The sequence below is a fragment of the Ruminococcoides intestinihominis genome (assembly GCF_040096285.1).
In the GTDB taxonomy this organism is placed as follows: Bacteria; Bacillota; Clostridia; order Oscillospirales; family Acutalibacteraceae; genus Ruminococcoides; species Ruminococcoides intestinihominis.
This window is the reverse complement of the sequence record NZ_JBBMEY010000012.1, coordinates 1-57,019: the sequence shown is the minus strand read 5'-3', so window position 1 is coordinate 57,019 and position 57,019 is coordinate 1. Positions and strand designations below refer to the sequence as shown.

Annotated in this window: 49 protein-coding genes, 1 tRNA gene and 3 pseudogenes; 41 read left to right on the top strand and 12 right to left on the bottom strand. The window is 31.8% G+C overall.

The annotated features are described in order from the left end of the window. From WMO18_RS04820 to WMO18_RS04650, 37 genes and pseudogenes are all read left to right on the top strand, one after another. Positions 1-1,284: Ig-like domain-containing protein (locus WMO18_RS04820; RefSeq protein WP_367286402.1), on the top strand; the 1,284-nt coding region annotated here is incomplete at its 5' end. 211 nt (positions 1,285-1,495) lie between these two features. Further along, complete coding sequence (locus WMO18_RS04815; RefSeq protein ID WP_211148410.1) at positions 1,496-4,873, top strand: SpaA isopeptide-forming pilin-related protein; 3,378 nt, start codon at positions 1,496-1,498, stop codon at positions 4,871-4,873. After that, the gene (locus tag WMO18_RS04810; protein WP_211148409.1) at positions 4,870-6,360 is read left to right on the top strand and encodes a SpaH/EbpB family LPXTG-anchored major pilin; all 1,491 of its coding nucleotides are present in this window, start codon (positions 4,870-4,872) and stop codon (positions 6,358-6,360) included. Before WMO18_RS04815 ends, WMO18_RS04810 begins: the two co-directional genes overlap by 4 nt. 59 nt (positions 6,361-6,419) lie before the next feature. Next, positions 6,420-7,244, top strand: coding sequence for a class C sortase (locus tag WMO18_RS04805; RefSeq protein WP_367286401.1), 825 nt, complete (start codon positions 6,420-6,422; stop codon positions 7,242-7,244). Beyond that, positions 7,231-8,127 carry a hypothetical protein gene (locus WMO18_RS04800; RefSeq protein WP_367286400.1) on the top strand — a complete coding sequence of 299 codons (897 nt, stop codon included), beginning with the start codon at positions 7,231-7,233 and terminating at the stop codon, positions 8,125-8,127. The genes WMO18_RS04805 and WMO18_RS04800 overlap by 14 nt, the downstream gene beginning before the upstream one ends. Next, complete coding sequence (locus WMO18_RS04795) at positions 8,124-8,474, top strand: single-stranded DNA-binding protein (RefSeq protein ID WP_367286399.1); 351 nt, start codon at positions 8,124-8,126, stop codon at positions 8,472-8,474. The genes WMO18_RS04800 and WMO18_RS04795 overlap by 4 nt, the downstream gene beginning before the upstream one ends. A 2-nt stretch (positions 8,475-8,476) precedes the next feature. Further along, a complete protein-coding gene (locus WMO18_RS04790) occupies positions 8,477-8,689 on the top strand; it encodes a hypothetical protein (protein ID WP_367286398.1) in 213 nt (70 codons plus the stop codon). A 24-nt stretch (positions 8,690-8,713) separates the two neighbouring features. After that, entirely contained in the window at positions 8,714-8,983 is a 270-nt protein-coding gene (locus WMO18_RS04785; protein ID WP_211148678.1) for a hypothetical protein, read from the top strand. 254 nt (positions 8,984-9,237) lie between these two features. Continuing rightward, on the top strand, positions 9,238-9,699 hold the full coding sequence (locus WMO18_RS04780; protein WP_211148679.1) for a plasmid mobilization protein: 462 nt from the start codon (positions 9,238-9,240) through the stop codon (positions 9,697-9,699). Next, complete coding sequence (locus WMO18_RS04775) at positions 9,659-9,952, top strand: relaxase/mobilization nuclease domain-containing protein (RefSeq protein WP_367286397.1); 294 nt, start codon at positions 9,659-9,661, stop codon at positions 9,950-9,952. The genes WMO18_RS04780 and WMO18_RS04775 overlap by 41 nt, the downstream gene beginning before the upstream one ends. Positions 9,953-9,965: 13 nt before the next feature. Continuing rightward, positions 9,966-10,112, top strand: a pseudogene (locus tag WMO18_RS11000) (relaxase/mobilization nuclease domain-containing protein); the annotation flags it as partial. A 168-nt stretch (positions 10,113-10,280) separates the two neighbouring features. Next, entirely contained in the window at positions 10,281-11,471 is a 1,191-nt protein-coding gene (locus WMO18_RS04770) for a hypothetical protein (RefSeq protein WP_437127959.1), read from the top strand. A 730-nt stretch (positions 11,472-12,201) separates the two neighbouring features. After that, positions 12,202-12,636: a TnpV protein gene (locus WMO18_RS04765; RefSeq protein WP_348982021.1), complete on the top strand. Its 435-nt coding sequence runs from the start codon at positions 12,202-12,204 to the stop codon at positions 12,634-12,636. A 437-nt stretch (positions 12,637-13,073) separates the two neighbouring features. Continuing rightward, positions 13,074-13,343: pseudogene (locus WMO18_RS10995) on the top strand (LPD11 domain-containing protein); the annotation flags it as partial. A 408-nt stretch (positions 13,344-13,751) separates the two neighbouring features. Then, positions 13,752-16,892, top strand: a pseudogene (locus WMO18_RS04760) (helicase-like domain-containing protein); the annotation flags it as partial. A 68-nt stretch (positions 16,893-16,960) separates the two neighbouring features. Further along, on the top strand, positions 16,961-19,081 hold the full coding sequence (locus WMO18_RS04755; protein WP_288161691.1) for a recombinase family protein: 2,121 nt from the start codon (positions 16,961-16,963) through the stop codon (positions 19,079-19,081). Beyond that, entirely contained in the window at positions 19,006-19,377 is a 372-nt protein-coding gene (locus tag WMO18_RS04750; protein ID WP_055147787.1) for a TnpV protein, read from the top strand. The genes WMO18_RS04755 and WMO18_RS04750 overlap by 76 nt, the downstream gene beginning before the upstream one ends. Before the next feature lie 173 nt (positions 19,378-19,550). Further along, positions 19,551-19,970: a nuclear transport factor 2 family protein gene (locus tag WMO18_RS04745; RefSeq protein WP_055147790.1), complete on the top strand. Its 420-nt coding sequence runs from the start codon at positions 19,551-19,553 to the stop codon at positions 19,968-19,970. A 262-nt stretch (positions 19,971-20,232) separates the two neighbouring features. Further along, entirely contained in the window at positions 20,233-20,412 is a 180-nt protein-coding gene (locus tag WMO18_RS04740; RefSeq protein WP_286114102.1) for a hypothetical protein, read from the top strand. Then, complete coding sequence (locus WMO18_RS04735; RefSeq protein ID WP_367286396.1) at positions 20,330-21,421, top strand: AAA family ATPase; 1,092 nt, start codon at positions 20,330-20,332, stop codon at positions 21,419-21,421. Before WMO18_RS04740 ends, WMO18_RS04735 begins: the two co-directional genes overlap by 83 nt. Positions 21,422-21,601: 180 nt before the next feature. Then, a complete protein-coding gene (locus WMO18_RS04730) occupies positions 21,602-22,867 on the top strand; it encodes a plasmid recombination protein (protein ID WP_286114103.1) in 1,266 nt (421 codons plus the stop codon). Positions 22,868-22,985: 118 nt separating this feature from the next. Next, positions 22,986-23,174 carry a transposase gene (locus tag WMO18_RS04725; protein ID WP_055228440.1) on the top strand — a complete coding sequence of 63 codons (189 nt, stop codon included), beginning with the start codon at positions 22,986-22,988 and terminating at the stop codon, positions 23,172-23,174. A 115-nt stretch (positions 23,175-23,289) separates the two neighbouring features. Next, entirely contained in the window at positions 23,290-24,900 is a 1,611-nt protein-coding gene (locus WMO18_RS04720; RefSeq protein ID WP_437127960.1) for a helicase-related protein, read from the top strand. Positions 24,901-24,917: 17 nt separating this feature from the next. After that, complete coding sequence (locus tag WMO18_RS04715) at positions 24,918-25,379, top strand: YodL domain-containing protein (protein ID WP_367286394.1); 462 nt, start codon at positions 24,918-24,920, stop codon at positions 25,377-25,379. 54 nt (positions 25,380-25,433) lie between these two features. Next, positions 25,434-25,751 carry a hypothetical protein gene (locus tag WMO18_RS04710; RefSeq protein ID WP_211148182.1) on the top strand — a complete coding sequence of 106 codons (318 nt, stop codon included), beginning with the start codon at positions 25,434-25,436 and terminating at the stop codon, positions 25,749-25,751. A 15-nt stretch (positions 25,752-25,766) separates the two neighbouring features. Next, positions 25,767-26,516 carry a septation protein SpoVG family protein gene (locus WMO18_RS04705; RefSeq protein ID WP_211148183.1) on the top strand — a complete coding sequence of 250 codons (750 nt, stop codon included), beginning with the start codon at positions 25,767-25,769 and terminating at the stop codon, positions 26,514-26,516. A gap of 358 nt (positions 26,517-26,874) precedes the next feature. Further along, complete coding sequence (locus tag WMO18_RS04700; RefSeq protein WP_211148184.1) at positions 26,875-28,686, top strand: VirD4-like conjugal transfer protein, CD1115 family; 1,812 nt, start codon at positions 26,875-26,877, stop codon at positions 28,684-28,686. A 144-nt stretch (positions 28,687-28,830) separates the two neighbouring features. Beyond that, positions 28,831-29,742, top strand: coding sequence for a hypothetical protein (locus WMO18_RS04695; RefSeq protein ID WP_211148185.1), 912 nt, complete (start codon positions 28,831-28,833; stop codon positions 29,740-29,742). Between the two features lie 48 nt (positions 29,743-29,790). Next, entirely contained in the window at positions 29,791-30,159 is a 369-nt protein-coding gene (locus WMO18_RS04690; protein WP_211148186.1) for a hypothetical protein, read from the top strand. Positions 30,160-30,218: 59 nt separating this feature from the next. Further along, positions 30,219-31,760: a hypothetical protein gene (locus WMO18_RS04685; RefSeq protein WP_211148187.1), complete on the top strand. Its 1,542-nt coding sequence runs from the start codon at positions 30,219-30,221 to the stop codon at positions 31,758-31,760. Between the two features lie 12 nt (positions 31,761-31,772). Next, on the top strand, positions 31,773-32,090 hold the full coding sequence (locus WMO18_RS04680) for a PrgI family mobile element protein (protein ID WP_211148188.1): 318 nt from the start codon (positions 31,773-31,775) through the stop codon (positions 32,088-32,090). Beyond that, positions 32,080-34,482: a VirB4-like conjugal transfer ATPase, CD1110 family gene (locus tag WMO18_RS04675; RefSeq protein ID WP_211148189.1), complete on the top strand. Its 2,403-nt coding sequence runs from the start codon at positions 32,080-32,082 to the stop codon at positions 34,480-34,482. Before WMO18_RS04680 ends, WMO18_RS04675 begins: the two co-directional genes overlap by 11 nt. After that, entirely contained in the window at positions 34,482-35,657 is a 1,176-nt protein-coding gene (locus WMO18_RS04670) for an Ig-like domain-containing protein (protein WP_367286393.1), read from the top strand. The genes WMO18_RS04675 and WMO18_RS04670 overlap by 1 nt, the downstream gene beginning before the upstream one ends. Positions 35,658-35,671: 14 nt before the next feature. Beyond that, positions 35,672-37,768, top strand: a complete 2,097-nt coding sequence (locus WMO18_RS04665; protein ID WP_367286392.1) for a type IA DNA topoisomerase — start codon at positions 35,672-35,674, stop codon at positions 37,766-37,768. A 280-nt stretch (positions 37,769-38,048) separates the two neighbouring features. After that, entirely contained in the window at positions 38,049-39,059 is a 1,011-nt protein-coding gene (locus WMO18_RS04660) for a DUF3991 and TOPRIM domain-containing protein (protein ID WP_211148648.1), read from the top strand. A gap of 292 nt (positions 39,060-39,351) precedes the next feature. Further along, a complete protein-coding gene (locus WMO18_RS04655) occupies positions 39,352-40,200 on the top strand; it encodes a helix-turn-helix domain-containing protein (RefSeq protein ID WP_367286391.1) in 849 nt (282 codons plus the stop codon). 228 nt (positions 40,201-40,428) lie between these two features. Continuing rightward, the gene (locus tag WMO18_RS04650; RefSeq protein ID WP_367286390.1) at positions 40,429-41,301 is read left to right on the top strand and encodes a Fic family protein; all 873 of its coding nucleotides are present in this window, start codon (positions 40,429-40,431) and stop codon (positions 41,299-41,301) included. Between the two features lie 79 nt (positions 41,302-41,380). Here the strand turns inward: WMO18_RS04650 and WMO18_RS04645 are convergent, their stop codons facing one another. Beyond that, the gene (locus tag WMO18_RS04645; RefSeq protein ID WP_022505442.1) at positions 41,381-42,211 is read right to left on the bottom strand and encodes a competence protein CoiA family protein; all 831 of its coding nucleotides are present in this window, start codon (positions 42,209-42,211) and stop codon (positions 41,381-41,383) included. A gap of 36 nt (positions 42,212-42,247) precedes the next feature. Here WMO18_RS04645 and WMO18_RS04640 point away from each other — a divergent pair, with 36 nt between their 5' ends. After that, positions 42,248-43,234: a hypothetical protein gene (locus WMO18_RS04640; protein WP_367286389.1), complete on the top strand. Its 987-nt coding sequence runs from the start codon at positions 42,248-42,250 to the stop codon at positions 43,232-43,234. 116 nt (positions 43,235-43,350) lie between these two features. After that, positions 43,351-43,737 carry a hypothetical protein gene (locus tag WMO18_RS04635; protein WP_367286388.1) on the top strand — a complete coding sequence of 129 codons (387 nt, stop codon included), beginning with the start codon at positions 43,351-43,353 and terminating at the stop codon, positions 43,735-43,737. A 56-nt stretch (positions 43,738-43,793) separates the two neighbouring features. Here the strand turns inward: WMO18_RS04635 and WMO18_RS04630 are convergent, their stop codons facing one another. From WMO18_RS04630 to WMO18_RS04590, 9 genes are all read right to left on the bottom strand, one after another. Further along, positions 43,794-46,340 carry a DEAD/DEAH box helicase gene (locus WMO18_RS04630; RefSeq protein ID WP_367286387.1) on the bottom strand — a complete coding sequence of 849 codons (2,547 nt, stop codon included), beginning with the start codon at positions 46,338-46,340 and terminating at the stop codon, positions 43,794-43,796. A 15-nt stretch (positions 46,341-46,355) separates the two neighbouring features. Continuing rightward, a complete protein-coding gene (locus WMO18_RS04625) occupies positions 46,356-47,285 on the bottom strand; it encodes a HamA C-terminal domain-containing protein (protein WP_296075899.1) in 930 nt (309 codons plus the stop codon). A gap of 133 nt (positions 47,286-47,418) precedes the next feature. Then, positions 47,419-48,030, bottom strand: a complete 612-nt coding sequence (locus WMO18_RS04620; protein WP_367286386.1) for a DUF5710 domain-containing protein — start codon at positions 48,028-48,030, stop codon at positions 47,419-47,421. A gap of 870 nt (positions 48,031-48,900) precedes the next feature. After that, a tRNA-Arg gene (locus WMO18_RS04615) sits at positions 48,901-48,977 on the bottom strand. 64 nt (positions 48,978-49,041) lie between these two features. Next, positions 49,042-50,436, bottom strand: coding sequence for an aminopeptidase (locus WMO18_RS04610; RefSeq protein WP_022504832.1), 1,395 nt, complete (start codon positions 50,434-50,436; stop codon positions 49,042-49,044). Between the two features lie 7 nt (positions 50,437-50,443). Beyond that, positions 50,444-51,085 carry a lytic transglycosylase domain-containing protein gene (locus tag WMO18_RS04605; RefSeq protein ID WP_211148341.1) on the bottom strand — a complete coding sequence of 214 codons (642 nt, stop codon included), beginning with the start codon at positions 51,083-51,085 and terminating at the stop codon, positions 50,444-50,446. A gap of 36 nt (positions 51,086-51,121) precedes the next feature. Continuing rightward, positions 51,122-52,729, bottom strand: a complete 1,608-nt coding sequence (locus WMO18_RS04600; RefSeq protein ID WP_211148342.1) for an L-threonylcarbamoyladenylate synthase — start codon at positions 52,727-52,729, stop codon at positions 51,122-51,124. A 1-nt stretch (position 52,730) separates the two neighbouring features. Continuing rightward, on the bottom strand, positions 52,731-53,807 hold the full coding sequence (gene prfA, locus WMO18_RS04595; protein ID WP_022504835.1) for a peptide chain release factor 1: 1,077 nt from the start codon (positions 53,805-53,807) through the stop codon (positions 52,731-52,733). A gap of 1 nt (position 53,808) precedes the next feature. Continuing rightward, entirely contained in the window at positions 53,809-53,988 is a 180-nt protein-coding gene (locus WMO18_RS04590) for a DUF951 domain-containing protein (RefSeq protein ID WP_022504836.1), read from the bottom strand. Positions 53,989-54,111: 123 nt separating this feature from the next. Here WMO18_RS04590 and WMO18_RS04585 point away from each other — a divergent pair, with 123 nt between their 5' ends. After that, the gene (locus WMO18_RS04585) at positions 54,112-54,606 is read left to right on the top strand and encodes a YcxB family protein (RefSeq protein ID WP_022504837.1); all 495 of its coding nucleotides are present in this window, start codon (positions 54,112-54,114) and stop codon (positions 54,604-54,606) included. Positions 54,607-54,663: 57 nt separating this feature from the next. Continuing rightward, entirely contained in the window at positions 54,664-55,275 is a 612-nt protein-coding gene (locus tag WMO18_RS04580) for a phosphoribosylanthranilate isomerase (RefSeq protein WP_211148590.1), read from the top strand. Between the two features lie 66 nt (positions 55,276-55,341). Here WMO18_RS04580 and WMO18_RS04575 read toward each other — a convergent pair whose 3' ends face one another. Then, entirely contained in the window at positions 55,342-56,190 is an 849-nt protein-coding gene (locus WMO18_RS04575; protein ID WP_211148591.1) for a hypothetical protein, read from the bottom strand. Further along, positions 56,162-56,674 carry an RNA polymerase sigma factor gene (locus WMO18_RS04570; protein WP_022504840.1) on the bottom strand — a complete coding sequence of 171 codons (513 nt, stop codon included), beginning with the start codon at positions 56,672-56,674 and terminating at the stop codon, positions 56,162-56,164. The genes WMO18_RS04575 and WMO18_RS04570 overlap by 29 nt, the downstream gene beginning before the upstream one ends. Positions 56,675-57,019 lie beyond the last annotated feature (345 nt).

Sequence of the window (57,019 nt, the reverse complement as noted above, 5' to 3'; positions counted from 1 at the left end):
ATTAACTTGTCTAAAAAAGGCAAAACTGCAAAACTAAAAGCTACAGTATTACCTAATAACGCTTATAACAAGTCAGTAACTTGGAAAGCAAACAACACAAAAGTTGTTACTGTAGATAAGAAAGGTAAAATCAAGGCAACTACAAACAAAGGTGCAACTTATGTAAATGCCATTGCAAAAGATGGTAGTAAGAAAAAGGCAAAATTACTTGTAGTTGTTGGTCCTAAGGTAAAGAAAATTACTTTGAATAAAACTTCTGTTACACTTAACAGAGGTGCAAAAAACAGAACTTTCCAATTAAAGAAAGCTATTAAGAATAAAAATGCTACTTATAAAGGTGTAAGTTGGTATTCATCAAATAAGAATGTTGCTACCGTAGATAAGAATGGTAAAGTTACAATCAAGCATAGAGGTAAAGTTGTAATTACTGTAAAGGCTAGAGATGGTAGTAATAAGTCAGCTAAGTGCAAGGTAACTGTTAGGCAGTTAGTAACTAAGCTATCATATAATAAAGCAACCCAAAAAGCAGAAGTATATAAAAATAAGACTATTAAATTTGCCGTTACAGTAGTTCCTAGCAACGCAAACAATAAGAAATTAACCTATTCTTCTAGTAACAAAAAAGTTGCTACAGTTAATTCTAAAGGCATTATTAAAGGCATTAAGGCAGGTACAGTAACCATTACTGCAAAAGCAAAAGATGGTAGTAGAAAAGCAGTAAAACTAACTGTTAAAGTTAAAAATCCACCTATAAGTGATAATACAAAATTAACTTCTAAACAATTAAAATCAGAAAGCACTTTAAAAAGAATTTGCAAAAAGTTTAATGACTATTTTAAGTCTTGTGGTGCAGTTGTAGAACCAAAACTTAAAGGAACACATCAATGGTACGTAGAAAACACTTCTACATATCTTGATAAAGAAGTGTCCATAAATGATTTCTATATTCAAACACTATGCCTATGGATTCAAGAAATGTCTTCTGATACTTTAGGCAATGATGGAGAATGGAATGGCATTAAAGATATGGATGAATTAGATAAATTATTAAATTCATTTATTTATAGAGATAAAAATGGCTACCCAAAGTACCGGAAAAATTTAATCTTAAACAAAAAATATAATGGACTTGATTGGTTTGTTAATTATTATTCTAATCGATGTGGTAGGGACCAATTATTTATTTATATAGATTATGAAAAAATGAATGGGCAAAAAGATATTCAAGGTAATCAAGAATATCTAATTAAATTCTACTACGATTGGCAGAGCAATATAGATTAAGTTGACTGGAATAAGAATTAAAAAAGAAATATAAAAGGTGACAAACACCGATTACTTTAATAAAAGTAGTCGGTGTTTTTCTTTTGTTTGTTTTTTCTTTCTGTTGGTATTCAAATAATTAATTATAAATATGTGAGGTGTAACTATGAATAACATGGCTCGTGAACCACCATTAATATGTAAAAATTTTTAAATATTTAAGGAGGTAAAAATGATTAAAAAATCTATATCAGTTGTTTTAGTATTACTTATTGCTATATCAATAATGCCTGTGACTTCAAGTGCAGCAACTACATATCATGTTAGTTACTATACAACTTATGATACGAAAGGAAATCCAATTCGTGCATCAAAACAAATAGGCAAACTACACAGTAATTTAGCTGAAGATATGTTCAGAATTAATGGTAATAGAGCTTATTGTATTGAGTTGGATACACCAAGTAAATCTACAGATACATATGTAGCTAATACTAGTTCAGCCAGTTCAGCATGGAATAAATTAACTGCTCAACAACGAACTTTGATTAGAATGATTATGTGTTTAGGTCTTGAAGGCACTAACAAAGGTTCTGCCACAACAAAAACTGTAAATGGTCATAAGATTGATTTCTATAATATGTACGGTAAAACTGTAACTGTGCATGAAATCTATTTAGCAACCCAATTACTGATATGGGAAGTAACTGAGGGCTACCGTTCTACAAATAGAAGGTCAAATTATAAAACAAGATATAATTTATCACTTGCATACAATAACAACATAAGGGGTATATACAATGGAATTGTTAGTAAAATACTTCAACTTAATCAGAGACCTTCATTTTGTTCTTCAAGTAATAAAACAGCTCCATCTTATAGTTTCAAAGTAAAGCATAGTACAAGTGGTTTTAGCATTGCGAGTAGTGATAAGGTTTTAACAGACAAAAATGGTGTGTTAAAAAATTACACTAGCCTTGCTAGTAATAGGTCGATTAAAGTTACTTACAAAAATCAAACAAGGTATTTAAATGTTAAAACAAGTATTAGTGGTAATAAACTTACTTTACATCCTAATTCACTATCATCAAAACCTGTATATAGTACAACTAAATCTGTATCAGCTAAAGAGGAAAATATTCCTAGCAGTAGTTCTTCACCACAGTTAACAACATATGGTGAAGTAGCCGGTAAGACTGATATTCAAGACTTAGTTGGTGCTTCATCACATGTTGACCCGGTAAATGCTTATTATCAAGTTGGAGTAGAAGTTGTTGATTCTGAATTATCACAACGCAACTTTAGAATTAATAAGTCTATGAAAATTTCAACAACTTCTAGTTCAGAAACTGAAATTGAATCAATGGAAAATGGCTATTATTTCTATGTCGCACTTCCAAGTGATAATAAGGAATATGGAGGTAGTCAACAATCATCATATAAATATTATGACAGTAGCAGTAATAGTATTAAAACTGGGAATACATGGTCACAAAGTTCAGCTAAAGAATTAGGGTTAAATACTTCTAGCCGATTATATAATAAAGAATTAAAAGAATATTATATAATCATCGGACCTACAAACTCTGAGGGAGTTACCGGCACAATAAGAACTTATATGAGAAGATATATAGATTCTACAATAACAACTACTAGTACCGGTAAACAAGTACCTTATGGTAATTACTATGTTTTCGAGCTTGGTAAAAAAGGTGCTGACTTTAAAGCCTCATCAACTGTAAATGGTGATGATAGCAATATTGACCTTAATCCTTCTCACTATGTAATGCCTCAAGGTGTTACTTGCTACAACTTTACTTATCAAGAACATTTAAACGCTAAGGATAATTCATATTTAGCAATTAGAGATGGTATTGATACTTCAACTACAAATGGACAGAAAGAGTATTATAAGAGATTAAAAAGATATTTGTGTAGTTATTCTGCAACAGAAGAAGGAACTTCTACTGTTAAGAACTACACAAAAGTTAAAGTGCGTTTAACTAAAACTGCCGATGACGGTCAAATAAATAATGTTTTCTTCAAAGTGTCTAAACTAAATTCTGATGGCGATGTTATTTCAACTTCTACTTGGGGTGGAACTAATGCTGATGGATATATAGAAAAATGGATTGATGAAGGCACATATAAAGTTGAAGAAATCGGCTATGGTCCACAAGGTTATTTACCTAGTTATGTAACATTACCGAACCCAATAACTTTTACAGTTGATACTGATGTTGTAGAAGAATATGATGATATTGGTTATTATTCAATTACGATGAATAATAAGGCAACAATTCATATTCGTGTTCAAAAATCCGATAAGTCAAATTCTAATAAATATGTAAATGGTGCTAAGTACGGAATTTACAATGACAAAGGCAAACTTCTCGAGGAATTAATTACTGACACAGTTCAAGTTGGTGACATTACATATGAGGGTTTTGCAATATCTAATGATACTTATCCATTTGGAAATTATTATCTTCAAGAAATTGAAGCTCCTGCTGGTTATTTGATAGACGATACAAAGTATGAGTTTATAGTTAATGCAGATAATCTAGACAAGTACCAAGGCAGTGGTCCATCGTATAAATATAACCATATAACTATAAAAACATCGGATAATCCTACTTCTATATATGTCACTAAGACAGATATTACCGGTTCTGAAGAACTTTCAGGTGCTAAATTAGTTCTAAAAAAAGGCGATGAAGTAATTGATACATGGACTTCATCTACAGAACCACATAAGATATATGGTTTAGTTTTTGGTACTGAATATACCTTATCAGAAACAATATCTCCGGATGGCTATGCTACAACAGAAAGTATTACCTTTACTTATTCAGAAGATGGACAATTTGTCCAAATGAAAGATGATACTACAAAGTATCAATTTGTTAAGAAAGATAATAAAGGTAATATTCTAAGTGGTGCTAAACTACAGTTATCTGATGAAGATACTAAAGATGTAGTAGCTGAATGGACTACCTCAGACACACCTTATACAGTTAGTAAATTAACTGTAGGTAAAACATACCGATTGAAAGAGTTGTCTGCTCCATCACCACGATATAAGTTAGCTGATGATATAACATTTACTGTTAAAGACACTTCAGAAATACAAACAATCACAATGACTGATGAAATCTACTACGGCTCTGTTACAATTCAGAAGCAAGATGATGAGGGCAATAACTTAGGTGGTGCAGAATTTGAACTGTATAAATCTGATGGTACTAAGTTAAGCACAACCAAGAACGATGATGGTAAATATAGTGTTAGTTCTAATGGCACAGTAACTTCAATGCCTACCGATGATAATGGTAAACTATTAATTGATACTCTTGAGTTAGGTAAATATTATCTAACTGAAAGTAAAGCACCTAATGGTAAATTACCATACACAGGTAAAATTGAATTTACAATTTCAAGTGATAGTGAAGTATCACTAAATCAATCATTCACAGTTAAAGATGATAATGTAGTAATGCTTGATACCGGTGGTAATGGTTATACAATACCACTTACTATTGGCATAGTTTTACTATTATTATCATCATCAATTATTTTCATTTATTATAGTAGGAGGAAAAAACAATGAAAGTTAAGAAATTATTTGCATTATTAATGGTAGTAATTGTAGCTACCTTATCATTCACAGTAACTAGTGCAAGTGCTAGTTCACTTCTCGATGACACCAAGAAGGTAAACATTAATGTTGAGTGTGGTAAAAAGGGATATACTTATGAAGCATTTCTAGTAGCTACTCTTGATAGCACTACTTCCCCATCTTACGAAACAAGTTATACTAGCCTTGTTCCGGAGATTAAGAACGCAATCAAGAAAGGTGACACAAAGGCAGCTTTAACTAAGCTTGATGAACTTGACACTCTACCGGATACAGTTAAGGCTTATGGTGGTAAGTTTGAAACATCTAAGGCTACAGAATATACCTTTAGTGAGCTACCACAAGGTATTTATTACATTAAGGCTACTAAGTACCCTGCCGATGTAACAGCCGTACAGAACTCAATTCTAGCACTACCTTACTACGGCGAAAGTGGTTGGACTTATGATTACAAAAAAGTTGACCTTGCAGAAAAGGTAGTACAATCACCACCAACTACCCATAAGATTATTACTAATAGTACTAAGGATAATGAAAATTATACTGATGTATCTTTAGGTGATACAGTTAACTTTAAAATCACAAATACAACTACTGGCTCTAAACAAATCAGACTTACAACATATACTGTACATGATTTAATGTCTAAAGGTTTAACTCTTGATACTAAATCATTTAGCGTTTATTTAGCTGATGCTAATGGCACTAAGATTGAAGATATTAGTAGTAATGATTATAAAGTAAATGTTAATGCTGAAGAAGGCAAAGATACAAACTTCACAGTTGCTCTAACATCAGCATATTTAAAGAATGACAATTTCTATAATGATGGTGTAGCACAAGTTGTTGTTGAATATTCTGCTAAGCTTAATAAGTATTCAGTTAAGGGTATTGCAGGTAATCCTAATGAAGATGTAAAGCTTGAATACGGTAACAAGAGTACAATAGATTCTGTTCCAGGCAATAAAGTATATGTATATACTTATAGCCTTAATGTACAGAAGCTAGACGAAGAAGGAAATAACCTTGCAGGTGCTGAATTTGCTCTTTATAGTACAGAAGAAGACGCTAATAATAATAAGAATGTAATTGCTAGTGGCGTATCTGATGACAACGGTAAGGTTGTTTTCTCTAATTCAAATAAGGAAGAAATCGCATTACAGTCAGGTAACTATTTTGTTAAGGAAACTAAAGCTCCACAAGATTACAATGTTTATGGCAAGGTAATTCCTATTGAAATTAAAGTTGAATATCAAGATACATTTGCCAATGATACATATGTAGCAAATTGTCCTAAAGATGGCTACGCAACTTGTACAGTAACAGACTCTAAAGTAACAATGCCACAAACCGGTGGTCATGTTGGATATATTTATCTTGCAGGTGCTGTTCTTATTATTCTAGGTGGTTCAGTTCTTTTCATCAGCAAGAGAAAGAAAGCAAAAGTTAATAATAAGTAATTATTAGATACAGGAGGAAGTGAAAACTTCCTCCTTTGTTTTTTTAGAGTGATGTAAAAATGAAAAAATTATTGAAAAAGTTTTTTTCTGTTCTGTTGGTATTCTCCATATTAATTGGTATAGGACTTGTTCTATACCCCACTGTCAGTAATTTGATTAATGATGTAACTAATAAATCAAATTTTGAAAATTACGATAATACAGTTAAAACCTTAACTAGTAATGATAAAAATAATCTTTTATCTAAAGCAAAAGAATATAACCGTATTATTGCAAGTAAATATTTCAATTCCTCATTAACTGAAGAATATAAAAAAATATCAAATGAATATGAAAATATAATGAATTTTGGAGAGGGCATAATTTGTTATATTGATATTCCTAAAATAAATGTAAGTTTACCGGTATATCATGAAACTGTAGATAATGTGTTAACCAAAGGTTCAGCACACTTAAAGAATTCATCTTTTCCACTTGGAGAGAAAACTTCTCATACTGTTATTTCTGCTCATAGTGGTTTTCCACAACAGAAATTTTTTGATGATTTAGATGAACTAAAAAAGGGTGATACATTTAGATTAAGGGTGTTAAGTAATACTTATTACTATAAAGTTAAATCAATTAATATTGTCAATCCAAATGACAATTCAAAATTAAAAATAATACAGAATAAGGACCTTGTAACATTAGTAACTTGTTATCCTTACTCTATTAATACACATAGATTATTGGTAACCGGAGAAAGATATATACCAACTCAAGAACAGAAAAAAACATTAACCAATTACAATAAAATTGATAAGTTTAATATTTTAACTTGTATTATTTTATTGCTTGGCTACTCAATAATTTTATGGAAGGTGAAAACAAATGGTAGAAAATAAATTATCACTAGGACTTAAATTAACAAGAGCCAGTGATAAATTTAGAAAGCGAACACAGTATAATGACTATTATTGTTATAAAGGCAAAACTTATAAATTCATTTATGGTGAAATCTTTGCAACAATAATGAATGCAGTTAAAGATGGTGTTCTTGATGAATATGAAAAATGTAGAAATGAATTTGTGCTTGAAAAATACTTTAAAGAAACTGTTAGAAACAATTTATTAGATATTTTTCTAGGTTTTCAAATTAATAAGGAAATTATAAAAGAGCTTAAATCACTTTATAGCGATTTAATTCTTCTTAAAAATATTGGTAGTAATAGTGAACACGATATTAAGTGGATAATTGTTCGACTAAGAGGAGATGATTATTATAAGAATTTAGTTCAAAACTGTAAGCTTTATGTTGATTATGGAGTTACTAATTATGATGATTATAATAGTATTTTTTACACTGTAAAAAAAATAAATGAAACCTATTATGATTATCAATTACATGTTAGTGTTGATTGTTATTCCATTATGGATATATGTTTAGCTTCATTATTTATAATGTCATCAGCTAATAAATATCTTCATCAATGTCCTAAGTGTGGCAATTTAACTTTAGGTGGAAAACTAAAAGTGTATTGTAATACTTGCAGACATAATACAATTACAAATAAAAACAGACTTATTCGTAATGATGACAAAGAGTATTATCAAATTTACAATCGACTTTATCATAGAATTAAAAACAAATATTCTAATGATAGGGTTGATACATTTAATAAGTTTGTTTCAGAATGGAAAAACTTAAAAGACAGAATGTTAATAATGTCTGAAAAAGAAAAGCAAAAAGTTCAAGAAGAATTTTTTGCTAAGTGGAGGAATGTATGATTAATATATCAATTATTCAAGGAAGACTTGTTGATGAACCGGTTCTAAAAAACAAAGACGATATTAATTATTGTCAGTTTACTGTTGCTTGCCAAAGAGACAGAAACAGAGAAGTAGCTGACTTTATCGATTGCGTAGCTTTTGGAACTATAGCAGATAACCTAAGTAAGTATATACACAAAGGTGATAAACTTACTGTATGTGGAAGTTTAGAAACTTCAATTTATAAGGATGATAAAAACACTTCAAGAAAAAGTTATTCCTTGAAGTGCGAAAAAATTTATTATCCGGAGAAACAATTTAAGATTGATGATTACTCTGATATTGATATTCCAACAGGAGAATAATTATGTTAGATAAATTTATAGTTGCTCATAATCTTAACACTAAAGAAATAAAAGTTATTCCTTATGTTGAGTATTATAATAATTTTCTCATTTATGAGCCAATATCAAGTTCTAACAATGAAGTCAATGCTCTTATTATTTGCGAGCATATTAAAAAAGTTGGAATCAATACTTATATTGAGGAATTAGCTATGAATAAATTGTTATCAATATAACTTATATATGAAAGGAAAATATTAATGGCAAAAACAAATGAAGAAAAATTACATAAGATTAATGAGCAAATAGCTCATAATTATGAAAAAATTAATAAAGCCAAAGAAGAAATAAAGGCTTTAAAAGTTCAAAGAACTAAACTTGAACAAAAAATTCAAGAGAATAAGTTAATTGAATTAACTGATTATCTAAAGAAACAAGGTATTGTTTCTGTTGATGATTTTGAAAATTTATTTTCAAATGATTTAACTTCTGATGATAATTCAGAAGTGGTTGAAAACACAAATAATTAATTATCCTTGATAATAAATTAAAGTGTTTGATTTGCAAATTTATAAAAATTTGCGTGGTGAGTGAAACGAATTCAATTTTGTATTTTGCAAAATTGTAGGGTTTTAGGGGTGTTCCCCTAACAAGCGATTGGTGTGTACAAATTTTTGATTTGTACACACACAATCTGTGCTTGCGACCCCCTCACAGCTAACGCCGTTTATTGGGGTCATCCCCACAGAAAAAAGTAAAAATTTAAGCTTTAGGAGTAACTAAAATGAGTGACCTTATTAAAAACGAAAGAATTGAACTTAGAGTTAGCATAAATGAAAAGAAACTAATATCTAAAAAAGCTTCTGAATTGAACATATCTAATAGTGCATATATTTTGCAGTGTGTTCGTCAAAATCGTATTATCACTTTAGATGGAGTTAAAGATGTTGTTCGTCAACTTTATAAGATTGGTGCAAATATTAACCAAATTGCTGCTAAAGCCAATTCAATTAATTACATTAGTAAAGATGAAATTAAAAAGACTCAAGATTTATTAACAAGTGTATTTAGAATCATAGATAAGTTTATTGTAGATAATAATAAACATATAATTGAAGAATTGCAAAGCAATTTAACTACAGACCAAAAATTTGAATTGTTATTAGAAAAAATGCGAAACATTGAATTTAATGTAGGTGAGATAAATGGCATATTGCAAAACAATTCATGTAAAAATCAAGAATGAAAGTTATCTATATGAATCACTTGCATATATAACTAATCCTCAAAAGGTATCACAAGTATCATTTGTTAATGAAAATATCATTGTACCAGATGCTGATATTTTAGATATAGAAAATACTTATCGTAGAACAAGAAATTTAGAGCGTAAAAACTATGATATTCTTGCTCATCACTTTGTACAATCTTTTGCTGATTATGACAATGTTACACCAGAGCTTGCTCATCAAATTGGTTTAGAATTTAACTTTAAATAATTTATCAAAATATCAGGTTACACTTGCTACTCATATTGACGGTGGACATATACATAACCATTTTATAATTAATTCTGTAAGTCCGGTAGATGGACTTAAATTTAAAGACAATAATAACTCAATAAATGCACTTAGACAAGCTTCTGATAATTTATGTATTAAATATGGTTTACACATTATTAATAAAGGGGCTGAATCAAAATATAAAGGACTAGATAATGAAACTTTGCAATGTGCAAAAAAAGGTATTAGTTGGAAGGTACAATTAGTTAAAGATTTAGATGAAGCCTTTGGAAATTGCAATACAAAAAATGAATTCATATCCTTTATGAAAAATAAAAATTATGAAATAAGATGGGCAAATAAAAATATTACATTTAGAAAACAAGGTGTAAATAAAGGCATTAGAGCTGATACATTAGCTAAACAATTCGGCAATAAATATTCTAAAGCCGGTATTGAATATAAATTTAATATAGCAACTAATAGAATAGAAAATAATAAAAATATACATAAAAATGAAATATCAAAATTTGAATATAACAGATTGCAACTTAACAAGTTTGCAGTTAGTGAATGGCGAAGGCAGGAAAGAATAAAAAGAAAAAATACTTTTCCCTATTCTTACGAAAATAATTTCAGCAAAGTGCTTTTTGCTAAAAGTCCTTTAGATTTTACTATTAGACTTATCTGTTATATGTTTATGAGTTTAAAACAAAAACAATGTGCAAGATATTCTCGCAGAGAAGATCCATGCACATATAAAGTTAAAAGCTATTGTGATATTCAAAACAAAAAGCAATTTGTTAGGAATGTTAATTATAATACCTTAATTAATTCTGCAGGTAATACAGTTCAGCTTAAAATGTATAGTTGGCAATTAGCTAAATTACTTGATAACAATATTTTATTTACATCAAAAGTAGATTTAACTTCCGGTACTGCATTAATAACTGTTAAAGAATTTGATGTTGAAAGAATTTCTAAAATTCTTAATGTACCTTGTGAAACATTACAAACTCAAAGTAATCAAATTAATAATCGTAAAGTTAAATATCATATAGCTAAGGACAAAGGTAAAACAGAATATTTAGTTATTCCTAAAGAATTATTTGATAATTTAAATCAATATAAAAATATTGAATTTAGTTATAGATTTAGACATAAAGATAAAAAGTATCTTATTTCGTTTGACTCTAAAAATAAACATCAAATTCTTTCAATTTTGTTTCCTAATCGTAGTGAACAAAATAAAGATAGTTTTTATATTAAGAATGTTAAATTAAATAAACAACTTAAACAAATAGCAAAAGATACAAATCAAAAGGTTTGTTATAAAATTGTTGTTAATAGTCAGTATAAAAAATTGAAAGATACTGACATTAATTTTGCAGTTTTTCTTCAGAAGGACGGCAAATACAATATTGTTTATCTCGAAAGTGATAAACAAAAAGTTAATAAAGTGTTAGGAGGAGATAGGAAAACAAATAGCCCAACCAACAGAGAAAAAACAATTTAAAGTTATAAAGTTGGCTTGACTTTAATACTTTAAAGTGCTAAACTTATTGTAAGGAGTAGTAAAATGAATAACAGTAAATATGATGCTGTAACGGTTCTTTACAGGAGAACGATTGACAAGATTAAAACTAGTCCTCAAGAGTGGCAAAAATTTATAAAGTCTGTAGCATACAATTATAAATTATCTTTTGATGATAAAGTTTTATTGTATGCTCAAAAACCTAATGCAAAAGCCGTTCTTGAACTTAAACAATGGAATAAGATTTTTGGCAGGGTTGTTACGAAAGGTGTTAAAGGTATTGCAGTTTTTAATAATATACCTTTACGTCATTCCTTGAAGTATTATTTTGATATTTCAGATACTTTACCAACTAATCATTCAGTTGATGTTCCTATTTGGGAAATCAATAATGACAATTACCATATTGTTACTGATTATTTTCGTAGTAATTTTGATTATAATGATGATATTACTGTTACAATTCAAAATGCAGTAAATAGTTTATCATCTGATGTAATTAACGATTATTTGGATAATAATGATAATGAATTTAAAAGTTATACTAAAGATAATTTATTATCTCCACTTAAAGAAGTAGTTAATAATTCATCATCATTATTAATTGCCGAAAGACTTGGTATCAACAAGAATGATTTTTATGATTCTGATTTTGAATTTATATCTAATTGTAGTCACAAAGAAATTAATATCATAGGTAATATTGTTACTGATGTTAGTTCTGGAATACTATCAGATATATCTAAACTTGTTTTATTGGATAATAGGAGGAAATCATATGACAACAGTGAAGGACAAGAACAACGGACTAACTTACATTCAGCTAGGGGATTATCTAGTACCGAACCTAGTATCGGAAATGAAACCGGTACACGGAAAGTACGCAGAGATGAGATTTTGGTTTCTGAAGGAAAAGAAGAAGATAACTTACACAGAGTTATTGACAACGGACAAGTTGAACGAACATCTACAGAAAATTCAGGACCGAGCAAGTCAGAGAGTGGAACTCTTAGTCAAACAGATGGCGAAAGAGGAACAAGTGACCGAGGAACTGAAAATGAAAGACCCAATGAAGTGGGTTCAATTGATGAACAACATCAAGAGCAGAGCCGAGGAAGTAGTGGTGAGGGAAATAGTTTACAGTTAACTGAAACAATTAAGCCTTTAATTGAATATGATGAACAAATTAATAGTATAGAGCAAGAAGCAGAAGAACAAATAAATTCTTCTGCTTTTTCTTTTACTCACAATGATAATTCTATTCCTGAAGAAGTTATTACTTCTATAATTCAGTATGGAGGTAGTATTGAAAATTCTAAATTTAGAATTTATGAGCAATTTCAAAAATCATTATCAAAAAAAGAAAATGCAGATTTTTTAAAGGACGAGTATGGTAGTGGTGGTGTTTATCCATTTGCTGTTACTTCAACTTATTCTTCTTATCTTGACTTTGATTCTAGAGGTATTCATATCGACTACGAGCCGAATGACGGAAACAGAATTAGTGTAACTTTAAAGTGGAACGAAGTAGAAAAAAGAGTTTCTGAACTTATCTTAACAGATAAGTATTTATCTCCTAATGAGATGGATAAATATGTTGAGAAAACTTTAGCTGATAAGATAGAAACTGAAAACACAAATAATAATATTAAAAATAAAGATTATTCATTTGATTATCAGTTACTTGATAGACTTCGTTCAGACTGCAGGTATTATCTTGATGGTCATCGCAATCCTGACTTGTTATGGGCAGGTTCAGTAGAAGAACAAATTAAGGAAATGCGTAAATTATACAACTCATTTCCTTCAGATAAAAAGCCTCAATGGATTACTGAGGAAGATATTAATCACTTTGAAGCTGAAATGCTCAAAGATAATAATATCAATATTGATTTAGAAAATAATTCAGCTGAATATGAATATTCATATAAGCAAGGTGACATTGTTCATATTAATAGTATGGACTTTGTTGTTCGTTCTGTTGATGGTGATAATGTTGTTATTGCCGATGTTAATTATCCTTTGATGGTTCAATCATTTTCAAAAAATGATTTTGAAGATAAACTTGCATTGTCTACTAGTAATGATTTTCTAAAGCAAGTTAAAAAGTCAGAAGATGAAGTTGTTGAAAGTGAAAGCGTGGACAATTTGTCCACCGTTGAACCAACAAAAGAAAAAGCAGAAATTGTTTCGGATATTAAAACCACCGTTGTTACTTCTGAAAAATATAACTTTGATTATAATACAGTTAGTATTCCAACCGGTAAAAAAGAAAAATATCTTAATAACATTAATGCTATTAAGAAGCTTAAAGAACTTGAAAAAGAAAATAGATTAGCTACACCGGAAGAACAAGAAACACTTGGTAAGTATGTTGGTTGGGGTGGTTTATCTGAAGTTTTCGACAAGAACAATTCAAGTTGGATTAATGAGTATAATGAGTTGTCCTCTCTCCTATCTCCTGATGAGTATTCATCAGCTAGGGAAAGTACATTAAGTGCTTTTTATACACCAACTACAGTAACTAAAGCTATTTATAAAGTTCTTGACAGAATGGGGTTCAAAAATGGTAACATTCTTGAACCTTCTTGTGGTGTTGGTAACTTCATTGGTATGTTACCTACAGAAATGAGTAATAGCAATGTTTACGGTGTTGAATTAGATACTATTTCTTCATCTATTGCAAAACAACTTTATCAAAAAGCTAATATTATTAATTCACCTTATGAAGATACTGATTTACCTAATAACTTCTTTGATGTAACTATCGGTAATGTTCCTTTTGGTGATTTTAAAGTTGTTGACAAAAAGTACGATAAGTATAATTTTCTTATTCACGATTACTTTTTTGCCAAGTCACTTGATAAATTAAGACCTAATGGTGTTATGGCTTTTATCACTTCTAAGGGTACTATGGATAAGAAAAATTCTAGCTTTAGAAGGTATATGAGTCAAAGAGCCGATTTATTAGGTGCAATTAGACTGCCAAATCATACTTTCAGTTCTCTTGCAGGAACAGAAGTTACTTCTGATATATTGTTCTTCAAAAAGAGAAGTAATGTTACACATATTGAGCCTAGTTGGGTTAATGTTACTACTTCTGAAGACGGTATTCCACTTAATAATTACTTTATTGAAAATCCTAATATGATTATTGGTGAAATGAAGAATGTTAGTGGTAGATTTGGTTTAACTTCTGAATGCGTATTAGATGATAAGGAACAATTTGAAGAATTACTCAATAATGCTATTAACAATATTAATGTTAGTGGAATTACATTTGATGATAATGTTATTGATATAGATAGTAATGATGATACAGAAGAAGTAATACCTGCAACTGCTGATGTTAAGAATTTTTCATATGCCATCATTGATGACAAAATCTATTATCGAGAAAATTCTCTTATGACTTTGCAACAATTAGGTGAAGTACCAACTAAGAGAGTTAAAGGTCTTGTTGAAATTAGAGATTGCTTACGAACTCTTATAGAGTATGAATCAGAAGATTATTCTGATGGTGAAATTAAGTATCAGCAAAACAAACTTAATGTTCTTTATGATAACTTTACTAAAGATTATGGTGCAATTACCTCAAGGGCTAATAGATTAGCTTTTGAGAAAGATAGCTCATATTATTTATTATCCTCCCTCGAAAACATTGATAAAAACAATGTAGTCCATAAAGCTGACATTTTTACGAAGCGAACTATTCGTCCTCATAAACCGGTAACTTCTGTTGATACCTCAGTTGAAGCTTTAACTGTATCAATAAGCGAGAAAGCTACTATTGATATGGAATATATGCAGGAGCTTGTTGGCAAAACAGAAGAAGAAATTTATGATGACCTAAGAGGTGTTATTTTTCTTAATCCATTATATGATGAAAATAATGGTGCAGACAAATATATTAATGCTGATGAATACTTGTCCGGTAATGTTAGAGAAAAACTTGCAGTTGCAACTAAACTCGCTGAAAGCAATCCTGAGTACAATATTAATGTTATGGCACTTAAAGATGTTCAACCGAAAGAACTATCAGCAAGTGAAATTTCTGTTAGATTAGGTTCTACTTGGATACCACCTAAGTATGTTGAACAATTCGTCCATGAACTTATGGAAACTCCTTTTTATGCTAAAGGCATAATTAAAGTAAATTACATATCTGTAACTGGTGAGTGGAACATACAAGGTAAGTCCTCTGATAGAAGTAATGTCAAGGCATATAAAACTTATGGTACTTCAAGAGTTAATGCCTATAAGATTATTGAAGATACTCTTAATCTTAAAGATGTTCGTATTTTTGATTATGAGGAATTGCCGGATGGTAAGAAGAAAGCAATACTTAATAAGAAAGAAACAACTATTGCTCAGTCTAAACAAGAAACAATTAAACAGAAATTTGTTGATTGGATTTTTAAAGACCCTACTAGAAGAAATGATTTATGTGAAATCTACAATAAAAGATTCAATTCCAACAGAACAAGAGAATATGATGGTAGTCATATCAACTTTGTTGGTATGAACCCTGATATTACTCTTAAGGAACATCAGATTAACGCAGTAGCAAGAATTCTCTACGGTGGTAATACACTATTAGCTCATACTGTAGGTGCAGGTAAGACATTTGAGATGGTGGCTGCATCGCAAGAAAGCAAACGATTAGGCTTATGTACAAAATCAATGTTTGTAGTTCCAAATCACCTAACAGAACAATGGGCTAAGGAATACTTACAACTTTACCCTTCAGCTAATATCCTTGTAGCTACTAAAAAAGATTTTCAAACTAAGAATAGAAAAAGATTTTGTAGCCGTATTGCTACCGGTGACTATGACGCAATTATTATTGGTCATAGTCAATTCGAGAAGATACCTGTCAGTATTGAAAGACAAAGAAGTATCCTTGAAGAACAACTTAATGATGTGTTAGTTGGCATTCAGGAAGCTAAAAGCAAAATTGGTGATAATATTACCGTCAAGGCTTTAGAAAGAACTAAAAAAGGTATTGAAAACAAACTAAAAAAGTTAAATGACCAAAGCCGTAAAGATGATGTTATTACTTTTGAGGAACTTGGTGTTGATAGACTTTTTGTCGATGAAAGTCATTATTATAAAAATCTATTTTTATACACAAAAATGCGTAATGTAGGTGGTATTGCTCAAACTGAGGCTCAGAAATCAAGTGATATGTTTATGAAGTGTCGTTACATGGACGAAGTCACCGGTGGTAAAGGTATCATTTTTGCAACTGGAACTCCTATCTCAAATAGTATGGTTGAGCTTTATACGATACAAAGATATTTGCAATATAACACTCTTGCAGAAAATCATTTACTGCATTTTGACGAATGGGCAAGTACATTTGGAGAAACTGTAACTGCAATCGAACTTAATCCTGAGGGCTATACTTTAATAGGACGATAAAATTAACTGTCCTAAATTGAAAATACATAAGGAAGGAGGTTAAGAGAATGTCAAGGGCTTCAAAGATTACGGCACTTTACGAGAGATTATCAAGAGATGATGATTTGAATGGCGAGAGTAATTCTATTACCAATCAGAAAAAATATCTTGAAGATTATGCCCGTAGGAATGGCTTTGAGAATATCCGCCATTTTACTGACGATGGTTTTTCGGGTGTGAATTTCAATCGCCCCGGCTTTCAAGCGTTGATAAAAGAAGTTGAAGCAGGCAATGTCGGAACATTGATTGTTAAGGATATGAGCCGATTAGGGCGAAACTATCTGCAAGTCGGATTTTATACGGAAATTCTGTTTCCGCAGAAAGATGTCCGTTTTCTTGCAATCAATAACAGCATTGACAGCAACAATGCTTCGGATAATGATTTTGCTCCGTTTTTGAATATTATGAACGAATTTTATGCCAAAGACACGAGCAATAAAATCAAGGCTGTGTTTGACGCACGAATGAAAGACGGAAAGCGTTGTAGCGGTTCAATCCCTTATGGATATAACCGATTGCCGAGCGATAAGCAGACGCTTGTTGTTGACCCTGTGGCTTCTGAGGTGGTAAAGCGTATCTTTCTGCTTGCCAATGAGGGCAAAAGTCCACGAGCCATAGCGGAAATACTGACCGAAGAAAAGGTTTTAATTCCTGCCGCATATGCAAAGGAATATCACCCAGAACAGTACAACGGGATTAAGTTTGCAGACCCTTATATTTGGGGCATATCTGCCATTAGAACGATTTTAAGCAGACAGGAATATCTTGGGCATACTGTTTTGAGAAAGTCGGTCAGCACCAATTTCAAACTGCATAAGAGAAAGACTACCGATGAAGATGAGCAGTATGTGTTTTATAACACCCACGAGCCTATCATATCGCAGGAACTTTGGGACAGCGTTCAGAAGCGAAAGAAACGAGCGAACAGAGCTGCGGCAAGAGGAACGCACAGCAACCGATTGAGCGGTTATCTATATTGTGCCGACTGTGGCAGGAGAATGACTTTGCAAACGCATTACAGCAAAAAAGACGGTTCTGTTCAGTATTCTTACCGTTGCGGCGGGTATGCAAGCAGGGTTAATTTCTGTACTTCCCATACGATTAGTGCTGATAATGTTGAAGCCTTGATATTATCGGCAGTTAAACGCTTTTCAAAATTCGTTCTGAATGACGAAAAAGCCTTTGCTTTGGAACTGCAATCCCTTTGGAAAGACAAGCAGGAGGAAAAGCCGAAGCACAATCAATCGGAGTTGAAACGCTGTCAGAAACGCTATGACGAACTCTCTACGCTCATTCGTGGCTTGTATGAAAATCTTATATCGGGATTGCTACCCGAAAGACAATACAAGCAACTGATGAAACAGTATGACGATGAACAGGCTGAATTGGAAGCGAAAATGGAAACGATGAAAAAGGAACTTTCCGAAGAAAAAGACAGCACTATGGATATTCAGCATTTTGTTTCGCTGATACGCAAGTATAAAAATCCTACGGAAGTTTCCGATTTGATGTTTACCGAACTCATTGACAAGATTGTGGTGTATGAATCCGAAGGTGTAGGTAAAGCAAGAACGCAAAAGGTTGACATTTATTTCAATTATGTCGGACAAGTCGATATTGCCTACACCGAGGAAGAACTTGCTGAGATAAAAGAGCAAGAAGAACAAGCAGAAAAGAAGCGATTGGAGAAACAGTGTCAGCGTGAAAAAGCTTATCGAGAGAAGCAAAAGGCGAAAAAACTTGCTGAAAACGGTGGCGAAATCGTCAAAACAAAAGTGTGTCCGCATTGTCAGAAAGAATTTATCCCTACAAGCAACCGACAGATTTTCTGCTCAAAGGATTGTTGCTATCAGGCAAGGCAGGATAAGACGAAAGCCGACAGAGAAGCGGAAAAAGGCAATCATTATTATCGTCAGCGTGTATGTGCTGTGTGTGGCAGTACCTACTGGCCTACACACAGTCAGCAGAAATTCTGTTCAGCGGAATGTAAAAAGGTAAACCACAATAAGAAAACCTTGGAGTTTTACTACAAGAAGCAAAAGGAGAAAGAACTATGCAAAGATTTATTACAGACGAAAGAACAGGTATCCGATACGAACTCATCGGAGATTACTATTATCCCTGCCTGATAGTAGAGGAAAGTTCTCCCCTTTCAAAATACGGGCGGTTAAGGAAACGCTATTTGAGAGAACACAAGCGAGTTTTATATTACACTCTGCTGACAAGCGGAAAGTTATATGAACACCTTGCTGAAATTGATACGTCGGCTCGTGATATGGCAGAGTATCTGATAAAGGAAATGGCAAGAAAGCAAGGTGTAACAGAAGAACTGAAAGCAAGGGATATGCTCCGCTGGGTTGGAAAGATGAATAACATTCGAGCCTGTGCAGACGAGATTGTATTGAATGACATTGTGTATTCCTAACGGAGTACCAACCGAAAGAAAACTGCTGTCAGTCGATGGCAGTTTTTCTTTTTCGGCAAGTATTCAAGAAGTCATTAAGTTGTGAGTATAGTCGAAGTGGTAGAAAAATTCGTAAAGATGTGGTATAATGCTTTTGCTTGTGAGCGACAAATCGGAAGTTGTGGAGGTGCTTTATGAACGAGAGAGAAAAAATTATCCGATTATGGTTTGATATGTGGATTAAGAAAGCAGATTTAGGAATTGACAATATTTTTACAGATGATGTTGTATATACTGAGAGTTGGGGTCCTAAATATGAAAACCGCAAAACGGTAAAGCACTGGTTTGACGAATGGAATACACGTGGAAGTGTTCTTGTCTGGGAGATTAAGCAATTTTTTCATCAAGGCAATCAAACAATCGTGGAGTGGTATTTTAAAAACAAAATGAATAATGGAAATGTTGAAGAATTTGACGGAATATCTTTAATTGTATGGACACAGGATAACAAAATAAAATCATTAAAAGAGTTTGGTTGCAATCTTCATAATTACAATCCATATCGAGATAGTGATATTCCCGTATTTCGAGAAGAAAAAGCAAATTGGTTTTGAGAGGACTATAAATTCCAGTTTATCAGTATCAAAATAGAATATGAACAACAAAAAACATCGTAGCAATACGGTGTTTTTTGTTACCCAAAACCCACAATTCAATACATAACCACAGGTTAGTACAAATACCTTGTGTGATTTTTTCAAAGGCTTAGAAAGGGATATTTACCCTGTTTTTCGCCCCGGGAAATGACACAAACAAGGCTGAATGTATCTTCCCTGTGGTTTTTATGTTTTCGGCAGGAAAGGAGGATTGATTGCTATGCCGAGAATGAGCAAGAAACGGAAACAAGAGTGGGCATTGTTTCTGAATGAAAGAAATCGCATTACCTACAACGAACTTTGCAGAAAATGCAGGAATGACTGTAAGCAGAGTTCCCGCTGTGTCGTGGTGCTTTGCCCGAAATATTTATCGAAAAGGAGAACAAAGAAAAATGATTGAAAATGAAATGACTGTCAGCGTACCTCTTGAAGTTGTCAAGGCAAGCGAAATCGAGCCGAAAGAAGTGAAATGGCTGTGGTATCCGTATATTCCGTTTGGCAAGGTTACGCTGTTGCAGGGCGATCCTGGCGATGGAAAAAGCAAGCTAATGCTTTCCATTGCCGCCCTGCTCTCAAAGGGCGAACCTCTGCCCTTCACCGAAACGGAAGAAAACGAGCCTATGACTATCATCTATCAGACAACGGAAGATGACGCCGATGATACGGTAGTCCCTCGTTTCAATTCGGCTGGTGGGAACGGAGAAAACCTCATCTTCATCAAGGAAGATGAAAAATCTTTGTCCTTTGGGGATAACCGTATTCGTGAAGCGATTGAGATGTACCACGCAAAACTTTTAATTCTTGACCCGATGAGTTCCTATATCGGAGAAAGTTGTTCGATGAACAATGCCAACGAAACACGAGCCGAGTTTAATCATCTGATAGCGGTTGCGAAAGATACAGGCTGTGCGATTGTGATTATCGCTCATATGAACAAGATGAGAGATACCAATCCCCTTTACCGTACTAACGGTTCGATTGACATTGCGGGTGCTGCAAGAAGTATTCTTGCAATCACACGCACACCGAACAAAGAAGCACCTACGGAAAGATATTTGGTGCAGGTAAAATCCAACCTTGCCCCGACAGGCTCTGCCATTCTGTTTGAAGTATCTGAGAAAGGTGTGGACTTTATTTCCGAAATGGAAATGACAGCGGAAGAAGCGTTCCAATCCCTCGCCCCGAAAATCGGCAGACCCAACGATAAGGAAGTCAAGGCGAAAGCATTTCTGATTGAAATGCTGAAAGACGGAGAAATGCTTTCTTCGGATTGTGAAGAAAAACTTGAAGCCGCAGGGTTCAGGAAATCGACCATTAAAAAGGCAAAGAAGAACGCAGGAGTTATCTCCCGAAAGAAAGGTTTTCTGTGGTACTGGTCTTTGCCGATGGGCGATATACCGAGAGAATAAATGCAGGCTGTCTGCTGATGGGACAGTCTGTTTTTATGATTGAGGTATCAAAGGAGGTCAAGGGGGAACACCCTTGCCCACGACATCTTTGCAGACGAAGTCTGAAAGTGTCATAGTGGGTTACACACATTCAAAGAATGTTGTGTAATGGCTTCGCCCTGCCGAGAAAGGAGAGCAAAAATGGCGAAAAACAACAAGGCGGATATGAGTTGTGCAAGGGTTAAAAAGTACACCGCTTCTGATGTGAGCAAGGCAGAAAGGCACAACGAACGCAAGAATGAAACCTATGAAAATATGAATGTGATTGAGGAACGCATACCCTATAATGTGCATTTCAAAAAGCCTTTTGCCCCGACCTATATGGAACAATTAAAGCAGATGGAAACCGACGGGCTGGTGTCGCTCCGTGGGTTGAGAAAAGATGCTACACTCTTTAACGAGATTGTGATTGATGTGAACACAATGTACTTTGAGCGTAACGGTGGCTACGAATACGCAAAGCAGTTTTATGAAGAAGCGTTCCATTTCATTGAAGAAAAATTCGGCGCTGACAATATCATATCGGCTGTAATGCACGCTGACGAAATCAATGTGGCTGCTACTGAGGAACTCGGAAAAGAGGTTTACCATTATCATCTGCACGCTATGGTGTTGCCTGTGGTCGAAAAAGAAATCCTATGGAGCAAGCGTTGCAAAGATGAAAAACTGCGAGGAACGGTTAAGGAAGTTGTTCATCAAATCAGCCATTCAAAGAAATGGAAATCGGATATTCCGCTGACCGACGAAAAAGGCAATCCGCTTCTCAGAAAGAACGGAAAACCGATGTTCCGAGCTTCATACAGTATTCTGCAAGATGAATTGTTTAACCATATGACGGAGCAAGGCTTCAAAGGCTTTCAGCGTGGCGAATACGGAAGTACAGCAGAACACCTGACTTCCCTGCAATATCAAATCAAGCAGGACAAGGAACGCTTGGAGAAGTTGCAGAAGCGCATTCAGCGTGAACAGATAAAATATGAGCCTGCCCGTAATGTTTCTAAAACCTATAACGAGATTGACCGTATGGGGCAGAAAACAATCACAGGTAAAATGGCAATCTCCAAAGAGGATTATTCTGAGCTTACTGCCCTTGCCAAAGAGGGCATTACAAGTCGTGCGGAAATTAGCGAATTAGAGCAGAGTGCCAACTATTACCGACAGAAATATTTTGACTGTGCAAACGCACTCGAAAGAATGAAAACTAAATACAACGAACTGAAAGAAAAGTGCAGACCTTTTCTTCAAGCGTTGGAGCATTTCCCCGAAGTTGCTAAACTTTTTACCGAAAAAGTGAAGCAACTTTTTTCTTTTAAGGAAGCACAGGAACGAGCCGAAAAAGAAGCAAGGGAAAAAGAACGACAGGAGCGTATCAAGGCTCGAAGAAACAAGCGTGGTATGGAAAGATAACCATTTCCATTATACTCACGACTTAATGACTTCTTGATATATTGAAAATCTGCGGTTACTGGGTGCTCTAATGTGAATGCCCAGCAATCAAATTTTATGAAAGAGAGGAACTGACTATATGAAAGAACAGAAATATTCTTATTCACAGCGAATTGGAAAGACAACATTCATCGTAAATGTAAAGCAGTCCGAAAGTGCCAAAAAGCCTTTGAATACGGTGTTTCAGGACATCTGCAAGCACGAGGTTTTGGGTGGCTTTTTTACGGACAAATCGTTTAATTTAGAAAATCCACAAAAAGTATCTTGACAAACTCGACCCCGAAGGTAGTGGCTATAGAGCCAAAACAAGATTTGCAAAGTTTTATAACCTACCAGAATTAATGACTATGTTCAAAGAAGTTGCAGATATTCAGACTGCTGATATGCTTAAATTGCCAGTTCCTAAAGCAAACTATCATAATGTTGTTGTTAAACCTTCGGAAATGCAAATTAGAATGGTTGAAGCATTATCAGAGAGAGCTGACAAAGTTAGAAATAACGAAGTTGACCCTACAGTTGATAATATGCTTAAGATTACTAATGATGGACGAAAACTTGCTCTTGACCAAAGGCTTATTGATGATACTCTTGATGATTTTCCAGAGTCTAAGGTTAATGTTTGTGCCAATAATGTATTTAAGATATGGCAAGATGGCGTACCTAAGAAAACAACTCAGCTTATTTTTTGCGATTTATCCACTCCTAGTAAAGATAAATTCAATGTTTATGATGACATAAAAAATAAGTTGATTGATAAAGGTGTTCCGGAGGAAGAAATCGCATTTATCCACGACGCCAAAACTGAAAATCAAAAAGCCGAACTTTTTGAAAAAGTTAGAAACGGTGATGTTAGAGTATTATTTGGCTCAACTCAAAAAATGGGTGCAGGTACTAATGTTCAAGACAAAATTATTGCTTCCCATGATTTGGATTGCCCTTGGCGTCCATCAGACCTAGAGCAAAGGTTAGGACGAACAGTAAGACAAGGTAATACTAATGAAGAAGTTGAAATTTATCGTTATGTAACCGAAAAAACTTTTGACACTTATCTTTATCAGCTTGTAGAAGGAAAACAAAAATTTGCAAGTCAAATTATGACTTCAAAATCACCGGCGAGAATTGCTGAAGATATTGATGAAACTGCTTTATCCTATGCAGAAATTAAGATGTTGGCTACCGGTAACCCTTATATCAAGGAAAAAATGGACCTTGATATTCAAGTACAAAAACTAGAATTATTAAAGTCTAGTTTTAACTCTGTCAAGTATGAGTTAGAGGATAAAATCATTAAATATTATCCTCAGAAAATTCTTGAAACAGAAACTGTCATTGAAGGACTAAAAGCTGATATTAAGATAGCTAATAGCAACAAGTCTGATAAGTTTACCGGATTGGTACTTAACGGTCAAATGTATAGTGATAAGAAAGAAGCAGGAACACAACTTCTTGAAGTCACTAAAAAAATTAAATCACCTAAGCCAACTAAAATTGGTGAATATCGAGGTTTTGATGTGCTTTGTGTTTATGATATTTGGGAAAGGCAACCTTATCTAAAACTAAAAAACAATTTATCACATCATCTTGAATTAGGTAGTGATACTTTTGGTAACATTACAAGATTAGATAACTGTCTTAATAATCTCACTAAGTTACTAGACAGTAATGTTGCCAAATTGGATAATGTAAAAAAACAATTGGAAAATGCTAAAGAAGAAGTCAAAAAGCCTTTTGCTCAAGAGGAAGAATTAAAGACAAAGAAAGCAAGGCTTTATGAACTTAACTCTATGCTTAATCTTGACGATACCAACAGAGAAAAAGAGGAAACTCATTATTACAAGGAAGTATTTACTGAAGAAGATAAAGACAATCTTATTGCTAATGGTTTTGATAACTATGTGCAGAAAGAAGATAGTTATATCTTCAAGGTTGATATAAGTGACAAAGATAAAATTGAAAATATTTTATCTAGTCCTAGTCAAAAAATGTGTATATAGGAAGGTGGTGATGTAAATTGAAAGTTGATATTTATCAGGCTAAGGATACATTTATAGGTATTTTTATGCCTTTATCCTATCTACAAGATAAGGGTATAGATATTGATATATCGCAGTATAACAAGGTTTACAGTTGTAATGTTGATGATGACTTTTCTGCAGAGGATATTTTTCTGAAATTCAATCTTGATATACCAAATGATTTTACTGGTCATTCATTATCTGTCAGTGATGTATTTATCATTGACGATAATTATGATGTTGCTTATTACTGTGATAGATTTGGTTTTAAGGAAATAAGTAATTTCTTTGATACTAATTATTACAAAGAAGTTAATGAGGAACAGAAGGACACACTTGTTCAGAATGGTTTTGACAATTATGTAAATAAAGATAATTCTTACATTTTCAAGTTTAGGACCTCTGATAAAGATAAAGTTAATTCCTTAATTCAACCACAAAAGAATATCCATAAATAAAGGGCTATTATTTTTATATAATGGTCCTTTTTATATATTTTAGGAGGTGTAAAAATGTTATACAACGACAACAAGCTTATGGATGAGCAAAAAAGATTAAGACTTGAAAAAGCCTATCAACAAGCTCGTATTCGTGATTCTGATGGTGACGGAATACCGGACTGTTTTGATGCAACACCGACAATAAGTTCTTATCAGTATTTTGAACTTGATAAAGCTGATTATGAGAGGGTAAAAAATGACCCATCAGTTGCTCAAAACTGTCGCAGAGTTGATGATGATAAATACATTTATCGTTATCAATCTCAAGAAGAACTTACTCGTGTTCAAAACAAACTTGAACAAAGAACTGTTACAAAATTACACAAATGAAAGGAAAGAAAGATTATGATTACTAATCTTACCGTAACAAGACTTAATGAGCCTCGAAGCAATGGCATTGTAGGTTTTGCAACTGCCACATTTGACAAGACATTTACTGTTAATTCCATTTCCATTAGACAAAATCAAATGGATGGAAATTTATATGTAAGAATGCCACAGAGAAGAACACAAAATGGAACATACATTGATGTTTGTCATCCGTTATCAGCTAACACAAGAAATGAACTTAATAGACTTGTTCTTGATTGCTTCAATAAGAACCAAAAGTCTTATACAAACCTTGAAGAACAGTTTTCAACTAATCGTCAAGGTGTCAGTGTATCTGCACAAAATTGTGTTAAATACAATACTGCAGAAACTCAAAGTAATGTACTTGGTAGAATGGACTTAGTGGTTGGTGATATGGTAATTCACAATGCTAAGTTGTACGCTAATGCAAATGGTGAGCCTCAATTATCTTTACCTAGTTACAAAGATAGTAAAGGTGATTATCATGGTATTGTTATTCCAACTGATAAGTCTGCATTTCAGGAACTTCGAAATGTTGCAATTAATGAATACAATACTGAGTACAAGTACTTAGAATGCACTCCAAATGAAATGAAAGCTTTGAAAGAAAATTCAAATCTTCGTATCAAGACTAAAGAACTTAATAACGGTAACATTGCAATTAAGTTTAATGCTAAAGATGTAGCAAAAATCAATGACATTATACAAAAAGCTAATGCAGTTAATAATAGCATTACAAGATAACGACATATCATTAAGGGTGGACAATTTGTCCACCCTTTTCTTTTAAGGAAGTGGTTTATTGGCAAAAAATATAATGCGTAAAGAAACCTCAATAAAGACTAAGTTGATTGGTTATTCTATACTTTTCGTTTTAGTCTTTTTGTTTATTTCTTTTATAATCTATGGTTATTTAGATTATTCACAATATCACAAAGTGTCTGAATTTAGTATCGATACCATAGTGGATATATGTACTCACATTATTGATTTTAATTTTACTTTATCCTTTTCAAGTTCTGTCGTTATCCAAATATTAAAACTAAACTTGAATATTTGGTATGTTTATGTGTTATTTCTGCTTGTTTTTTGGGCCTTATCTATGGACACAAAAAACAATTTCAAAGGTATGGAACATGGTTCTGCTGATTGGATGAGTACTAGCAGAATGAAATTTATTCAAAAGGAAGCACAAAAAACAAATAATAAGATACCTCTCGGCAAAGATTTCTACGTTTCAACTTCATCAAAAGTTTTAAACAACTTAAATGAACTTGTTATTGGTGGTTCTGGTGCAGGTAAATCATTCAGAAAGATTAAACCTGATATTTTGCAAATGAACGGTTCATATATCGTTACCGACCCTAAAGGTGAATTGTATCGAGATTGTGCCAAAGTGTTAAAAAAGAATGGTTACAAAGTTAAGGTTCTTAATTTAGTTAACCTTAACTATTCTAATTCTTATAATCCATTTTCTTATATCACATCAGAACAGGATGTTGTAGATATTGCATCACTTTTTATGAAAAATACTGCAGGTGAAGGTGAAAAAGAGGACTTCTTCTCCGGTGCAGCACAAAAGTTATTAATAGCACTTATGATGTATCTTTATAAGTCTGAAAACGAAATCAAAACTTTTGGTAGAGTAGTAAGACTTGTTAATAGTATTAGATATAAGAATGGTGCTATTGATATGAGTTGTGAACTTGCTCGTTGCCTTAATGAACACGCAACAAAACATCCATATGATATTGCTAGTACAAACTGGGGTGGTATGCAAGGTAACGCTCAGGAAACACAATCTTCAATCAACGAAGTATTATCTACAAGACTTAGTTTGTTTGCAACTACAGACCTTGATGCAATAACTTCAACTGATGAAATGGACTTCGATAGTGTAGGTGTTGAAAAAACTGCAATTTTCCTTATCATTCCGTCGGCTCGTAACACATATAAAGTTGTTTGTAATATTTTTTATTCACAATTTTTTGAGCGATTACGAAAAGTAGCAGACTTAAAATATGACGGTTGTATGCCATTGCTTGTTAGTTGTGAAATGGACGAATTTGCTAATATAGGTGAAATACCTGCGTTTGAAAATACACTAGCAGTTGCTCGTTCCTACAACTTAAGAATTTGTATTGTTCTTCAGGGTTTATCACAGTTAAAAGCAATTTATGAAAAGACATATGAAAGTATTATTGGTAACTGTAATATCTTTACTTTATTAGGTACTATCGACAATGATACATTACAGTATGTATCTGATAAGCTAGGAAAAATTACGGTCAGAAATGATAGTAAATCATTTAATCGTGGTAGTGGTAGCCAAATGGGTGGAGGTGGACAAGATACTGAAGGTTATGGTGAGCGTCCACTACTGTATCCTGATGAAATCAAAGAAGTTATTAAGCCTAAAGGTGAAAGTATCCCTTATGGAGGTAAAGTAATTTGTTTTTTAGGTTATGAAAGACCACTAATCACTATGAAATTTGATACTATTAACCACCCATTGTTTGCTGAATGTGGTTCTAAGTACAAAGAGTATGTTAAGAACAATACTTATATTGATAAAGAATTTGCACCAATATGGGAGCAAAGACTTATTAATTATGAAAAGATGTATAGCAAACATGAGGATAACGATAAGCTATCAAAAGAACAATACGATAAACAGAAAGAGATTGAGAATAAAGAAAATCAAGATAGATTAGCAAGACAATTTGAAGAAGTTAATAATTGCCCACCACCAGTTAATGATGATGTATCTGATGATGAATATATTGAATATTCACAAGAAGCTGATAATCAAGAATATAACCCAGTTCCTGATTATGCTAACGAAGATGATATTGACCCATCAATTTATGATGAAACTTCCGGTGTTCTCGATGACATTGAGGAATTTATGTAAGGAGGTGATGAATATGGACTATGATATTAAGCCGGTACCGGATTTTGATGATAATGAAGTCGATGAATCTGAATACGATTATTCAGCTCCGTATGTTAAGCATTAATATTAATATATTGAACTGACAGTAAGGAGGTGATGATATTGAATAGTATTGAAGATACTGCTCAACAATTTAATGTTGCAAGACCAATTAAGAATGGTCTTACTCAAGTTCTTAATTCTATAAGAAGTATTCAAATGTTTTTGGACAAACATAGGCAACAACAAGTTGTACAACCAAATAAGGCAGTAGAACAACAACATAACTATAACTTTACCGGTCAACATACCGATATTGCTTTCTGTGATACTAACGGTTCAATTAGTTATGAAGAAATAAGTAATATTTCTGATTATAAACTTAAAGACAATGTTACTACTTCTTTTAACAAGGCTGTTGAAGATGGTTACTTATCTTACGAAAATGCCTCTTATACATTAACTGACAAAGGCAAGGAACATATTAATTCTCAATCATTTATTGAGCAATTTGAGAAAGACCAAAAAAATTATATTACTAATAATCAATTACAAAATACAGTTGCAATTAATCTTCAAGGTAATGGTGATGACCTTAAAATTTTTCAGTATGTTAATCAAATTGACCTTAATAAATTAAGTTATTCTAATCCACAACAATTTAAGCAGGTTCAAAATTATTTTGAGAAATGTGAAAAATACGATTTTGTTAAGATTAGTAAGGACGGTATTGTAACACCAACAGAAAAAACAAAAGGTATGTTCACACAACCTCAATCAGTTAATATGGAGAAGATTACAACTAAGAATTTTGATAAAGTAATTGATATTAACAAATATCGTAATTCAGTACAAACAGGTGCTAATGCAACTAAAGTTACTGCAAAAGCAGGTTCATCAGTTGCTAAAACTGGTGCAACTACTGCCTCTGCAGGTGTAACGGCAGTAATTGATTTATCAAAAGAAGCAATTAAAGCATTTGACAAAGCACAAAAACTTAATCAATCTAAAAGGATTTCACAATCCAATCACTAAAGAGAAGTTAGAAATAACTTCTTTTTTTTATTTAAGGAGGAAAACAAAATGAACCGATTAAGTAATAATAACCCTTCAGTTAAAGCTGAAAAGAAGAACGCAAGACTTAAGCGTATGCAAAAAATCTACAACATGACTGTAGTAGTTTCAACACTTATTACTACTACTTCTATAAGTTCATCAGCCGTAACTAGACCATCCGGTGTAAGCACAGGTGCTATGAATAAGATTATTGATATTGTTTTTTATATCTTATACGCAGGTTGTGCTATCTATGCAGCCTCAGCTGCGTTTTCCATTGTTAAGGGTCACAATGAAGAAGACCCTAGAACGATGAAAGGTGGTATTGCTGGTGCAGTAATTGCAGGTATTGTATGTGGTTCACTTATTGCTATCAAGAAGGCTATCTTTAGTTAATAAATCATAGCATAGTACCTTTAATTAGGTACTATGCTATGTGAGGAGGTGTTGTATATATGCTTACAAAATATAAAGTTAAAAATATAAAAACCATATCGATGGATAATTCCAATCGTAAACGGACAAAACTTATAGCACTTCTTATGCTAGTTATTATGCTGATTACAATAACAACCGGTGGGGCAAGTGCAGTTACTATTGATAAAGAAAGTACCGGTGGAATTCAAAACATTGAATATTTTGAAGATGAGGTTTTAGAAGATTTTAGAACCCATGAAAATGTTCAAAGAAGTCCTCAGAGGACATATATTTTTTCAGACACATACGAATTAATTAAAAGATATAATAGCTATTCTCATCAAGTAACTAAATGGTGTAATAACCTTAACGCAGATAAAAATAATACAAATACGAAAAAGAACAGTAACAAAGCTACAGAATTATCTGGTGAATGGCACGAACTTTTCCTGAATTTGCGTAATCTATACGATACCGTTAGTAGAAGTTGCTTTAGTTCTGATAGTGACGGTAAGGCTCGTTGGAGAGATTATCAAGGTGGTAAATACACCTACGGTGACATTATAACCAACAATGACTACAACAATATTCGTAAAAACATTAGTTCTTATAATTCAGATTTTAACAAGCTTATTACTAATCTAAAACAAGCTAATCAAAAAATTAAAGAGAATAACACCTCACAAGTTATCAGTAATACAACAAAACTTATGAGTGGTCAGTATAGCGTTGTAACATATATGTGGAAGCAGTTAGGTCGAACACTTAAAGATTTTGGCAATGGTAATGCAAGAAAAGGAAGCAACTTTTTTGGTATATCTTGGGGTACTAACTCAATGAAGAAAATTGCAAATCTTATTGCTCCTATCACAAAAGCATTTGCCTATTGTCTTGTTGTTATATTATTTGGACTTAATATGACTAACACGATGTTGCAATTTGAATTTACAAGTCCTAGAGGAATATTAAGAGCATTAGGCACATTATTAATTGCAAAAATATGGGTTGACCTTTCAGTTACTGTTTGTGGATTTATTGTAAGTACAGTAAATTCAATGAATTCGCAATTACTTAACTTATTAAAAATTAATGCACATGGAGTGGTTTATTTATCTAATTTTGAACCAAAAACTGTTAATGCAAGTAGTTGGAATTTCATAGGTACTATAATAAGTTTTTTTCAAGGACTATTTTGGAGAGGTCCGGAATTAATTTTAATAATTGCATTAGGTTTTGCAATTATAAGTGTGTTTATCAAAATTCTAAGTCGTGCTTTTGAACTTACTTGCTTAATGGCAATATCTCCTCTTGCATTTGCTTGCGTTGCCAACGATGAAGCTAAAGTCTATTTTAAAAAGTTCATCGGAGCTTTTCTTTCAACTTGTTTATATATGACTTTTATGATTATTTGTTATGCAATAGGTAGTCAATGGTTATCAGAGGCAAATAGTGCATTAGATGTTGCAACTAATTCATTCTTTACAAATATGAAACAATTAATTCCTAGATTTGTTATCATATTTGGCATTTGTAGAATTATGGCTAAACCACCTAAAGCTTTAACTAATTTAATTGATTAAGGAGGATTAATAATGCGTAAAGTTAATATGACAAAGCAAAATATTATTAAGCCAAAAGCTTTGTTTATGGGATTGTCAATTCGACAAATAGTAATAATGGCTATTGGACTATTGGTATCATTAGGTGTTTTTGCTCTATTATACTTTGTCCTTGGTGCTTCCGTTGACTTAGCTTTAATTCCGGTTTTTCTGATTTTAATTCTGTTTGGTGCAGGTAGTATTGCTCAGATAAATGGTTCATCGGCTTTAGCTTGGTTATTAATTATAATGAAGGGTAATATTACTCGACATTATGAAAGTAAAGGAGTGTTCGATAGATATGAAGAATAACAAAATTGTTAATGTTAACATTAAGCAACAAACTGAAAATTACGGTAAAAGCAAGAAAAATCCAAAGTCAGCTCAGGATACTTTACCTTGGGATGAAGTTTACACTAACGGAATTTTCCGTTGTGGCAATAACTTTTCTCTACGATTTTTCATTCAACAAGTGAACTATAAGACAAAGAAAGATAGTGACAAAGATATTACCTACGATAAATATCAAACTTTTCTTTCCTCTCTCCCATCTAACATTAATTATCAAGAATTTATCGTTAACAGTCCTTTTGATAAGGAATTACTTGATAAAGCTATGATACCTAAAGACAATCAAAATGTTAGAGAGGACATATTACAAGATTATCAAAATGTTATGAGTAACATCGTTGATAAATGTGTTAACACAACTTGTAATCAGCTTATCATTGGTGTTATCTCTTTTGAGCCAAAAACAAAACTTGATAACATCAATATTCTATTCAAGATTTTTGACCAATTTGAAATTTTGTTTTCTGATATGGACAGTAAAATTACTATGGTTAAAACAGAAGAATGTTTTGAAATATTACATAACATTTATCATTCTTGCGATAACGAGCCATTTTTATTGCCATCATCATACATTCAGCACGATTGTAAGTTAAAAGACTACATTGCACCATCGCACTTTACCTTTAAGTCTAAACTTATTGAAGTTGGTTCAACTTTCAGTTCTGTTATGTTTGTAAGAAGCATTAGTAAATCTTGTGATGATGAGTTCATTACTGATTTACTGGACAATAATTATAAGATTACTATCTCTAAGCATTTAAAAAAGTTAGAGAAATCTTATGTTTTCGATATGCTCAAAAGGCAAATGGAAGATTTGGAAATGCGTCTTGAAAAGCGTAGAGAAAACAACAAAAAGCACGGTGGCGAGTTTATTCCTTATTCATTGCAGAACAGAGAAAAAGAGCTAACTGAACTACAGGATAAACTTGGTGATTCCAACTGTGATATGTACCAGATGGGTATTTATATTCTAGTTTCAGCTGAAACTGAAGAAGAACTAAGGGAACTTATGCTCTATATTAAGCAAAAAGCTCTTGAACATCAAGTTAATATTGACATTCTTAGTGGCTCTACTTATCAAGAGAAAGGCTTAAAAACTATTTGTCCTTTTGCTAATCCGGTAATTAATGCTGATGGTACTTTTTTGGGACAACCGTTTTATCTATTAACTAATGAAGTAGGTAACTTTATCCCTTTTAGCTACCGTAATGTAATCGTTGAGGGTGGAATATATTACGGTATTAATAAAGTCACTAAAGCCCCTATTTTAATTAACCGTTCAGACAATATGAATGGTAATGCTTTCACACTTGGTCCATCCGGTAGTGGTAAAAGTATGAACATCAAGTCTGAGCTATATGCTATTATGACTAAGTTTCCTAATGATGAAGTTATAGTAATTGACCCTGAAAACGAATATTCACCAATTGCTCAATCTTTTAATGGTGAAGTAATTAAGTTATCCCCAAATTCTACTAATTATCTTAACATCTTTGATACTGATTTAAGTTTTGTTGATGAAGGCACGAATGCAGTAGCACTTAAATCTAACTTTATAATGTCATTTATTGAAGTATCTCTAGGTAGAACACTTACCGGTACAGAAAAAGCTATCATAGATAGATATGTACTAAAAGTGTACGCAGATTATCAAAATGGCAGAACTACAGAAATGCCAACACTAGAAAACTTATATTATCTATTACTTACTGATGAATCAACAGACGCAAAAACACTTGCTACTACTCTTGAGTTATATGTAACTGGTTCTTTCAACATTTTTGCTCATCACACTAATGTAGAATATCACAAAAAGTTTATCGTCTTTGATATTAACGAACTTGGCGAACAACTTAAAACTGTAGGTTTACTTGTTACGCTTGAATTACTTTGGCAAAGAGTTGTTGAAAACAAGGCAAAAGGCGTTAGAACTTGGGTTTTCACCGATGAATTTTCCGTTATGTTTAATGATACAAACTCTCAGATTTATTCTACTGGTGACTTTTTTGTTAAAGTATATAAGAGGATTAGAAAGTATGGTGGTAATGCCTGTGGTGCTACACAAAACATTTCTGATGTACTTGAAAGTAAACAAGCCTGTTCTATGCTCAATAACAGTGATTTTGTTACACTCCTTAATCAAAAGCCATCTGACCTAGAAGCTATTATTAATCAATGGCATTTATCTGAGTCACAAGTATCATATATTAACAGCTCTGATGTTGGTACTGGTCTTATTATTAGTGGTTCAAATGTTATCCCATTTGAAAACTTAATGCCAACTGATAGCTTAATGTATAAGATATGTACTACTAAGTTTGAAGATAAGCAGAAGGAAATGAGTCAATAATGAACATACTTATTATTGCAGACAAAAAGACTTCAAAAGAATATACAGAACTATTAAAAGCCACACCTAATATTAATTTGTTAGGTGTGGTTAATTTTATAAATTCTATTGATTCTGTAAAAAGTTTAAGACAGAAATATAATCCACTTGGACTATTAGTTGATACTTCTGTTAGGCATAAAGGCATAGATATATCTTTATTAATTAAATCGTTACAAAAAGTATTTAATCAATCAAGAATATTACTTTTTGCTAGTAATGATGAAATTGAATTATTTAATGATTTTGGTTTGTACGGTGTCATAGGAAACACTATTACAAGTATTCAGTTTAATGAAGTAATTAAATCATTTGTTAATAATGAAGATATTGATACATCAGTTATTTCTCAAGAACAAACAGACAGATACATTAAGAGAAACACTAAAGCAAAAACAAGTTTAGTTAATAAGAAAATCATTCCTATTATACTAATTGCCTTAGTTATTATCCTTTTGATTGTATGTTTCGTTTTGAAAAATAATGATAGCGTGGACAATTTGTCCATACCGGATGAAGCAACTATTACTTCAACATCTACAATACCAACAGAAGAAAAAACAACTATATCTTCCGTTATTGAAACATACACATCTAATTCAGAAAAATACGTTACTAACAATCAAGTCATTGTAAATACTACAACTATCCCTCCATCAACTGTTCCAACAACTACAAAGATAATAACAACACAACCTACAACTAAAAAAGTTGTTCAGAAGAAAAGGAAAAAGAAATCTTCAAATTCTAATAGTAGTTCAAATAATAATGCTAGTAATGTACCGGTTCAGACACAACCACCTGTAACAAAAAGAATTGTTAAGAAAAAGCCAAAAACTCAAACACAGATTAAAATTGACTATGGTAATAATAACTGGTCTAACAATGGTAAAGTCGAAACTAGTATTAGTTTATCTTACTATTCAAAAACACTTGAAGTAGCCGATAGTGTTACTATAACTGCTACAGTAACGCCTAAAAGGAAAAAAGTCCATTGGAGTAGTAGTAATACTAGTGTAGCTACAGTAAATAATAACGGTTATGTTAAAGCAAAAAATGTTGGTACTGCAACTATTACTGCTACTGCAGATGGTAAGTCAGCTACTTGCACAATTTATGTAAAAAAGCGAACATAAGAAAGGATTAAATTATGATTGTAATTTACGCAGAAAAATACTCCCTTGCAAAAGAAATTGCAAATGCACTTAATGCAGGAAATAGGATACCATATGACAAAGATAATCGTATTTGTCATTGGGAATTTGAACTTGATGGTGATAAAGCTATACTTCTTCACGGTCAAGGACACCTTATACAACTTGCACAAGCTAAATCTTATGGTGAACAGTATTCTAAATGGGATATTAATGCATTTCCTTGTATTCCGAAAGAGTATAAATTAGCTGTTAAAGAGAACACAAAAGTGTTGTATGAATATATAAAGCCTTATTTTGATAAAGCTGATGCATTAATCAATGCAACCGATCCAGACCGTGAAGGTGAATTAATTTTTGATTATGTATATCGCAGTATGAACTGCAAAAAGCCTTGGAAAAGAGTGTGGCTAACTGACCTTACATACGGAAAAATTAATTACGCTTTTAATCACCTAAAAGATGGATTTGAAATGCAAACCCTACAGAAATCAGGTGAAGCTAGGGCTATTACGGACTGGCTATATGGTGGTAATTTAACGGTAGCTATGACAACTAAATTTTCTACTGATAAGGTTCTTTCTGTTGGAAGAGTTCAAACACCTACTCTTGCAATGGTAGTTAACAGAGAAAATGAAATAAGAAACTTTGTTAAGAAACCATTTTATAAAGTAATAGGTGAATTTACTACAACAGATAATAGCATTTATAAAGGCGAATATATTGCAGGTAAATTTGATGATAAGGGTTCTGCAGAACAACTAATTAGTTCTTTATCAAATAAAGGCAGTATTAAGTCTGTTGAGCATAAGCAAAAGACAGTAACTGCACCTTTGCTTTTTAACTCAACACAACTTCAGATTGCTTGTGCAAAACACCTTAATTGGGACTTAAAGAAAGCTGAAAGTACAATGCAAAAATTGTATGAAGCAAAATTTATGAGTTATCCAAGAACTAATACAGAACATCTAACAGTTGCTATGATGAACGAGGTCGAAAAAACTATCGAAAAGCTAATGCAAATTGACGAATACAAAGAATACTCTCTTGATAAAGAGAACTGGCTTGAGTTTAGCAAACGACACTTTGATGATGAAAAAGTTGGCTCACATACTGCAATTATCCCTACTCTTAATGTTCCATCTTCCCTATCTGATATTGGTGACGATGATATGATTGCACTTTATGATTTACTAGCAAAATCATTATTAAGAATTGTTTTTCCAAAAGTTGTAATAGAGGATACAACAATTATTACTAGCATTAACGATAAGGACTTTGTTTCTAAAGGTAGTGTTATTGTTAATGAAGGTTGGTATAGTGTTGACGCTATGCCTGATAAAATTAATATTTTACCTTCTATTAATGAAAATGAAAATGTAAGTTGTAATTTTGATTTAGCTAAAGGCGAAACACAACCACCAAAGCGATACACCGAACCTGCTCTTATTAACGCTATGGAACTTGCAGGACAACACTTTGAAGATGAAGAAGCAAAATCTTTATTTAAACTACAGAAAAAAGGTCTTGGAACTGATGCAACTAGAGTTAGCACAATCGAGGGATTATATAACCGAGGTTACATCGTTAAAAAAGGTAAAACTGTAGTTCCTACAGAACGAGGATTTTATGTTATTGATACTTTACCAGTATCAGATATAAAGTCAGCTGAATTAACCGGTGAAATCGAAAAACAACTTTATGATATTGAACTTGGTAAACTTAACTATGATGATTTTATCTCTCAAATTGAAGATAAAGTAAGACTATGGTATGCAGAAATTAAGAATTCTAAAGCTAAGGCATATGTAGATAAATCTAGTATTTGTCCATTGTGTGGTAATAAGCTATATAAGAGCAAAACTAATGTTTACTGTAGCAATTACAAAAAAGGTTGTAAGTTCAGCATTCCATTCGAATTGTGTGGTAAGAAACTAACACAAAATCAAATCAATATGCTTATTTCTAGCCAGAGAACTAACATTATTAAAGGGTTTAAATCAAAAGCAGGAAAAGAATTTGATGCTTCGTTAAAGATTAACGAACAAGGAAAGCTTGAATTCATTTTTCCTGCTAGAAAAAAGAAAAAATGATTACTTATCTCATTATTATAGGCTTTTATGCCTACTTTTTTTATGCCCATAATTTTTATAAAAACAGACTAAACGAATTAAAAAAACAGCCATTAACTTCTCTAAGAGTAAAGAAGTTAGTGGCTATTTTAATATCTATTGCTTTTATAGAAGGGACTTTACTATTAGCTACAGATTCATTGATGTTAATTAATATCAATATTTTTCCTGCTTTGGTCTGCTTATTTAAATTAAAGATTCTTAATGTTCGCATTAAGAGAAGAAAGAAGATGTATAAATAATGTTTTATTACAAAAAGAAAGATATGTACATTTTTACTCCTGAAGAAAAGTCTGAAGCTCACAATATCTCAACTACTGATTATTTGTCATCCAACTATGGTTTATCATTCAAAAAAGATGGTAAAGGCTATAGATGTATTGAACACAATAGTCTTGTAGTTAATGCTGATGACAAAGCGTGGTTTTGGAATTCTCTTTCTGTTGGTGGTGGTGACATTATTGCATTCGTGTCTAAAATTGATGATAGGCTTGATTGTAGAGCAGTTGAGTTAAGTTATGAGCAATCCTTAAAAACTGTTTTAAAGCCTATTTCAAGCGAAAGTAATACATATCATTCAACGTATAAGAAAGCTGAAAAAGTTGTTGCAGAAGATACAACAAGAAAAGATATACAGTTACCTCCTAAAAAGCAAGGAAGATATAACAGACTCTTTGCATATCTTATTCATACACGAAAAATTGATAAAGATATTGTTAGCTGCCTTTGTAAACATCATTATCTCTATGAGGACCAAAGAGGAAATGTAGTCTTTGTTGGCAAAGACAAAAACAAAGAACCTAAATATGGGGCAATCAGAGGCACTTTAACAGATAAGCAATACCGTAAAGAATGTACCTGTAGTGATAAGGCTAATGGCTTTTATCTACAAGGATACGATAAAGAAACTTTATTTGTATTTGAAGCACCAATCGATATGTTATCCCATGCAACGCTTATTAATATTGCTTGTGATAGCAAAACTGCGTGGCTTAACTCTTGTAGGTTATCCCTTGGTTGTGTATCTGATACTGCACTTGCCCACTATTTACAAGAGTATCCTACTACACGCAATATAGTTTTTTGCCTTGATAATGACAAAGCAGGAATTGAAGCAACAGAAAAATATATGCAAAAGTATTCTGATTTAGGTTACAATGTTAGTAATCAACCTTCATCAGTTGGTAAAGACTATAACGATGAACTTGTGCAGTTAAAAAATAATAAAGCCGTTACTCCACTTAAGAAGTAACGGCTAAATTTACAATTGACAAATTTCAACTTTTAATTTATAATTTAATAAAAATAAAAAAATTCATCTTCAGCAGGTGGTGGAACACCTACTGAAGCCTAATGATAACAAGAAACGGTTGTTAACATCAGTTTTTGAATTTATTTGATTTTATCATATAAATTTAAAAATGTCAATTAGTCATACTATATAATCTTATATATTTATGTCATATCTGTAGTTATTCATACTGCACTTGTTATTATAGCAAGTGCAGTTTTTTTATTATTAATCAATGAAAGGAGGAATAGAAATGCGTAGTAATGAACTTTTTAAAATGCCTAATACAATCTTTGATATGAACCTTAGTTCTACAGAACTAACTGTATTAACTGCAATGTATAGCCTACGAGGAGTATGCTATAAGAATAAAAAATATATAAGAATATCACAAAAAGCTATTGCTACTATGACAGGTTTAACACCTAAGACTATTTCTCGTATCATTGATAAACTTAATAGACTGAATTTAATTTTTGAGGTCAGAAGATATTTTGTCGATGAGCATAAGCTTGGTACATATCATTATACTTTACCTGTAGTTAAATATAACTATTTCTTTGTTAGTAGAAGAATTTTTAAATTATCAAATAAATTAACTGCGTCTGAATTTAGAATGTATCTATTTTGTTGCAAATGTGCTGATAGTCGAACTATGCAATTTTGGAATAGTTTTAATGATGTTTGTAATCAGTTAAATCTTCATCGTTCAAGTGTTATTGCTACCCTAAAATCTCTTATTAAAAAAGGTTTAATTAGTAGATATAGGGTAAAAAAGAAAGATGGCAGTTATGCTGATAATTATTATCAGATAAATACCATCTTAATCCGTAAACCTAAGATACAACGCAAAAAAAGAAGAAGATACTCTTCTCGACTAAGTATCTTCCCTTTTAGATTTGTTTTAGGCTTATTCAAATCTTACAAGGGTATTGTACACAATTTACATAAGACTGTCAAGTGTTTTTCTTTTTTTTCTTTATCAAGGGGTAGTCCAAAAATTTACACCTCTGTGAGGAGTACCCACTTACATACCAACAGAAAGAAAAATAATATAAAATTATACCTTAAGTATAGATGTAACTTAGAGTATTATTGCTGAAAAATTGTGAATAGTTGAGTACAGGTATAAGAAGTTTTCAACATTGCTTTGCTTTTGAGTTTTCCACATTGAGTGTCTTTCTGTCAGTCATTATAAATAACTTGAGTGAGTGTGGAATATTTATTTTTTCTCTGTTGGTATCTTCTTGTGGTTTATATAGCCAGTTCACATTTTTCATTGACTTTATATGCTCAAAAGCATTATAATTATTTTGGATGGAGTGATTATATGGAAAATAAGTTTCAAATGACCCTAGAAGATAATATATTTCTTGCAAAAAGAAATATTGTTGATATTATTTGGAAAAGTGCTAGACTTGAAGGTTTGAATGTAACTTTCCCAGATACAGAAGCAATTTATAGAGGTTCAATCATCTCTGATGTAGAAGTAAATACTGTAATTGCAATTAACAACTTAAAACACGCTTGGCAATTTATTTTGGATACTATAGAATATCCTATAGATTATCCATATATTTGTAAAATCAATCAGTATGTAGAATATAATCTTATTCCTAATGCCGGTTTTATTAGAAATTTTCCGGTATCTATTGGTGGTACAAGATGGAAACCGGAACTACCTATTGAAAGCAAAATCAAGGAAGAAATTGAAAATATTAAAACTATTGCAAATCCTACAGAACGAGCAATCACAATGATGTTGCATTTAATGCGTAGGCAAATGTTTGGTGATGGTAATAAGAGAACTAGTATGCTTTCTGCAAATCAAATAATGATTTCAAACGGTGTTGGTATCATTTCTATTCCGGTTGAATTACAAAGGGATTTCTCTAAAATGCTAGTTGAATTTTATGAAACAAACAAAATGGATGATATTAAAGAATTTATCTACCATTCTTGTATTGATGGTATTCCTTTACAAAAAAAGGAAAGTGAGCATAATTACAATCCAAATGATGATTACTATTTAAAAGTATCATTTAAGGAAGCTACTGTTCTAGAAAAGAATGGTATCAGTTTTGAAGGAACTGTACACGAACAAGGAAATAGTGTTATTAGGATTAAAACTTCTGACAAAACTAAAGTTGATGAAATTATTAATTCATACAGAAACAACAATAGTATAAAAAATCTAATATAATGAAAAACCTTGGACAATTTGTCCAAGGTATGAGTATAACATTAAAGGTTGGACAATTTGTCCAACCTTTTTGCTTTACCTAAATTATACGAATAGTTTTGATTTCGAGAAAATCTGAGTGTCTTAGGCTACAATTATTATAATAGTTACCATTACTTTCTTTTTGAAAGATTTCAGTAAAGAAAGCAATATAACAGTGCTGATTATCTAAATAATTAGCCTTATTCTCTTTTAAATATTTATAGACCCTATCACTAATAGCTATACTACAGCACAAGTATTTATATTTACTATTCTTTTTATCATATTCCTTATAAATTCTTAAATACCACCTAGATTTATTGTCTGTATTATTTTTTGCTTTATTCCATTTAATATAAACATCACCATAGAAGATTTTGATTTTTCTTAAATCCTCTGTCCTAAGAGCTGTAACTAATCTTCTTGGAACTGATGCTTTAACATATGTTTCTTCTCCAACAACTGATGTACTTGTTGTTGGTTTTTTCTTTTTAGGTACGCTTATAACTAAAGGACTGGAACCTACATTTTTGTTTTGAAAAAATAAACCTATAATCTTGTTTAATCTATTATGTATTTCATAATTATCAGGATTTTTATCCTCATATATAACTTTTAGCTGATTTGCTGATATACTTTTGTAATTCAGTGAACAATCATCTTTATGAAAGGAGTTTTTAGATTGAGAAAAGTGTGGTATCTTTTCTGTTCCGTTCCTTAGGAACAGTTTAGCTTGATTACATTCCGGACAATACAAATTATCCTTGTACTGACTTTCAAATAATTGAATATTATTGTCTTGAATTCTTGCTAATTTTTCGGCAGTAATATTCTTTACAAAGCGAGAATTTTTAATTACGGATGCGTCTGGAAATCTTAAATTTGACATTTAATCACCTCATTTATTTACGAAAGGATTTTACTTATGAAAGATTATTTATATTTTGGTGCTCATTATTATTGTATGTATGAAAATAAGTTATTTAATGAAGATAACTTTTTTTCAGGATATGACGACTTAACTGTTTGTAAAAGTTCAAATCAATACAACCCAAGTGTTGTACAGTTTCTTTGTGATTACTATTCTTCTTCATTTGATAGATTTTCATGTGGATGGGATGTAAGAGAAAAGTTGTATAACGAAAAACTTTTACCTGATTTTGAGGAATACGAATACACGGAAGGCTATAGTACCCACCCATCTGCAGCTGAGTTATCTGTTTATATGCGTACCTTGAATATGGTTCAGTTTGCTTATGCAATGCTAGGATACTTTATAGGACTTCCAAGAAAGTTTATTAAGAACTATGCCAAAAAGGAAGTTACAATCGAACAACTAAGAACATTATTTTATCTTATACAAGATGATAATGTTCCATTATCTAGTATTGATAAGTTTTTTGTAGACTTTTCGCTTGAGAAAGCAAACGAAATTTTATCTAGTGTAGACAGTCCTTTGATTTCATCTACAAACGAAATTCCAACCTATGATGAAAAATTGTATATAAATACTTCCACAAAAACAATTTGTGACAATTACTTTGAATCACATTTTTTTCGCACTTTCTCTATTGAAGTTGCTTGTGGATTTGATGATATTTCAGATGAATACAATCTTAGCGGTACTTATTATCCAACAAAAGATAAATTAATACAGTATCTATACGATTTAGATTATAGTCAATTTGCTTTTGTTATGTTTGGATATTATTACGGATTTCCTCAAGATTTGATTGATAGCTATGCTAAAAGTGATATTAATTATCATCTTATGGAATATCTCCTTCAGAAGCTTATGGGACGCTGTTTTTTCAAGAATAAACGCCGACAATTAAGAAGATGTAACAATAAGAATTATGACCAAATGAATATGTTATATCACAAGTACAAAGATATTATTAGAATAGGTTAAGTAGCGTGGACAAATTGTCCACGCTTTTTATATAACAAAAAACTGTATTCTTCTATTATGACCTCTACAGTCCATATATTAGCCTCCTATATTTTTATAACGAAAGGAAATAAAAAATGAATGTTTCAAAAGAAAAAAACTCAAATTTAACAGTTAAGGTACACAATGTATGTACATCTGTCTTCATCTTTGGTGAAATGCACCACTCAAATAAGATTGTTATGCAGATGTTGGAATATGCTCAAAATATAAGATACAATGCTTATGTTTTGATTGATGATTGTTATACTCTTCAGGAAACAAATACAAAGTTCATTTGTATCTGTAGAAAATGTGAGAGAGAAAAAGCAAATGCAATAATCACATTTGAAGAAGAAAATAACGATTATAATAACGATTATATTGAATATGTGGAAATACTTACTTGTGGTCAAGATACCAAAACTCTTGAAGAACAAGATGCTATGTTAATAACAGCAAAGTATAAATATCTTACAAAATAAGACATAGTAATTAATTCCAAAAGAGGTGGACAAATTGTCCACCCCTTTCACCAATATTAACCTAAAACGTCCAATTGTTCATTTATCCAGAAAGGTAATGTATCTCTTTTTTCAATAACTACTTTTTTAAGTTTTTCTTTAATTAAAAAAGGTTCTTCATTTTCTTCAATTTTAAAGTTATTAAAAATATTTTTATCTATGAATAATGCACTTTCTCTAGGTATTCCCATTTCAATCAAGTTTTTTGGGATTGTTCTATATGCACCTGCTTGCATAGAAGATAAAAATACACTTTCTGGATTATTTATATCAAATATAGGTTTTAATAATAAAGGAACTCTATATGAAACAGTATTTTGTAAAGTTTCTATGGTATCTTCTATTTCATCCTCTATTTTATCTTCAGCTTTATTTTGATAATCATTATTCGATAATATATCAAATAATGTTGTTTCATTTGACCAAGACATACACAAATTTAATAAATAACTACGATTAGAACCTTTTTGAAATCTTTTTGGGATATATTTTTTATACATTACATTTGTTTCTGGTGTATCCCTCAAAAATTTAAACATACGATTCAATTTAGCCCACACGCCTCTCTTACTTGGCGAATTCGGCACATCTTCATTATATTTCTTGTAAATAACGTCAAGGACGAATGGATCCCAATATCTATTTTTCGCACATATCTCTTTAGGAACAGTTATTGATTTTAATTTTAAAACAATTGCAGCTACTTGTTCTTTACTTAATTTAATACCAACATCTTTCATTTTATTTACTGCTCTTGTACCATATCTTAAAACCGATTGTCTGATATAAGATACTAAATCTCCATATTTCTCCATGTTTTCATTAACTGGAGTATTAGACATAACAATCTTCTCAACATCGTTGCGATTTTCTTCAAATCGTTCGTTATATCCTGTTGGTAAAGTTTTATTGGCATCACTAAATGTGTTTTCTTCATCATAACTTTCTGAATCAAGAAAAGAGGTTTCATCTAAAACGAAAGTTCGACCTATAAAATCCTTCATCAATCTACCTGCTCTTCCTCTTAAATTAGCCATTTCATAATTAGATAATTCAGGCGAATATTTATTACGATTTTGGTATAGATGTGGATTTCTGATAATAATATTTTGTGCAGGTAGATTAACCCCCTGTAATAATGTTGTTGTACAAGCAATATTTGTTATCCATTTATTTCTAATTGCAATTTCTAATGTTCGACGTACATGTTGTGGCAATTTACCATGATGATATGCTACTCCTTTCTCCAATGTCTTAACCATAGAATAATTTGGATGTACTGATTTTTTGTAATACCTTTCCAAGTCTTTAATTTTAGAATTTACCTCACCTTTTCCACTTAAATGACACGCAATTTTTCTCGCAACCTTAGCAGTAGGAGAAAATATAATATTTTGCTTTTGTCCTAAATGTTCAATAAAACAATTTAAATAAGATAAAAATTCGTCATTATATTTATTTTTACCGTACCCCTCAATTATTGTAGGATTTGTAATTTTCATTATTAATGGATTATCACATAATGCACAATACTGTTTTAAATAATATTGGTCTTTTATTTTGCATATGCTATATGTTAGATTCAATACAGGGCAATCAATAGTAGTAATGTTCTTAGTTTTTATACCAAAAATTTCTTCACCGGTTTTTTCAATATTAGAAATTCTAGGTCCAGAAATTATAATCTGTTTTACATTATCTTTATATCTAAATTCATTTAATGTATCAAACAAAATCTTGGCTCTTTCGTCATTATCTTCTTTAATACGTTCAATATTTTGGATTTCATCTACAACCAATATCATATCCTTTGAAAAAGTATTTTCACTGTCACTAAATGCAGATATAGCCTTTTCTTGAGTTAATACAAAAATATTATTAGTATATATATTTTCTTGACCAGTATAAGAATTAACAACATTACAATTTGGTATATTTAATGTTTTTATATTTTTATTAAAATCTTCTGTAACTTGGTTTAAAAGACTAAGTGTAGGAACAATATACACTATGTCTAATTTATGTTTCAAGAGCGTATCCAATAATTTTAATAAAATAACAAATGATTTACCTGCTGATGTAGGGGCAGATATTCCTATCACTTTTTCCTTATCCATAGCTGTCCAAATCTCAATTTGAAATTTAGTTAGCAAAAATTCACGTTCATTAACTATTATACTATTTTTTTCTTGATTTAATGTTGCAAATAGTTGTTCCAAAACACTGCCCAATGGTGAGAACATATTCTTTTTTCTATCAAATTTATCATCTGCTATAATTGCAGATGTGGGATAACCTATCCTAGATAAAAATTTGACAACTATCTTTCGTATATCATATTTTTCATGGTCTATATATTCCCACATTAGTGCCATTATAGTAATCACATAATTGACAGAAGGATTTTTAACAACAGAAGTTTCATAGTCTAAACACCTGATAGTATTTAATATTAATTCTTTTGAGATTTCTATATTACTATTGTTAAAATCAATTTTTCTTGCAACACTATAAAAATCAATATTTAACCAATTATTTAATATTTCTTTTTTTAATTGTTCCATATCATTATCCTTCCTCTAAAATATTAGATTTTGAAAACTTTTAGCGAATTCATCTAATTTCCATATAGGCATAACAATATATGTTATCCTACTTAATATTCTATTATCCTTTATATTAATTTTGCTTTTATCAAAATTTTTATATTTTTCTTCAATAATTTTTTTAATTTGTTTATGTATTTCTTCACGATTAGTAATTTCAATTTTCTTAGTTTCATTATAAACAACTAAACTAACTAATCGCACTTCAAAATTTTTTAATGTATTATTTAAATACATTTCTGCTATTTCATTCATTTCCTTATCGAGAAAATCTTCATGTATATAACTGTATAATTCCTTTCTATGTGTTTTGTAAGTATTCAAAATACTATCAATAGCCTCTTCGAAAGCTTTATTAAAACTGTATTTTGAAGTATATGTTTTTGCTTCTCCTAATATTATAATAGGTTTGTCATTTTCAAATTTGAAATGTATAGCATCAGCTCCAAAACGCTCATGTTTATTGCTTGTTGTTATCTTCATTTTTCTTAACAATGGGGTTGCTTTGAAAAATTTTTGTATAAAATGAAATAATAGTAATTCCCCTAGTTGTCCTTGTATCAACAATTTTTCTGTATCTTTATTACCTCTGAATTTTTCTTGAGCTTTTCTTATAACTTCAGATGTAGCAGCTTGTTCTGACTTTCCTTTTTTGATTGCTGCATTTTTAATAAAATTATATTTTTCAGAACTATAAACCCAATCTACTATTGTATCGTATAATTCATATAAAAAATCATCTCTTAATTCAGATATATCTTGATAGTCTATGCATACACCGTAATGATCTTTATTTGGAACAATATCGAAATTTTGACAGATATAATAAACATTATTAAATAATGCATCATTATTAATTAGTTTTTTATTGATATCTATATTTTTTAATAAATTGTCTGACATTTTTATCTCCTTTATTTTATAATTAATAATTTATTTATGATTCTCTTAACACAACTAAATTTTCATAGTATCATCCTCCTTAAATTTATAATAGATTTATATAAAAGGTGGACAATTTGTCCACGCTTATATATTAAACAACTATTTTTTTACTATAAGTATATATATATTCATCTGTAGAACACCAACCTACATTATCAAGAAACACATCCTCTTTAATAGGAATTTTATATAGCGTAAAATATTTTGTTTCTTCGAGCGAATGTATTCCAAAATCAAATGATGGTGATATTTTTATTTGCCTATCACAAAATTTGCAATGTTGTGATAATCTTCCGTTTACCAAATCAATGTTGTAATTAATTTTTAAAAAATTTAATACTTTTCCTTTAATTAATCTTTTAGCAGGTGACAGGTCAATAATACGAGGTGAATCTGCTCCACTACAATACTCATAAAATTCCCCATCATTATCCGGTTCAAAATAAAAATTATAGTATTCTGTAATCATAACTTTAATTTCATTATTTTCGAAACCACAATATGGACACTTTCTATTTTTAGAAACCAAATAAATATAATCACAAATTAAAAAACGTTCTTCATAATCTTCTTCAAACCATTTTATAAATTTGTAATAATCTTTAGAATTAGTAACATACCATTTTTTAAATTTTGGATTCCATTTAGCACCTAATGATTTTGCTTCATCTTTTTCTGCATATGGAACATTTAGTAATAGCATAATTGTTTCACCTAATTCTAATTATTTTCACACATTTTTGAGATTATACATTAATAGCCTCATAATAAATGGAATTTATTATTATTTTGATTAACTGTTCTAATTCGTATTATTTTTACAAATTTTGACATTCAAAAAGTAATAAAAAATGCAGATGCTTTCAATAAAAAGAAAACATCTGCAAAAATCACATTAAAATATTGACCTGACGTCCACTTTATGGTATAATAAAAGAGACGAGAGGATAACAAAATCCTTTAGTCAGCAGATTATTGGCGTAACCTGCTGACCCACCAAGTAAGTAGTAATGATACTTATTGATGTTAAAGGCTAATTTGCTCATTTAATTATAAGCGAAATTAGTTAATTTGTCAATTGGCACTCACAGACTACTTGCAGATGTGGTAGGATGTGAGTTTTCTTTTTGTCGTAATGAACAATTGAATAGTCTGGGTTATAATGGACGATTAATACAAGGTAATATATAATAGTTATGCCACAACTCTATCATACGAGAATATGATTGACGAGCGAGCCACCATAGTATAATTACGGTGCTACCTTATATTACTTAAGATCTTAGTCAACTCTGTTACAGACAACTTGGAGGGCGATTACATCTTGCGATGGATAGTTGCCAATTACTTGGTACTCGACCCTGCAAAGGAATTTCGTTCAGCCACGACGCAAAACAAATAAAATAAATAATCATCTGCCGTATCAATTACGGTACGGTGGATGTTTATATATTAATAATAGTACTTGTCTTTTATGTTAGACATTGTACATCTAAGTTCGCCAATTGGCGAATATCACAATTAGGCATATAAACTACGCTCTTTACAGACACATAGTTCATATACCCACTAGTGGCGCGCTGAAAGGGACTCGAACCCCCGACCTACTGGTTCGTAGCCAGTCACTCTATCCAGCTGAGCTATCAGCGCATTTCAGGGCAGTCATTTTTGACTGCCCATACATAATAACACATCTTTTTGAAAAAATCAACCCTTAATCCATAAAGAAATGTAAAAAAGCTAAATAAGCCATATAAACATCAACTTTACTTACGATTTCAAATGGTGCATGCATAGAAAGTACAGGTACACCAAGGTCAACTACATCAACATTCATATTAGCAACATACTTAGCGATAGTACCACCACCACCAAGGTCAACCTTGCCAAGTTCACCGACTTGCCAAATAATATTGTTGCTTTCCAGCATTGAACGAACTTCACCCATATATTCAGCTGAAGCATCACTTGTGCCACTCTTACCTCTAGCACCTGTATATTTAGAAATTACAACGCCTTCATTAATGTAAGAACAGTTCTTTGGTTCAAAACAACTTTCATAAGTTGGGTCAACTGCTGCATTAACATCAGCTGATAGGCACTTACTCTTTGAAAGAACTCTATAGCCTTCTTCACCCTCAGACTTAGCTAGGTCATAGATAAAGTATCTTAGGAAGTCACTCTGCATACCTGTGTTACCGTCTGAACCTGTTTCTTCCTTATCTGTTAGATATGTGATACAAGTCTTGTCAGGAATACCGGCATCAATAATAGCCATTAGTGCAGGGTAAGCACAAACTCTATCATCATGACCATATGAACCAATCATACTTCTGTCAAAGCCAATATCTCTAGCCTTAAAAGCAGGTACTAAAGTTAGTTCTGCTGATAGGAAGTCATTTTCAGTAAAGCCATACTTATCATAAAGTAGCTTCATTGTGTTTAACTTTACCTGTTCACCATCTTCGTCACTATATGGACGGCTACCTACTAGGCAGTTTAGGTCTTCACCTGTAAAAGCTGAACCCAGAGTTTTCTTAGCTTGCTCTTGACCTAGGTGTGGAAGAATATCTGTAATGCAGAAACATGGGTCATTTTCATCATCACCAACAGAAATATCAACATAAGTACCGTCAGTCTTACAAACTCTACCGTGTAAAGCCAATGGGATTGTTGTCCACTGATACTTCTTGATACCACCATAGTAATGAGTTTTAAATAGAGCCATACCGTCCTTTTCGTATAATGGGCTTGGCTTTAAATCAATTCTTGGTGAGTCAATATGAGCGATAGAAAGTAGCACACCGTCTCTTGTACCCTTTCTGCCGATAACTGCAAGACCTACTGCTTTGTTACGGTTTACAATATAAATCTTATCACCGGCAGAGTAAGTTCTGTCAGGATCATATTCTTCAAAACCGTTTTCTTTAGCCTGAGCAACTGCTTCAACAACAGCTTCTCTTTCTGTTCTTGATTTATTTAGGAAATCCTTGTATGGTTCACAAAATTCATCAGCTTTTTCAATTTCACTATTGCTGATTGAGTGAATTTTCTTTTTGCCTGACATTAGGATTTCGTCCATTAGTGTCTTTGAATCTTCATTAGACATAATATCATTACCTTTCCTTATAAATTTCTATATATATTTTCTTGGCACTTTCAACCTTTTCCACATAATTCTCTGTTTCCGGATAAACTATAACACTAAGAGTTTTTCCGTCAAGACTACATTCAGGGTCATTTAGCCAATTATCAACTGCACCGAAACCGGCATTATATGCTGCTACGGCAGTTTTTTCAACATTATCATACCTATCTAACAGATAGCTTAAAAAATATGTTCCAAACTTAATATTCACTTCCGGATCGTACAAATCAGACTCTTTATATTTTGTTTTGTCATTAGGAATATTGTTCTGTAAAAATTCAAAGCATTCAGGAGTAATCTGCATCAAACCTTTTGCACCTGCACTGGACTTACTGTCAGGTTTAAAGTGGCTTTCAGTACGTATAACTGCATATACAAGGTTATCATCCACACCATAAAGGTTACTGTACTTTTCTACAATCTGTGAATATTTCTTTGGGTACTGAATTTTTTTAATATCGTTTACCTTGTCATTAATAGAATCATTTCCACCAAAGATATGAAAACATAAAACTGTAACTAAGGCAACTATGGCTGTAAAGAACACCACCAAAATTAAGGTAGCACAACCACTCTTTTTCCTTTTTCTCTTGGGTTTTCTATTAATCATATTATAAACCTACTACTTGGTTTTAGATACCGAATTTTACAAAATAGCTTTTACAACACTTTCAACCTGTGACTTTACTTCATCAAGGCTACCGTTATTTTCAATTACATAGTCAGCCTTTGCTCTGTAAAAATCATCACTATGCTGAGCATTTATCCTATCCATAGCTTGTTCTGTTGTAATAGCGTCCCTAGAAATTATCCTCTTTACTCTGGTATCTAAGTCAGAGAGAATTACAAGGGTGTTGTTGCAAAATCTTTCTCCGTTACTTTCAAAAAGTACAGGAGCATCTAATATAAACTTATCGTAACCTTTGTGGGAATATTCCTCTATTTCCAAAAGTGCCTTTTCATATATATATGGATGAGTGATTTGGTTTAGCTTTTTAGTTGAATTTTCATCGACAAAAGCTCTTTTTGCAAGTAACTTTCTATCAAGCACATTATCTTTAACCACATCATCGCCAAAGGTTTCCTTTATTTTAGCTAATACAGGACTACCTTTTTCCATAATATTTCTTGCAATTTTGTCTGTATCTACTGTGTGGAAACCATACTGTGCAAACATTTTTGCAATAGTAGATTTTCCTGAACCGGTAGGTCCGGTTAATCCTAAAACATAAGCATCGGCATTAAAAATTCTAAAGGCTGATGAACGGATTAATCTGTTATAAACTGCAAGGGACACACCATCTGTTCTAGGTAAAGGAGCAAAAACCTTTTTGATTTTTTCTTCTTTATCTATCTTTCTAAGTACATCAAAAATCTTATGTGCATGGGACTTGTAGTCAGTTTTTGAACCTATTGGAAATGTTTCACCATTAATATATTTTTCATCTTCATCAAAGCAAACTACTGCTGTACTTTCGTCAATATCTCTGTTTACAAAGTCAACAAAGTTGTTGCCTCTGACCAAATACACTTGAGCCTTTGGAGCATAGTGTTTGTACTTCATTCCGGGAGAAGATGCTTTCTTGCCCTCAGCCAGTTTATGAAGAACTGCATCATCAACTGCAACTTCACCTAATACACTTTCAAGCTGTTCAAGTGTAATTCCACCGGGTCTTAAAAGTCTTGGTGGGTTGGTATCTAAAGTGACCACTGTACTTTCAACACCTACTTCACATTCACCACCATCAAGAATTGCATCAACCTTACCCATAAGGTCATTGATACAATGTTCTGCTGTAGTTGGACTTGGTTTACCGGAAATATTTGCAGATGGTGCTGCAAGTGGTTTACCTGACTTTTCTATTAATGCTCTAGCAGTTTTGTGGCTAGGGCATCTGACTGCTACTGTTTCAAGTCCTGCTGAAACCTCATCAGGAATACAGTCACCCTTTGGCAAAATAATTGTCAAAGGTCCGGGCCAGAACTTATCAGCCAACTTCTTGGCATCTTCTGTAAACTCTTTATAAAGCTTAAGGTCAATAGCCATCTGTGGTGATGAAACATGGACTATCAAAGGATTATCCATTGGTCTGCCTTTAGCTTGAAAAATCTTTCTTACTGCCTTACCGTTTAAAGCATCTGCTGCTAAACCATAAACAGTTTCTGTTGGCATAGCAACAAGTCCACCCTCATTTATAATCTTTGCTGCAATAGAAATGTCCTCAATGTTATCCTTTAATAATTTAGTATCCATTTTACTTATTTTCCATACTTTCTTTTAGTTTTTCTGCTCTATCGTATGCAATCAAAGCATCTATAATCTCATCAATATTACCGTTTAGAATATCGTCAAGCTTGTAAAGTGTAAGACCGATTCTGTGGTCAGTTACTCTTGATTGTGGGAAGTTGTAAGTTCTAATCTTTTCACTTCTGTCACCTGAACCAACCTGACTTTTTCTATTTTCGGAAATCTCTGCATTTTGTTTATCTTGTTCAATCTTTAGAAGTCTTGACTTTAGAACCTTTAAGGCTTTGTCCTTGTTCTTGTACTGACTTCTTTCGTCCTGACACTCAACAACCATACCTGTAGGTAAGTGAGTAATTCTGATAGCTGAGGAAGTTTTGTTAATATGCTGACCACCTGCACCTGATGAACGGAATGTATCAATCTGTAAATCATTAGGGTTAATGTCAATTTCAACATCATCAGCTTCAGGAAGAACTGCAACAGTTACTGCGGAAGTATGAACTCTGCCTGATGACTCAGTTTCAGGTACTCTCTGAACTCTGTGAGTACCACTTTCATACTTTAGCTTACTGTAAGCACCCTCACCGTTAACCATAAAGGAAATTTCTTTGTAACCACCTAAGCCTGTTTCGTTAGAAGAAAGAACTTCAATCTTAAAGCCATGCTTATCGGCATACATGGAGTACATTCTGAAAAGGTCACCTGCAAAGAGGGAACTTTCTTCACCACCTGTACCACCACGAATTTCCATAATAACATTTCTTTCATCGTTAGGGTCTTTAGGTAGAAGAAGAATTTTTAGTTCTTCCTCAATACCATCCAATGAGTCCTTTGCCTCATCCATTTCCATTTGGGCAAGTTCTCTGATTTCCTTGTCTTTTTCTGTTTCCAAAATTTCAAGGCTATCTTTAATTGTCTGTTGTGCTTTCTTGTATTCTCTATACTTTAACACAATAGGTTCAATAGACTTTACTTCCTTCATAATTTCATTAAACTTTGTTGCATCTGAGGCAACTGTTGGGTCATAAAGTCTGTTATTTAATTCATCATATCTTTTACTAAAAATTTCAATTTTATCAAACATATTATTCCCTGATTATCTTCTTAATATTTTTTTCAACTTTACTGCGAGGTATCATAATTTCGTGACCACATTTGTCACATCTTATCTTGAAATCCATACCTACTCTTGTAACAGTAAAAATTTTATTTTGACAAGGATGAGCTTTTTTCATTTCAATTTTATCATTAACTCTAACATCCATAAGTTTACACCCACCTTATTCAATATTTTTATTCATATAATTATATCATAATGTGCAATATATATCAAGAAAAGGCATTGCACAATTTAGTATTTTGTGTTAAAATCACTTTGGGTGAGAAAAATGGAATATAAAATCAAAACTAATTATACAAAAGATATGATAATCGACTTTAAGAGATTTACTCTAAACAAAAAGTCTTTTCTAAAACCGGCAATTCTATACTTACTATGTATTGCAGTAATTGTATGTTCATTTATCTACAACAGAAAGTTTGAACTTAACTTTACTACAGTTATATATCCTGCAATTGCAATCATCGGTGGTATTATCATCACAATGGTTTACTATGTAAAGCCTAAAAGTGATATTAGCCAACTTGAAAATAAAGAAGTTGAATACATATTTAATAATGAAGGTGTATTGCTTGGTGAAGATTTAGTAAAGTATGAAGATTTCTTCGGTATTTATGAAACTAATGATTACTTCTACTTCTTCATTACTGACGGTGAAGGTTTCTTAATTGACAAAGAAGTTCTGGACTTTGATTTAAAGTCAATTTTAGAAAACAGTAATATTAATAAGAAAAAGTTAAAATTACTTAAGAAAGCAAAATAAAAATTAAGTCCGTATTATTACGGACTTTTTTCATAGATTTTTTATAATAGGTGACATATGAAAATTAAAATTTGTGGATTAACTTCTACTAAAGAGGCAGAATACTTAAATGAAAACAATGTTGACTTTGCAGGAATGGTAATGTTCTTTTCTAAAAGCAAAAGAAATATTAATGAAGAAAAGTCAACTGAAATTATAAATGCACTTGATGAAAGCATTAAGAAAGTTGCAGTTACAGTTTCCCCTACTTTAGAGCAAGTTAAGATAATTGAATACTTGGGTTTTGACTATATTCAAATTCATGGTAAGTTAGAAAACAGTATTATTGAAAGCACTGATATTCCAATACTAAAAGCCTTTAATGTAAAGGATATTGATGAATATGAGAATTTCAAAAATATTGACAAAATAAAGGGTTTTGTTTTTGATGCTCAAGAACCGGGAAGTGGAAAAACCTTTGATTGGAATACATTAAAAACATTTCCTAAAAGTGATAAATTGATGATACTTGCCGGTGGACTAAATCCGGATAATGTGGCTAATGCAATAAAGGTTCTGCACCCTGATTGTGTTGATGTTTCTTCCGGTGTTGAAAATGAAAACGGTATAGGCAAAAGCAAAGAAAAAATAAATATGTTCGTTACAAACGCAAGAAAAGTCAGCAATTAAGCTGACTTTTCTTTTTGGGATTTAAATATACGATTTAATAGGGTTTGTTTTGAGTAAATTTTGTGTTTACTTTTCTACTTCAAAGCTAAGGTAAACATCATCTTCATCTGAATCTAAGTCATCATTGTAAAGCATAATGTCATCATCACGCTGTCCATCATCATTTAATTCTTCTGATGTACAAAGTTTTGAATTGACATTAATAGTTTCTTCTTCAGTTGTACCATCATTAAACTTTGCCTTAACAGTTACTTTAAGATCCTTTAGAAGAATATCAATAGCGTTCTTATACTGTTCCATATCAGCTTGTGGGATTAAACCTTTATCCAAAATTTGCTGTTCTGACTTACTCAATGAAGATGAATCTCCACAGATATCTAGAGAAACAAGTTTGTCTTTAGGCAAAGCTTTGTAACTGACAGTTTCAGATTTTTTATCAGTTTCTTCTGAATCTAAAGTTATCGAACCTCTGTTTACTGTATAAGTAATTTCGTCAATGTTATTGCCTTTGCAGACAACAGGCAAAGTAAAGTCATAATGCCAAGTTTTATCATCGCCTTGGCTAACTATATAACCGGAAGTGCCAGTAGTTACTTTTGAACCCTTGGTGTCAGTTTTATCACCATTAGCAACTTTTCTTCCGATTTCTGCTGCACTAACATTAAGTACAAAGCTATTCTTACTACCACTATTTTTACTATCATTAAACTGACCTACAGCAAATGTACTGCCAACTGCTACTGCACATACTAAACCTGCTGCCACAAATGCTAAAGGCTTTTTGATATTTCTCTTCTTTTCAATACTCACAACATTATCCTCCTTATTTACCTTATCATAAAGGCTTTTAATATTTTCTTTACTTTCTTTTGGTAAGGTTGCTTTATCAAGTGCATTCTTGTAAATTTCTTTCATTATAATAACCTCCCTCAATAAGATTTTCCTTCAACTTATTTCTGCCTCTTTGTAATTTTGAACTGATAGTGTTTTGATTTTTTCCAAGAATTTCTGCAATTTCCTTTATTTTATATCCCTCATAATAATACAAGTAGATAATATTTCGGTAGTCCTTAGGTAGTTTCATAATTTCGTCCATTAGGACTTTTTCTTCGTCTGTATATGAAATCACCTGTGACTCAATAGGCACAGTATTTTTTCGGAAAAAGGATCGTCTTACATCAAGGCATTTGTTGATTGTCACTCTGATTAGCCAAGACTTTAGATGTTCAGAATCTTTGAAAATTTTACCCTTTGACTTTAGCAAAGAAATAAAAACTTCCTGAACAACATCCTCTGCATCAGCAATGTTACATAAGTTTTGATAAGCTATTCTAAAAATCATATCGGAGAATTCTTCAACAACTTTATTGTAATCATCTCTGGTAAGTGGATTTAACAATCTCTTAACCTCCTTTCATAAATAAAACGAATCAAAAGTTTCTTTTAGTGCAGTAAATTTAAAAATTTTTATTTTCTACAATAAAATTCAAACAATTCTATTTTCTACATTATATTTTTCTTTCTATTATAGCATAGTTCTTATTAAAAAAGTCAGCAGTTAAGCTGACTTTTCTTGTAATATTTAGTTGTAACCTTTGGTAATATGTTTCTTCATAAAGGCAAATTTAGGTTTTTCAATTTTGGTTATTGGTAAAGATAAATTTGATAAATTAGGGTTTGTGGGGATGATTATGTAATGTAGATAAATTAGATAATAACCGATTAATTCATCTAATTTATAGTT

Coding starts and splice junctions, on each gene's coding strand:
- WMO18_RS04730 (WP_286114103.1), top strand. CDS start 21,602: ATGGCGAAAAACAACAAGGCGGATATGAGTTGTGCAAGGGTTAAAAAG.
- WMO18_RS04675 (WP_211148189.1), top strand. CDS start 32,080: ATGAAGAATAACAAAATTGTTAATGTTAACATTAAGCAACAAACTGAA.
- WMO18_RS04795 (WP_367286399.1), top strand. CDS start 8,124: ATGATTAATATATCAATTATTCAAGGAAGACTTGTTGATGAACCGGTT.
- WMO18_RS04705 (WP_211148183.1), top strand. CDS start 25,767: ATGATTACTAATCTTACCGTAACAAGACTTAATGAGCCTCGAAGCAAT.
- WMO18_RS04590 (WP_022504836.1), bottom strand. CDS start 53,988: ATGGATGTTAGAGTTAATGATAAAATTGAAATGAAAAAAGCTCATCCT.
- WMO18_RS04670 (WP_367286393.1), top strand. CDS start 34,482: ATGAACATACTTATTATTGCAGACAAAAAGACTTCAAAAGAATATACA.
- WMO18_RS04740 (WP_286114102.1), top strand. CDS start 20,233: ATGCCGAGAATGAGCAAGAAACGGAAACAAGAGTGGGCATTGTTTCTG.
- WMO18_RS04600 (WP_211148342.1), bottom strand. CDS start 52,729: ATGGATACTAAATTATTAAAGGATAACATTGAGGACATTTCTATTGCA.
- WMO18_RS04710 (WP_211148182.1), top strand. CDS start 25,434: ATGTTATACAACGACAACAAGCTTATGGATGAGCAAAAAAGATTAAGA.
- WMO18_RS04735 (WP_367286396.1), top strand. CDS start 20,330: ATGACTGTAAGCAGAGTTCCCGCTGTGTCGTGGTGCTTTGCCCGAAAT.
- WMO18_RS04575 (WP_211148591.1), bottom strand. CDS start 56,190: ATGAAAGAAATTTACAAGAATGCACTTGATAAAGCAACCTTACCAAAA.
- WMO18_RS04775 (WP_367286397.1), top strand. CDS start 9,659: ATGGCATATTGCAAAACAATTCATGTAAAAATCAAGAATGAAAGTTAT.
- WMO18_RS04635 (WP_367286388.1), top strand. CDS start 43,351: ATGAATGTTTCAAAAGAAAAAAACTCAAATTTAACAGTTAAGGTACAC.
- WMO18_RS04685 (WP_211148187.1), top strand. CDS start 30,219: ATGCTTACAAAATATAAAGTTAAAAATATAAAAACCATATCGATGGAT.
- WMO18_RS04665 (WP_367286392.1), top strand. CDS start 35,672: ATGATTGTAATTTACGCAGAAAAATACTCCCTTGCAAAAGAAATTGCA.
- WMO18_RS04625 (WP_296075899.1), bottom strand. CDS start 47,285: ATGTCAGACAATTTATTAAAAAATATAGATATCAATAAAAAACTAATT.
- WMO18_RS04680 (WP_211148188.1), top strand. CDS start 31,773: ATGCGTAAAGTTAATATGACAAAGCAAAATATTATTAAGCCAAAAGCT.
- WMO18_RS04790 (WP_367286398.1), top strand. CDS start 8,477: ATGTTAGATAAATTTATAGTTGCTCATAATCTTAACACTAAAGAAATA.
- WMO18_RS04630 (WP_367286387.1), bottom strand. CDS start 46,340: ATGGAACAATTAAAAAAAGAAATATTAAATAATTGGTTAAATATTGAT.
- prfA (WP_022504835.1), bottom strand. CDS start 53,807: ATGTTTGATAAAATTGAAATTTTTAGTAAAAGATATGATGAATTAAAT.
- WMO18_RS04645 (WP_022505442.1), bottom strand. CDS start 42,211: ATGTCAAATTTAAGATTTCCAGACGCATCCGTAATTAAAAATTCTCGC.
- WMO18_RS04780 (WP_211148679.1), top strand. CDS start 9,238: ATGAGTGACCTTATTAAAAACGAAAGAATTGAACTTAGAGTTAGCATA.
- WMO18_RS04815 (WP_211148410.1), top strand. CDS start 1,496: ATGATTAAAAAATCTATATCAGTTGTTTTAGTATTACTTATTGCTATA.
- WMO18_RS04805 (WP_367286401.1), top strand. CDS start 6,420: ATGAAAAAATTATTGAAAAAGTTTTTTTCTGTTCTGTTGGTATTCTCC.
- WMO18_RS04745 (WP_055147790.1), top strand. CDS start 19,551: ATGAACGAGAGAGAAAAAATTATCCGATTATGGTTTGATATGTGGATT.
- WMO18_RS04810 (WP_211148409.1), top strand. CDS start 4,870: ATGAAAGTTAAGAAATTATTTGCATTATTAATGGTAGTAATTGTAGCT.
- WMO18_RS04580 (WP_211148590.1), top strand. CDS start 54,664: ATGAAAATTAAAATTTGTGGATTAACTTCTACTAAAGAGGCAGAATAC.
- WMO18_RS04585 (WP_022504837.1), top strand. CDS start 54,112: ATGGAATATAAAATCAAAACTAATTATACAAAAGATATGATAATCGAC.
- WMO18_RS04770 (WP_437127959.1), top strand. CDS start 10,281: ATGAAAAATAAAAATTATGAAATAAGATGGGCAAATAAAAATATTACA.
- WMO18_RS04750 (WP_055147787.1), top strand. CDS start 19,006: ATGCAAAGATTTATTACAGACGAAAGAACAGGTATCCGATACGAACTC.
- WMO18_RS04640 (WP_367286389.1), top strand. CDS start 42,248: ATGAAAGATTATTTATATTTTGGTGCTCATTATTATTGTATGTATGAA.
- WMO18_RS04610 (WP_022504832.1), bottom strand. CDS start 50,436: ATGTCTAATGAAGATTCAAAGACACTAATGGACGAAATCCTAATGTCA.
- WMO18_RS04655 (WP_367286391.1), top strand. CDS start 39,352: ATGCGTAGTAATGAACTTTTTAAAATGCCTAATACAATCTTTGATATG.
- WMO18_RS04800 (WP_367286400.1), top strand. CDS start 7,231: ATGGTAGAAAATAAATTATCACTAGGACTTAAATTAACAAGAGCCAGT.
- WMO18_RS04660 (WP_211148648.1), top strand. CDS start 38,049: ATGTTTTATTACAAAAAGAAAGATATGTACATTTTTACTCCTGAAGAA.
- WMO18_RS04755 (WP_288161691.1), top strand. CDS start 16,961: ATGTCAAGGGCTTCAAAGATTACGGCACTTTACGAGAGATTATCAAGA.
- WMO18_RS04650 (WP_367286390.1), top strand. CDS start 40,429: ATGGAAAATAAGTTTCAAATGACCCTAGAAGATAATATATTTCTTGCA.
- WMO18_RS04785 (WP_211148678.1), top strand. CDS start 8,714: ATGGCAAAAACAAATGAAGAAAAATTACATAAGATTAATGAGCAAATA.
- WMO18_RS04700 (WP_211148184.1), top strand. CDS start 26,875: ATGGACACAAAAAACAATTTCAAAGGTATGGAACATGGTTCTGCTGAT.
- WMO18_RS04620 (WP_367286386.1), bottom strand. CDS start 48,030: ATGCTATTACTAAATGTTCCATATGCAGAAAAAGATGAAGCAAAATCA.
- WMO18_RS04605 (WP_211148341.1), bottom strand. CDS start 51,085: ATGATTAATAGAAAACCCAAGAGAAAAAGGAAAAAGAGTGGTTGTGCT.
- WMO18_RS04720 (WP_437127960.1), top strand. CDS start 23,290: ATGCTTAAATTGCCAGTTCCTAAAGCAAACTATCATAATGTTGTTGTT.
- WMO18_RS04725 (WP_055228440.1), top strand. CDS start 22,986: ATGAAAGAACAGAAATATTCTTATTCACAGCGAATTGGAAAGACAACA.
- WMO18_RS04690 (WP_211148186.1), top strand. CDS start 29,791: ATGAACCGATTAAGTAATAATAACCCTTCAGTTAAAGCTGAAAAGAAG.
- WMO18_RS04765 (WP_348982021.1), top strand. CDS start 12,202: ATGTTAGTTCTGGAATACTATCAGATATATCTAAACTTGTTTTATTGG.